The organism is Paucibacter sp. KBW04 (assembly GCF_003852425.1).
Lineage (GTDB): Bacteria > Pseudomonadota > Gammaproteobacteria > Burkholderiales > Burkholderiaceae_C > Paucibacter_A.
In genome coordinates, this window is sequence record NZ_QAJN01000012.1 from 1 (window position 1) to 57,399 (window position 57,399).

Genomic DNA, 57,399 nt, shown 5'->3' on the forward strand with positions numbered 1-57,399 from the left:
GTGATTCTGGCCGGCCGCCGCATCAACGACGGCATGGGCAAGTTCATCGCCGAGCAAACCATCAAGCAGATGATTGCCGCAGGCTGCGCCATCAAGGGCGCCAAAGTCAATGTGCTGGGCCTGACCTTCAAGGAAGACTGCGCCGATCTGCGTAACTCCAAGGTCATCGACATCATCCATGAGTTGCAAACCTATGGCGTGGAAGTGATCGTGACCGACCCGGATGCCGACGCGGACGAGGCCGTGCATGAATACGGCGTGCGCCCGGTCAAGTGGGCCGAACTGCCCAAGGCCGATGCCATCGTCGCGGCAGTTGCACACAAGAGCTACAAGGCTTTGAGCGCGGCCGACTTGGCGGCCAAGGTCGTCGCAGGCGGCGCCTTCATCGACGTGAAGGCGGCCTTTGATCAGAAGGCGCTGGAAGCGGTTGGTCTGCGCGTCTGGCGCCTGTGAGGAGTAAGTAATGAGCAAGTATCAAGAAGTTTTGCACTCTTTGCGAGCCCAGCCGAAGAAATGGTTGATTACGGGCGTAGCTGGTTTCATCGGCAGTAATTTGCTGGAGACTTTGCTGTTTCTGGATCAAACTGTGATCGGTTTGGACAATTTCGCCACCGGGCACCAACGCAATTTGGATGAAGTTCGCGGCCTAGTCAGTGAGGCTCAGTGGGCCCGCTTTCACTTTGTCGAAGGGGACATCCGCGACGAGCGGACCTGCCGCGACGCCTGCGTGGGTGTGGACTATGTGCTGCATCAGGCGGCGCTGGGCTCAGTACCACGCAGTATTGCTGACCCGATCACGAGCAACGCCGCCAATGTGACGGGCTTCTTGAATATGCTCGTCGCCGCGCGCGACGCGAAGGTACAGAGCTTCACGTATGCTGCTAGCAGCAGCACCTACGGCGACCACCCAGCGCTGCCCAAGGTCGAGTCGAACATCGGCAAGCCGCTGTCGCCGTATGCGGTGACGAAGTACGTCAATGAGTTGTATGCGGAAGTCTTCGCCCGAAGCTACGACTTCTCGACGGTCGGATTACGCTACTTCAACGTATTCGGCCGCCGACAGGATCCCAACGGCGCCTATGCCGCGGTGATACCGAAATGGGCCGCTGCGCTAATCGCCGGTGAGACTGTGTTCATCAACGGCGATGGCGAGACCAGCCGGGACTTTTGCTACGTGGCCAACGCTGTGCAAGCTAACATTCTGGCTGCCACGACGGCTGACGCTGCCGCCCGGAATCAGGTTTACAACGTGGCTGTGGGCGACCGCACGACACTGAATCTGCTGTTCGGCCTGTTGCGCGACGGCCTGGCTCATGAAGGTGTTAAAAGTGATGCGCAGCCGACCTACCGCGACTTTCGCGTCGGCGACGTGCGCCATAGTCAGGCTGACGTCGGTAAGGCCTCGCGCCTGCTCGGTTTCGAGCCGACTCATACCCTTAGGCAGGGCCTTGATGAGGCGCTGTCTTGGTATGTCAAGAACTGTTGACTTCTCCCCCGCCCCCGCCGTACGACTGAGGTGAACGTCGGGCTTGAAGGTTCTTCGTAATATTCCCGAAGCCAGATGGCGAACGCCGAGTGCGCCCGCGGCAAGGCCTCGAAGCAGTGCTCGCTCAAGCACTCGTCGCGAAACTTGCCCTTGGAGCTTTCGATGCAGCCGTTCTGCCTGGGCCGTCCTGGCTGGATTGGAATGTGCTGCATATCAAGGGACTGCGCCTAGGCGATGAAAGCCCGGAAGGTGAACTTGGGTCAGTTGTCGGTCCTCGCCTCCGCCGTGTAGCTTCTGAAGATCGCCGCCCGATTCAGCCAGCCCACGATGCGCCGGCTGAATACGTTGACAACAAAGGCCACATAGACCCCGCCCTTCCAGGTCGGGACATACGTGAAGTCCGAGACCCAGAGCTGGTTGGGTCGCTCGGCCTTGAACTGCCGATTGACCCGGTCCAGCGGGCATGGCGTCTTGGTGTCTGGTGTCGTGGTGCGCACCTGTTTGCCTCGACGCACAGCTTGCAGCCCCAACTGGCGCATGAGCCGATCGATGGTGCAGCGCGCCACCTGGATGCCCTCGCCCTTGAGTTGCCGCCAGACCTTGTCGGCCCCGTAGATCTGCTTGTTGGACTGCCATATACGTTAAACATGCGGCGCCAGGCTTGCATCGCGCTGGGCGCGCCGAGAGTGCAAGGCCGGGCAACGCTGGCGCGCCGCGTGGCGCCAGTACGCCGATGGGGCAATCTGCAAGACGCGGCAGATCGACTCGACCCCAAGCTGCCGGCGATGCTGGTCGACGAAGGCCTTCAGGACTTGAGACGGCGGTCGAGTTCCGCCTGGGCGAAAAACGCGCTGGCCAGCTTCAAAATCTCGTTGGCTTTGCGCAGCTCGCGGTTCTCGCGCTCGAGGTCTTTGATCCGTTGCGCCTCGCTCGTGGAGACGCCCTCGCGCTGGCCCGAGTCGACTTCATGTTGCCGCACCCAGGTGTTCAGCGTCTGGGGTGCGCAACCAATCTTGCCGGCGATGGACTCGATAGCCGCCCACTGGGAGGGGTGCTCGCCACGGTGCCCCTGCACCATGCGCACAGCGCGCTCGCGGACTTTCGGGGGGAAAACTTCAGTGACTTCCTCATGGCTCCATTCTCTACAGTTGGAGCCTCCCCAAACCCCGGGGCGGTTCAATCCGACCGTTGGATGCAATACGAGTTGGAACTCAGCGCCCATCCACCTCGAACAATTGCGTATTGACTAAAAGTGGGGGGCACCGAAAGTGCCCCCCGATTTTGATCAGTACTTCTTCCACACAACACGGTTCACATAGTCCGTGTAGCTGTGAATGATCCGGACAACTTTGTCGCTTACATTGGGCATGCTGTAGTCGGCGACTTGGCGTAGGTTGCGTTCGGCGCCGCGGAGCTGTCCGTTCAAGATGGCGAGACCCTGCAGTACACGGGTTATGTCCAACCCGACCATCATGACCGATCCTTCCTCGAATGCCTCATGCCGCTCCTGCGTTTCCCGCAGGTTGAGTGCGGGGAAGTTCAGGATAGAGGACTCTTCGCTGATCGTGCCGCTGTCAGACAGTACAGCCTTTGCAGAAGTCTGCAGCCTCACGTAGTCGGTGAATCCCAATGGCTTGAGCAACTGCACGCGAGGATGGAAGCTCACGCCCATGGCCTGCACACGCTTCTGGGTACGCGGGTGGGTGGAGACGATTACGGGGAGATCGAACTGCTCCGCCACGGCGTTGAGCAAATTTACTAGGCGCATGAAGCTTTCGTCAGAGTCGACGTTCTCTTCACGATGGGAACTCACGACAAAGTAGCGATCTTCCGTGAGTTCCAGGCGGCTCAATACGTCAGAATTGGCGATGCCTTCGCGGTAGTAGGCCAGTACTTCGGCCATGGGGCTGCCGGTCTTGATCACCAAGTCGGGAGCTAGACCTTCCCTCAACAGGCATTCACGGGCAATGTCGCTGTAAGTGAGGTTCACATCTGCCGTGTGGTCCACAATTCTGCGGTTAGTTTCTTCGGGGACACGCATGTCAAAGCAGCGATTGCCGGCCTCCATGTGGAAGATCGGTATCTTGCGCCGCTTGGCGGGAATAACCGCCAGACAGCTGTTCGTGTCACCCAAGACCAGCAAGGCCTCCGGCGCTTCGGACACTAGCAATTTGTCCAGGCCAGCAATCACGTTCGCGATCGTTTCTGCCGCACTGCCGCCCGCAGCACCAAGAAAGTGGTCGGGCTTCCTGATGTCCAAATCGTCAAAAAAGATCTGATTCAGTTCGTAGTCGTAGTTCTGACCGGTGTGGACGATCACATGATCGCAATGCTGGTCGAGTTGGGACATGACGCGGGACAGCCGGATGATCTCTGGCCTGGTCCCTACAACGGTCATTACTTTGAGTTTTTTCATATGCAAATCCTTTGTCCTCGCGCGACCCGATCATTCTTCGGGTTCGATGTGCTCGCCCTTGACCAACGCCTGAATGAAGCGCAGCTTCATCAGTAAGTTGGTCATGCCCGCAACATCCAACCGCGTGGTGTTGTGCGAGTTGTAGTCGGTGGCTTCAGAGATCTTCACTTCACCCTGCTCCATGTACTTGCCATAGTTCAGGTCGCGCAAGTCTGGAGGCACCCGGTAATAGTCTCCTAGGTCTTGCGCAGCCACCATTTCCTCTCGGCTTAACAAAGCCTCATAAAGCTTTTCACCGTGCCGAGTGCCAATCACCTGTATTGGGTGTTCGGGGACACCCATTAGCGAGGTCAAGGCCTTGGCGAGTGTCTCAATTGTGGCTGCTGGCGCCTTTTGAACGAAGATCTCACCTGGCTTGCCGTGCTCGAATGCGTACAGCACCAGGTCCACCGCGTCATCCAGCGTCATCATGAAACGCGTCATGTTTGGATCAGTGATGGAAATCGGCGCTCCGGCCCGAATTTGGTTGGTGAAGAGCGGAATCACCGACCCCCGCGAGGCCATCACATTGCCATAACGCGTAGTGCAAATGACTGTGTCACCTGAGGAGCGAGACTTGGCCACGATCACCTTTTCCATCATGGCCTTGCTGATCCCCATGGCGTTGATGGGATAGACCGCCTTGTCGGTGCTCAAGCAGACCACTCGCTTGACGCCGCAATTAATGGCGGCTTCCAACACGTTCTCCGTACCCAGGACGTTTGTCTTCACTGCCTCCATGGGGTGGAACTCGCAAGACGGCACTTGCTTCAAGGCCGCAGCGTGATAGATGTAGTCGACGCCACGCACGGCATTGAGAACCGACTGATAGTCCCGAACATCACCGATATAGAACTTCAGTTTGGGGCTTGCAAAACGCTTGCGCATATCGTCTTGCTTCTTTTCGTCCCGGCTGAGGATGCGGATTTCCTTCAGGTCCGAGTCCAGGAATCGGCGCAAAACCGCATTGCCAAATGATCCTGTTCCGCCAGCGATCAGTAAAACCTTGTCTTTAAACACATTCACTCCTTGCAGTTTCAGTCTGGTCAGCCAAATCGACGCATCGAGGCGACGAGTTCAGTCCAAGGGGCGGGTGTCCAACCCGTCTCGCCCCGGAATCTCGATGAATCGAGCGACCTGTCAATCACGAGTCGGTCATCCGGAACAATCTCGATCGACTTGTCGAAAGCGGTCTTGACCAGATTCAACAGATCGTATTTTCCGATTGGGTCGGATGAGACATGCCAAAGCCCTCGCAGATGGGGGCGTGGCAGAACTTGGTCCCGGATCACCTTTGCCAGCTCTACAGTGGGTAAACCCGAGAATACGGCCCGTGTGAAGCCGCGTACACGGCCTTCTTGAGCCAGGAACCAGCCCACCAGGCTATGTGCGCTTGCCAGTTCGTGGCCGATGATCGAGGTGCGTAGGGTCACCGCGTTGTCATAGTCCACCTCACCTAACAACTTGCTTCGGCCGTAAAGGTCTAGGGCATCCGGTGCATCTGATTCGCGGTAGTTTCCTTGGGTGCCTGAGAAGACGCAGTCAGTGCTTATGTGGACTAGGCGCGCGCCCACTAACGAAGCCAGGCGGGCGAGTCGGTGAGGCAATAGGGCATTGATAGGCAGAGCGGATAGGGGGTCATCGGCCTCAGCCAGTTGCTTCACCAAGCCAATGCAGTTGATCACGACGTCGGGCCGAACCCGGTTGAAAAGCTGGATCAACTGGTCTTGGTGCTCGACGTCGATGCCAACACTGATGCGCGTCCGGTGTTCTGCGCCGAAGTGCTTCAGGCCTGTCGCACTACGTGCAGTACCGTGCGCCTCAAAGCCGTGGCTCTCCGAAAAGAGGCGAAACACCGCATTGCCCAGCATGCCGGTGACACCGAGCACTAAGACTTTTTGCGGGGAAGTGGAATTCATGGATAGAGTCATAAATTGAAAGTTCTCAGTTCGAGCTGTGCTACCTCAGCGCAGCTCACGAAACATGTCGATGAGTCGGCGCGAAAGCATACGAGGTTCGAAATGCTGCTCGTAGTAACGGGTGGCGGCTGCGCCCAAAGCGTCCTGCTCTGTCTTGGACAAGTCAGCGAGGTGGCTCACGGCACGGGCTAATGCCCCAGCATCACCAGCTGGGCAGGTCACACCGGCGCCAGCTTCTTCGACCACTCTGGCGCCTTCGCCATTCATGGATGCAATGACAGGGCGGCCTGCGGCAAGGTAGGCCTGCAACTTGCTGGGAATGGTCTGATCCATGATCGGGCTGGCGACGAGGCTCATGATCAAGGCTGAAGCCTGTTGGAACAAACCAGGCATGGCTGTCACTGGGAATCGGCCCGGCAGCTCTACGTTGAGCAGCCCCCTGTCTTGCACCTGCTGCTTAAGCCATTCCAATCGGCTCCCGCTGCCTACCAGGACAAACCTTATCTCTTGCCTTGTTAACAGTATTTCGGCTGCATCCAGTATCGTGTCCAGAGATTGCACTGTGCCCAGGTTGCCGGCGAATACCACGTTAAACCCCGGTTTGAGTTGAAGAGCTGGCGGCTCACTAACTGGGGGTTGTGCACTGAATACGGCCTCTCCGGGGTTGGGGTAGTAGATCACCGGTGTCTTACCGGCCATGGGCGTGATGGATCGGACGAAGGATTGCGACTGCGCAAGCACCAAGTCGTTCTGCCTATAGATCCAGCTCACAAGCTTTCTCACTGAGCCCAGCACTTTGCGGCTTTGTACGAAGCCGGTGACCTCAAGGCTCTCCGGCCAAAGGTCCTGCACCCACGTCACCAATCGAGCTCGCTTGAACTTTGCCACTACAAGCGCAGATAGCGCATGCAAGACCGGTGATGGGGCGTAGACAAAGACTACGTCCACCTTGCGGCCCCGCAATAGCCAGGGCCCCATGAAGGCCATATTGAATATGCTGGCAAGATAGTTCATCGCCAAATCGCGCGCCTTTCCTTTGCGGCGCGGGTGGCTTGGCACCCGCAGCACATCGAAGCCCGCAGGGTGATGCTCTTTGCGAACTGACCAAGCCCGATAGCCAGGGAATATGTCGCCATCCGGGTAGTTGGGCTGTCCTGTCAACACGGTCACATCGCACCCTTGAGCCACGAGTTCCGCCGCCACGTCGTTGATGCGAAAGGACTCTGGCCAGAAGTTGTGACTGACTATCAAGACTTTCAAACGAGGACACCGGAATTTAGGCTGACCATCGGCATGAGGGCGCCGAAGTGCTGCGTGGGGACAGATTGATTCATGATTTTATTAAGGGGTACATTGACTGAGGATTACTTAGCTCCAAGACGCTGTTTGTCTCGCCTTTTCGGGTCATGGAATACCGCGTTGAGATGGTAACTACACACTCAAACGATGGATCTCGGTCCAGGTTTCGCGCGCGGTTAGCTTCCAGTCATACTTAGCGCTGCGTTCGTTGGCAGCGGCAGCCCAGCGAATTGCAGTTTCGGGTTCTTCAAGCACCCGCCTCATTGCTTGAGCAATGCTAGTTGGGTCGAAGGGCGAGAAGTAGCCAATTTCCTGACCGCCGAATTCCGGCATCGGCTCGACATCGGAGGACAACACCGGGCGACCGGCCGCTAGTGCCTCTAAAAGAATGTTTGGGCAGTTCTCGCAGGAGGATGCGAAGAGGTTCGCTTCGGCGTTTTGATACAGCGCGGGAATTTCGTTGTACTTGATGGCTCCGCAGATCACGACGCGATCGTCTAGACCGAGCTCAGTTATGGTCCGGCGTACCTGTTCCGCATCCACACTATCGGCCTCGCCAGCAAGTACCAGCTTGCAGCGCGCACGCTGCTCGGCAGTTAGTTGCGCATAGCCGCGGACGACCTCATCGTGGTGCTTGTAGCTGTCAATCTTGGATACATAAAGTAGATAGGGGTCATCGCCAACGACAGTGGGTCGTGGCAACTTCGTTCCCTTGGATCGGAAGGCCTCAGTAATGCCGTGAGGGATTGTTACCGGGTTTGGGATGCTCGTAAGTGCCTCGATCACTCTACGGGCAAACTCAGAGATAAAGATCGTCAGGTCGGCTTCGCTCATGCTGCGTAGCATCAGGCCTCGCAGCATGTGGTTGCGGATGCGTTGTAGGCCCCATGGCATACGCCGCAACGCGCGATCGTCGAAAGGAGTCATGTTGCGAAACATTGTGACTACGCGACACTTCTTGGGGGCCTTCGTAGCGACGAGCCCGCCAGGGCAAAAGAGGATATCCGCGCCGGTGCGTTTCAGATATCGGGGAAGGGACCAGCGCTCCCAAAGGGCGCGCAACAGCGGATTCTCTGTGGGCCAGTTGGCGTGGACCCTTCGTATGTTTGGATGCAATGGCAACTGCAGGCTGCGTGGCGCAAAGACCTCAATCTGCGGTGGATTGTGCTCCGGCAGATGGCTTAGCAGGTTGATTAGGTAGGTCTGGCCACCGCCCTGACGGGCCGAATAGGCGTTGATGACAATCTTCATGTTTGAGACTAGGAGTTCAGGATGCCGCAGAGCGGCTTAACGTTTTGGATGGCTGCCCAGTCAACACTCGGCAACTGCGCATGGTTAGTCAGCGCGCTGTCTCCGACTGTGAAGTCGCGATAAGCGGTGATACCGGAGAGCGCCAAGGGGCATCCTGCGGCGGTGTGCTTGATCATCCCATTTGTGGGCCGCGGTTTTAGGCAAGCCGACAAGAAGGCACCTGTACGCCGCAACCGGCTTGCAAGTGAGGCAGCGAAACTGCCCGGACACGACCAATCTGCAATGCAGCATTTGATCATCGATGCCTGCGGCGCTTGAGGCCTAGTGCTGTCACCAAGTATCACCGCTGGACGCCCAGGGAGGCGACGCAGAGCGGAAACAAGACGCGCGATCACTACGGGTACATTCCTTTGGAGGCCCAGTCGACCAACGGCAATACGAAGCCGCTGGCCATCGAGGCCTAAGTAGTCGACAGGTGGCGAGCTTCGCGGTGGTGACACACCTGTGCAGCCTTGTGCGCCAGAATCCCGCCAATATTCGAGCGGAACTTCAGAATCCGTAATGATGGCAGGGCGCGGCGTCCCACGGCCATTCGTATGCACATTTGCAATTTGCCCGACGCGTACTCGGCCGAGGAACAGCGTTCAAAAACCACATAGAGCCTTTCCTTCCAAAACGTGGCGGCACCATTCCGCAAACCCATTTGAAGCGGCCAAGTGTGGGCTAAGTCAGCATGGAATCGAGTCACCGTACCAATCAGGTCACCCAGAACCCGTTTCAGCTTAGCCGACGGCAGCATCTGGGGAGTACCGGGCATACGGGAAGGAACGAACGGGTCGAACGGGATCATATTTTTATTCAACGTCAACACTTTGCAGCCAGCCAACTTGGGTAGAACAAGATCTCAGCCTTCGCTTACACGAGGAGTCTTGGCTGCTTAAACTGCTCCAAAAGAGTGTGCACCCAAAAATTCTCGGTCGGCCAGTTGGTATCGCCGCGACGCGTGCGAGTGTCAGCAAATAAGCAAGCTCAAGCCGTTGGGGCAAAGTTGCCAATTTGAAGATAAAACTGCGAGTGCAGCCTGCTAAGCAAAATCTTCAGGAGGGACCTGGCCGAGATGAGCTGAAAGTGTATTGACGATAATCTTTATATCAATGTTTTTGGGCAGACAACCATGCCTGGAACATTAATACATTCCATAAGTACAAGCTCCGGTCGTGACTGCCTTCAATATGCTGGCGCCACATCTCAGAAACCTTGTGAGCATCAAGATAGCCTTGATTGAGAATCGTCAATGGGTTCAAAAGAGATTCTGCCCAGGCTCGTAATGGTCCACGTAGCCAGTCAGCCAGTGGCACGGAAAAGCCAGCCTTGGGGCGGTCGATGAGTCGACGCGGGACATAGCGGTCTAGCACACGGCGTAGCACCCACTTACCAACGCCATCCCGAACCAGCATGCGCTGGGGCAATGCAAATGCTAGCTCGACGACTCGGTGGTCCAGCAATGGCGCACGTGATTCCAAGCTTGCACTCATTGATGCACGGTCAACTTTTACAAGCAAATCATCGGGCAAGTATTGGCTAACGTCCCACCTTCGCATCGCCTCAATTGGGTCTACATCTTGTCTCCAGGGCACAGACAGAAAACTCCGTTCTTTGCAGCCAAGAACCAGACCATCCTCCGGTTGCCATTGGGACATCAGCCGAACATACATTTCGCCAAGACTTCCTGACAACATCAGGTGAGACAGTCGATGAATGCGACGTCCATTGATACGCTGGCGCTGCGCATTGGGCAGAACACGAAGCATGCTGTCCCAGGTATCAGGTGATAGAGACCGCAGCATTGTCGACACCGGCCTGCGTAGCGCCATGGGTTGCTGACTTACACGTCTCCACAAGGCCGCGGTAATTTGATATCTAGGGTATCCGGCAAACAGTTCATCGCCACCGTCCCCTGAAAGTGAAACTGTCACGTGTTGACGAGTTAGCCTCGAGACGAGCGTGGTTGGAATTTGGGATGAATCTGCAAAAGGCTCGTCGTATATCAATGGCAACTCTGGAATAATTTCAGCGGCACTTCTCGCGCTAACAATCATTTCAGTATGTTCAGTACCCAAGTGCTGTGCCACAGCCTTGGCATAAGGGGCCTCATCAAACGAGCTCTCTTCGAAACCAATCGTGTAAGTTCGTATCTGTTGCGAGCTTTGGGACTGCATCAGCGCAACGATGGCGCTGGAGTCGACTCCACCAGAGAGAAAGGCACCAAGAGGCACATCGGAAACCATCTGTAGACGGACCGCCTCCTGCAATTGATTGTGTACACGATCAACCAACTCGTCGTCGCCACAAGCAGTCAATTGTTCGCGCAACTGCGATTGGCTGGCATCACCAATTACCCAATATGGGCGTGACACTTCTGCGCTGGAAGGCGAGTGAAGTGTGAGCATATGCCCGGGGCTCAGTTTCGAGATTCCCGAGTAGATGGATTGAGGGGCGGGAATATAGCCAAATCGCAAAAAATCAGCCAGTGCTTCGCGGTCCACTGCAAGCTGACCATCGCTTATCTCGCGAAGGGCCTTCAACTCAGATGCAAAAATAAATCGATTGCCAATCACGCCATAGTACAGCGGCTTCTCCCCCATCCGATCCCGTGCTAGCGACAACGATGCGGTTTGCCGATCCCATAAAGCAATTGCAAACATGCCGACGAGCTTTTGCAAGGTCGGCTGAAAGCCCCATGCTTCAACGCAGGCAAGCAATATTTCCGTGTCGGAATGTCCACGCCATGTGACTGACTGCTGCTCAGATTCCAATTCATCGCGCAGACCGGCAAAGTTATAAATTTCGCCATTGAATACGAGCACATACCGACCAGAATTGGATGCCATTGGCTGGTGCCCTTGCGGGCTCAAATCCATTATCGCCAAGCGCCTATGCCCGAGCCCTATGCCGGCCTCTGCGTCCACCCAGTGGCCTTGATCATCGGGGCCTCTGTGAGTGAGCAAATCCGTCATGCGCAAGAGGCGTTGAGGTAGGCCACTTTCCGGGCGCCAATAGGCTATTCCAGCTATTCCACACATATAAATTTTATTCGCTACTTTGCAATCGACGCGCGATGAAGAAATATATAAATCCAGTCACCAAAAAATTGGTGAAGGCACCGAACCAGCCATGCATTAAAAGCAGTAGCCAAATCAGCCAGTTCAATTCACTGACTTCTTTTGATTTTGAATACTTAACAAGGAGGTGGCTAGATAGCATCAAGAAGGCTAAATAAGCCAGGTAGATTGGAATGTACTCATACGCCACCAACATCCAACCAATCGCGCCTACGTGCGTTGCGTAACTGCTCTCCAGCAAATCAGTGTTGAGCAATGTGGAAATTACCACGGTGTTTAACTCGTTGGCTGCGGATAAATCGAATACGCGATTCAGAAAAAAGCCCACAAAGCCTTCGAGGTAGAACACTCTAATGAATCCGGTATGAAATTGTTCGCGCAGGACGTCCAGGTTGTTGAGTAAAACTGCGACAGATGAGAAATGCTGAAATCTCTGAAATAGCTGAACTAGCGAGTCTGCGTAAATCTCAGTTATGTCGAGTAGATCAATATTAAGTGACGATGCTATACTTGAATAGTCGGCGCCGGTTGCAATCAATCTGAAATATAATTTCATGAACATGATTGCCGGTAGCAGCAAAAGACCCGTCGCGGCTGAAAAAAAGACGAGCTTAAATGATATTTTCCGCCGCCATACTGATTTCACAAGAATCAGCCAACCCAAGTATAAGTACCAACTCGACCAGCCGCGTAAAACATTGCTTACCGCGAAGATGACTGCATTTAGTATGGCGAACCTATTTGGCAGTGATGATGCAAAATAAAAAAGAAATAAAAAATCCGCCGATACCACATAAAACAGATACTTTATTGGTGATTCATTTTTTGATGTAACCCCCGCTACTCCGGCGCCGTAGTACAAAGAATATGTCAAAAAAACAATTTGAACAGTCAAGACAAAGAATGATAGCTTGAAACTCGGATGCCTCGAGTCAAAAGTCTTCCAATCTATTGATATTATTTTTTTGAAAAAGTTAAAGGCCAAATTCATTACTAGAATGAAAGAGCCGATAATTCCCATGGCTATGACCAAAGTGGCGAAATTGCTAGGCGCGTCAAAGCCAGTGAAGTCACCACCTAGTTCATTTGTCACCAGTGTTGTAACTGCCGCAGCCACATTAGACGCCATGTAGATGCCTAGCAGTACGCCGTGCGAGACGCCCAACTGCCTTTTTCTCTGGCGTTCGTTATCGAGGGGCATTGTAGAAACGCCTATTTTTCAAGTAAGAGTAGTACTGCCGAAATGCCTTTATTGAACATGTGCGCATCCACAGCTTGACGCTTTTTGACAGCGTTGCATTGTGGTTGCGAAAGTCGGATATTGACAGTACAAGTGCAGCGCAATTTATTGCGTCGTTGTCCTTCGAGCTTTCTTGCGCCATCGTGGTTAAACGATCAACTAGATACTTCCGAAACACGGAATTCCTATTTGTTGAGACGCCTACGCCATATCTGTAAATGCCAAGAATCTGCGGACCTATATACCCGGCCTTGCCGGACTGTAAGTGTTCGATGTTCAGGAAATAATCTAAGGTATTTGGTTGGCGGCTGCAATATTTGCGCTGTTTGGCCCTGTACATTTTGGTGCTGTGGTTGGCCAAAAATGTATATTTTATAAGGTCATGACGATTGAAGCCATGCTTTATCTTGGCAAAGTCAATGTTGTCGTCTAGTTCAATTCCATCGCTGTACGCATATCTAACCCTGTGCCAGACAATCTGAAATTCTTGATTGTTATCGAGAAAATCTGCCTGTAGTTGAAGTTTGCCAGCAAGCATCAAATCGTCGCCATCCATGTGAGCGATATACTCGCCTTCTGCGCAGTCATGCGTGGCAAAATAGTTGGCTACCGCGCCAATATTTTTTTCTTGGAACAGCGGCCTAATCATGCCCGGATGGGCTGCTGCCATTTCATTGATAATCGCACGGGTGCCATCTGTTGAGCAATCGTCACCGACGATGACTTCAATGTCAAAGTTGGTTACTTGGCTGACAATGGATTGGAGACACTGTCGGATATAGTCTTGCTGGTTGTAAGTCACCACGCACACTGATACTTTCGGTTTTCTAACTGTCACGGTGGTCATCTATCCAGGTACTGTGAAACGATTGTTCCATCGGGTTGCCAGCGCCCGGCGTATCGTTGAGGAAGCCGCCGCGGCCGCGGCCAATATGGCGACGCTGATCAGAATAATTTGAAGTGTTGAAAGAATTCGATCATGTGGCCAGGTTAGTATTAGTTTTAAGCCGACTGCCGTGGCGGCAGAGGCCAGCGCGATCAGTCCGACGTCTCGAATCACCCATTGGGTATGTAGGCCCGTCACAAAACGATTGTGAACTTTCGGAACCCAAAAAATGAAATATGCCGCATTGGCGCCGAGCCAAGCGTAGCCTGCGCCAGTAACCCCATACTTCCAGGTAGCCGCTATCAACGTTGGGATCAGGATGACCAAAAATAATAGGCTGCCGATCAGGTGTAGTTTCAAGTCACCCTTTGCAAATTGGAGGTAGTAGGGGAACGCGCCGAGAGCAAGGATACCGTTGCCCAAGGCGTAAAGTTGTAGTGCCTGTGCGGCAGCGCCGGTAATTGCCGCATCCCCAGTCCATGCCCAAAGGACTTGCTCCGAAAAGCAGGCGAGAACCAGCGCAACAGAGATTGCAATTACGCTCACGAGCTGGGACGCGCTTCGGTACAAACGGATCAGCCCTGCCTCATCCCCTTCGGCAGAAAGTTTGCTCAAACGCGGCAAAATTGCGCCGCTGATTGGACCGCTGACAATCATCACGCCACCAGCTACAAGTACCGCCAAGGTAAAGTAGGCATAGTCTGCCAATGGAAGCAATTTAGATAACACGAGCTTGTCAGTTTGTGTCACCAGTACCCAGACTGAGCTGGTAAATGCAATAGAAAGTGAAAACTTGAGTACTCCGCGTAGGGGTTCCCACTGCCAGGGTGTTCGGCTTCCATTTTCTATTTTTGGCATTAATCGGTAGGTTTGGGTCACCAGTACCATCAACTCAATTAATGCAACTAGTACTTGGTATGTGAAGAAGTCGGTAGGACTTGTACCTACATACAAAAAAACTGGAATGACAAGAACGAAACGAGCTGTAGCAATTGCTATATTAAAGGCACTTAGCCATACCAGCTGTTCAAATCCACTAATGACACCTCGATAAAGGCCGCATATCCATCTCAGTGCAACAACGATCGCCATTAGCATAATGGCATGCTTTACCTCGGCTATGGGAAGGAACTGTACGTTGAGCCAACTGCTGGCGATGGCGCTTGAGCCGGCCATCATTGCCGCGCTGCCAAGCAATGCAATGCATATAAATATGCCTTCCAGCGCACGTAACAATCTTCGCAAGCTTAGTGCGTTCGTTGCACCGCCGTTGAATCGGGCAGTTTCACGCGTTAGCGTGGGAGTCAGCCCCATGTCCAGCAATTGGAACCAGGCCAACAGCATCGCAAAGAAGCCCACCAGACCATATGCTTCTGCGCCCATGTAGTGCACGTAGTTGGGCACCATGAATATGCCGATCAACGTGACGTAGATCTGGCTAGCATAATTGGCAAGGATATTATGTCGGACGGACATGCTGTGCAATCAATTGGATTTTTCAATCAAGAATTTCTGTTCAAGTTTCAGCAGATCACGTTGGCGTTCTTTGATTCTCTTGGCCGGATTTCCCGCGTAGATGCCAAATGCCTTGCAGTGATTTTTTACCAGGCTTAGTGCGCCGACGACGACACCTTCTTCAAGTACTGCGCCTGGTAAAATTACACTCCCACTAAAAACAAGAACATGTTTTCCAAGATAAACATCAGCATGGCTGACGCCAGTATATGCGGCGGGTACGGTGGGGTTGGTCATCGTTTTTCCGGTATGGTCGTCACTGCTCGAATATATGGAGACACGTGACGAGATATTGGAAAAATCACTCAGTGTTATTTTCCCAGCACCGATCAATGACGAATAGACTGCAATGTGCACATGTTGACCAATGCAGATACCCCCTGAACCCGCCGACAGCACACAGAAGTCATCGATTCGGACGTTGCTACCCAGTGCAATCCGCTCCACTCCGTAAAACGATGCTCGGTCAGAAATCTGAACATTCTCCCCAATTGAGGAAAAGCCCATTTTTTCCAGAATGGTACGGGGCAGTAATGCCATTTTAGTTTTCTCGAATGAGATCAACAATACGTTGCTGATCAGCTGGCGAAAGCGCCGGATAAATGGGTAAGCACAGCACTTTTTGTGCTGCCGCGGTTGCCGCCGGCAGGTTTTCCCGGTGAGCTGACGGCAGCCCGCGGTACATCGGAAAGTCGGTAATCAGTGGGTAGAAGTAGCGACGAGCGAAGATGTTGTTTTCTTTTAGCTTTTGGTATAGGGCATCGCGGCTAAGTGGGTAGTCAGCCTCTACCAATATAGGAAAGTATGAGAAGTTTGAAGTGTGTTCGCCTGCGTTTGGCAGGCAGCGAATACCTTTGATGCCTTCGATCAGTTGTCGATAGGTACTGTCAATTCTTTTACGCTGCGCTAGCGCATGGTCAATATGCTTGAGTTGAAGCATACCGAATGCAGCGTTGATTTCACTCATTTTGCCGTTGATGCCGGGCGCCACGACGGTCACCTCGTCCACAAACCCGAAATTCTTCAGTTGGTCGATACGAAGTTTGGTTTTGGCGTCTGGGCAGATGATGGCACCGCCTTCGAAGGTGTTGAACACTTTTGTGGCATGAAAGCTAAGTACCGACAAGTCGCCGTGGTTCAATACGCTGCCGCAATGGCTTTTAACACCAAAGGCATGGGCTGCATCATATATGACTCGCAAATTGTAGTTGTCCGCAATCTTTTGAATTGCGTCAACGTCACATGGATGTCCGTAACAGTGCACGGGCATGATGGCGGTTGTCTGCGGAGTGATTGCGGCTTCTATCTTGGCTGGATCTAGGTTTAGTGTGTCTGGGTCTACGTCGACGAACACAGGCTTAATACCGTTCCATAGCAGCGAATGGGCTGTAGCTACAAACGAGTATGGTGTCGTGATGACTTCACCTGTTACGCGCAATGCTTGTAATGCAGTGACTAGCGCGATGGTTCCGTTGCTGAATAGCGCAAGATGCTTGACGCCCAGATATTCGCAGAGGGCTTGTTCTAGCTGGGTATGAAAAGGGCCGCCATTAGTGAGAATTTTGTTTTCCCATATCTTTTCCAGATAAGGAATGAATTCGTCGAGTGGAGGAAGGTATGGCTGCGTGACGTAAATTGGTGAGTTCATATCTGTCAAGTCTGGATAATGAAAATATCTAATTGGGCAGATTTTAGGGATTTCGCCTTTGCCGTTTAGCGACGGGTCTGGGTTTGGTCGTCCTTGGGTAAGGCTTCAGCGGTTCGAGCAAAGGCAGAACTCAAACCATAAGTAAGATGTGGCTCCATACCCATGGCTCCTGCGACGCTCAAGTGGTTGGAGTCGCGATAGATTGGGAGGTTGTTATTCATCACCAAACAGTCTTTCGCACAAAGCCATTGAATAGGATCTAGGAAGACAAACATGTCCCGACGGGCAATGGTTTCAACAACATCAAAGAATGGTGCGTACTTTGTTCGCTGCTCGCTTGCCAGTGAGTATTCATTTTTGTGATGCCCGCCTGCGGCTTCCATCGCCAACGATAAAGGAACACTTTTGCCGTAGGTGGGGACTGGTCCAATTAAAATCACTTGTCTGCCGTTTGCTTGCAGCCATTCGATGGTCGAAGCCAGTGCGCGCTGTGCGATCGAAGTGCCAGTACCCAGCAAATCGCCCCCGTTGTAACCCGTCACTGGACTCTCTGCTAGAAAGTACCAACCCCAATTGGCGGACAGGACGACCGTCTTGATTTCAGTGTGTGCCTGGAGGTAGGCCTTTATTGCCAAGTTGTTTGTAGAGCATGCTGGATTGACCGTGACCTCAATGTTCAACAGAGGTGGGCACGCAGACAACGTTGCCAAAAAGGCTTGTCGGTCCTGGGTGGCCAGGCTTTCATTTAAGGCCGGTGCCCAGGCGAGCAAATGACTGTCACCCCACAGCAGTATGTCTGGGGCGCTTTTCGAGTTCCCGATCGTGCACCACTGTTGCGGGGAGCGTTCGACGCATTGCAGATACGGAATCTGGGGTTCACGTGCGCTGTCCAATGCAATCACAGCGGACCCGTAGCGACCCGCAAACCCGCGCTCGCTCAAGCCAACGATACATACAACGATCAATACCGCGGCAAACGCTGCGGAGGCTTTGACCAAGCTCTTAGTCTTTACCCTCGCGCCACGGCGGAAGGGTTGCTCGACGAAGTGATAGGAAAGGCAGCCCAAAAGAAGCGATGCGGCAAGTATTGCGGGCAGGTACTGCGTTAGCGGATTTAAAGCATTGGCATACTGAGCGAAAACGATGACAGGCCAATGCCATAAATACAGCGAGTAGGAAGTCAACCCAATGTAGACAACTGGCCTCCACTGCAGCAGACGCCCAACAAATGTCTGTCCGCTACTACCGGCGTAGATGATGGCAACGGTGCCAAGCACGGGTAACAAGGCCGTCAAACCGGGAAAAACGGTCCTTTCGTCGTAGAAGTAGAGCGCAACTGTGATTGCTAGCAAACCGCCCGCCGCGAGAGTCTCCCGTATCATGCGCGAACGTACTTTGGGTACTTCGCCTAGGGCAAGGATGGCACCGGCGAACAACTCCCACGCACGGAACGGCGATAGAAAGAACACCGCGACAGCTTTGCTGTGAACCAACAGAACTGCTCCAGCGAAAGACAGTACCGTGAAACCCACCAGAATCCATGTGATATGTTTTCTAAAGTGGCGGTAGCACACCAAGAGTAGGACGGGAAAGAGTACGTAGAACTGTTCTTCTACGGAGAGGGACCAGGTGTGCAGTAGCGGGTTGAGTTTTGCATCGGTGGCAGCAAAGTAACCTGCGTCCATCTCTCGCCAAAACAAGATATTGGATGAAAAGAGCAATGTGCCCAAGGCGCCACGAAACGTGGCTGCGTAGTCACTCGGCAACAATAGAAGGTAGCCGGCGACTATGGTGACAGCCAACATTGCAAAAAGTGCCGGAAAAATTCGTCGCGCCCGCCTCTCATAAAATCGGGCAAAGGTGAATTGTCCAGCGCCTATTTCTCTTGCGATGATTCCGGTTATCAAATAGCCGGAAATGACGAAGAAGATATCGACTCCGACATAGCCACCAGGCACGAGTCGACTAGAAAGGTGGTTGAGAACCACTGCAAGAACGGCGATAGCACGCAGCCCGTCGATATCGGGTCGGTATTCGTTCGTCAAAGTTGTACGCATGGAGGAGAAATTCTTGGGGCTATCGTCTGCCAACGTACCAGGGCACCGTCTCGGTCAAGCCTGCTGACAAGCGATGAGCTGGCGAGTATCCGGGCAAGCGCTGCAGTTCTCTGATACTTGCCTAGCCTGAGCGGAAGTTGCCGACCCGACATTTACGGTAAACAGGAACAGTCGGCATGCACAGCGGCGTTGCTTCGGCGCTAGTGATGACGGGCGTTACTAGGTTGTCGCGCAGGAGGTCAAAGAGCATGTTTAGCGTGGGGCGGCCGCCTACAGCGCAAGGTTGTTGACCTGCTTCATGCGGAGCAAATTGGAAGCATATGGGGTCGTCTTCGCTTCTCCAATATCAAGGCTATTGCCGCCAAGCTTGGTGCAAGCGCATGAATTTTTCGGCTTTGAGTGGGTTGGACTTCGCGTCTTGCCAGAAACTTCTAGCGAATACCCAAAAAATCAGGAGAAAAAAAGCTCCAAAAGTTGTGAGCAACGCAGTCGTTGCTCGTTTGGGTTTGCTCTTGTTTTCCGCAGGCACCGCCACGTCCACGACTTGGATCAGGGCTCCCTCGCGACTCTCGTCAAGACGAGCCATCTCGAACTGCCTAGAGAGCAGCTCGAACAGGGTTTCCTGGTACTTGTAGTCACGATAACGGCGGATGTAGTCAGAGTCGCCATTGGCATCGCTTGTCGCGCCTTCAAGTTTGGACAACTGCGCTCGCAGCGCGCCCAGCAGCGTTGCTTGCTGCTGGAGTTCGGGTGCGTTGTCGGCAAAGCTGCGGCGCAAGGTTTGCAGTTTGATCTCTGCAGAGGTGGTCTGGGCTTTAAGGGTGGCATAGCCCTCGGCCGCAGCCTTGGGTTCAGCCTTTAAGGCACCAGGATTGAATCCGCTGTTTTGTAAGATCTGTTGAGCTTCAACAAGCTTGATTTGTGTGCGCTTTAACTCTGCCTCAAAAAAGGCGCGACGTTGTTGGGCTTCGGTCAACGCGAGTTCTGAAGTCAAACGGCGCAATTCTGAAACATGCATATTGGCCATATCGGCCGCCATTTGGGGGCTCTTGGCGTCAACCTCGACCGTGATCAAACCATCCTTCTTTCCCAAAGAAATGCGCACATTCTGCTCAAGCTGTTTGCGAGCTTGAAAGCGGAATTCGGTTTCATACGCTTCAATGAGGTTGAATTTGTCGATGATCCTATCTTCGACATTGTTGCTTTGCATAAGTGCGACGTACTGGTCTGCCGGGCTTTTGATTCCCGCAATGCCGCCAGCCAGACCGGACAGCGCACCCAGGGAGGCCAATGCAGACGCGGCAAAGCTTTGCTGCTGCTGGGGCGGCAAGAATGTTGTCTTGGCGGTGTAAGTGGGGGCAATGAGGTAGCTGCCGCCAAAGGCCAACGAGCCGGCCACGATGGGCCCAATGACAAGCAAGCGCCAGCGCTCTGCCAAGATGGTCAGAAGGTCCAGCAGTTCGACGCCATTCTCATCGTGTTGTGGGTCTCGAAAGGCAAGATGTTCTTGCGATGTTGAATTGTTTTGGCTCACGCGCAGCGACTCCGCAGTTTCAGCTTGGTTCACGCAATTAGTTCTTGATGGTCTTCAGCGCCGCAGCACCCAAGCCAAACTGATAGAGGATCTGTGTCCACTCTTTGGCTTCTTGCATAAAGGTGGTTTTGTTCATTTCTTCAGGCACAAACACAGTGTCGCCGGGCAATGCCGTTAGGCCATCAAGGCCGCCGCCAGAGATCAACCAACCGGACTTTTGACGGGCACTAACTACGCTGCCGTTGGCGCGCAAGACGAAAATACTGTTTGCGTCGGCGCCCTTGGTGGGGCCTCCAGCCAGTTTTAAAAAGTCAGTGACTGTATTTCCATCACCATAGAGATAGCTACCTCCATTGAAGACGCTACCGAAAACTCCAACGGTGTTGGGGTAAGCAGGGATCAGCAATCTGTCACCGTCTTCAACTGCGAGCTCAGGCAGAGTTTTTGACTTTGGATTCAGTTGCAAAACAATACGGCCAGTGGGTTTGATGGCTCGCAGGCGTTCGATCAATTGATTCGATCCCTGGGCCTTTGCGCTTTGGGCCATGGCTTCATCTGCATTGAGTGCCCGTTGGGTTGAGCTGCTGCGAGCAAACTCGGTTTCAAGGTCGCGCAGCGCACGCGCGTAGTTTTCTTGCTGTGATGCACGGACGCTTTCGCGGCTGAACTCGGTTCCGAAAACATAGGCGTCGGGCGTCAAGCCGCCGGCAGCGCGAATGGCATCGGCCAAGCTGCTGTTGGCGGGCAAGATGAACTCGCCGGGGCGCTGAACTTCGCCCTCAACCTTGACGCGCTTGCTTTGTTTGTATTGTGGCAACGAGGCGTCGACGGCGCTGAAGGCGCGGAAGAGATCGCCATCTCGTGGTTTTTGTTTGGCTTGCTGAGGAAGTGTCAGCTCACTGATTCGCATGTCATTGCGGGTATCCAAGTGTTCTACAGTGAAGCGACTGCGGTCGGCGACAGCAGTAAAGCCGCCAGCCATTGCCAAGACGTCTTCCATGGTGTCTTGGGGTTTCAATTCGAAGATTGCTGGCTTGTTTACACTGCCGATAAGTGCAACTTGAGGGCCAACGGCGCCGATGTGAATGACGTCTTCTGCCTGCAGTGCGCGGTCAGCGGATTTGTCGCCCTTGATCAGCAGGTCGTAAAAGTCGAAGTTGCTGATGGTCTTCCCATTGCGGCGCAATTCAATTTGCCGGAAGCTACCCGCGGAAGAGGGGCCGCCTGCTTGCATCAAGGCATTGACCAGGGTCGCCAGGCTGCTGACGGTGTAGGCGCCGGGACGCTGGGTGAATCCGGTGACATAAATCCGAATGCTGCGCAGCTTGCCTAGGGAGGCACTGAGCTTGTAGTTGCGAAAGACTTGCGCGACGCGCTGGTCAATGGCGGGTGTCAGTTCGGAGTAGCGCAGGCCGGCCACCATAACAGGCCCAATCCGTGGCAAGGTGATGCGGCCACTACGGTCAACTGCGAGGCGCATGTCGGCCTCGACCGAGCCCCACAGCGTAACCAAGATCTCATCGCCAATGCTTATTACATAGTCCTGAGGAATCTGGCTGCTAGCTTCCTGGGCCATGCTCTTTCGCCCAGCCGTACTCATCAACTCGGATCCAAAGCGGCGGATGGGTGATGCTGATCCAGCGCTACGCTGCACATAGCGCTCAAACTCGCTGGGCGAGTAGGGCTCGGGTGCGATCGCTGACGATTCAAATCCACTTTGCTGTCGGTCCGATACTGCTTCTTGGTTCGCTTGGCTAGTGGCTGAGGTGGCGCGCAGGCGAACCGGGCCGCCATCGCTAGTTGATGCGCCATTGCCCGTCGCTTGCTCCGATTCGGCAGCAATGCTTCCCTGTCCGATCAATAGCCCTTGCGAGACCAATACCGACAACAGTGCGAGGCGAGCAAAGGCTGGTGTCTTGACACTAGGAGGCTGCGAGGTCGTGGCATCATGAGCTTGGCCATGTGACAGGAGGCTCGTTCGAAATTCAGAAAAAGTCATGGGCGCTCGCTAGAGAAATATTCAAGCAGACGCAAGTCGCGTCACTTATTGACCGGGCGGATTCTAGCCGTGTGCCGGGTGTGCCTAGGTGGAACCCTTGGTTGGTCTGGCTACACTGTCGACATGATGTTCTTTCTCGTTCCCTTTTTCGTGGCAGCAGCGGTCACGCTGTTTGTGATCCATTCATCCCATGCGCACGGGCATTTGTCTGCCGACGGGGATCTCTCTGGTCCGCAAAAATTCCACTCGCATCCCGTTCCTCGTATTGGTGGAGTGGGTATGTTTGTGGGCTTGCTGGCATGTGCCTTGATGGCCTGGGAGCAAAATTCGACGGCGGCCCGATTGGGTTTCTTGCTATTGGTCTGTGGTCTGCCGGCATTTGCTGCAGGCTTGATTGAAGACCTGACCAAGAAGGTCTCCCCGGGCAAGCGTTTGCTGGCCACCATGGCCTCTGCGGCGTTGGCTTTTTACATCTTGGACGGGAAAATTACCCGCACAGACATCATCGGCTTGGACTGGATTGTGGGGACAAGCCTGGGCGCCTTGGCCGCCACGGTGTTCGCTGTGGCGGGTGTGGCTAACTCGGTGAACATCATTGATGGCTTCAACGGCCTGTCCACCATGTGTGTGACATTGATGTTGCTGAGCTTTGCCTATGTGGCTTACCAGGTCGGCGATACGGAGTTGACGCTATGGGCTCTGGCTGGTGTGGGTGCAGTGCTGGGCTTTTTTGTCTGGAACTTTCCTGCTGGCCTGATCTTTTTGGGGGACGGTGGGGCCTACTTCATTGGCTTCTTCCTGGCCGAGATTGGCATCTTGTTGATTGCCCGGCATTCTCAGGTCTCGCCCTTGTTCCCCTTGATGGTGTGCGTCTATCCGGTGTTCGAGACCTTGTTCTCCATCTATCGCCGCCGCTTTATTCGTGCGACGCCCCCAGGCTTGCCGGATGGCATTCATCTGCACTCGCTGATTTACCGCCGCCTCATGCGTTGGGCGGTGGGTGCGCGTGACGCGCGTGCAATGACGCAGCGCAATTCGATGACGGCACCCTACCTGTGGACCTTGTGTCTGACTTCTCTGGTACCGGCTTTGCTGTTCTGGGACTCGACCACCATGCTGGTGATTTGCATGGTCTTGTTTGGTCTGATTTATGTGGGCCTGTATTGGCGCATCGTGCGCTTCCGCACGCCCAAGTGGATGGTGTTCAGCGCTCAGTTGAGGAGCGGTGCTGGTGCCGCAGATTCGGGCAAACCCGACTGAGATCCGCACATAGCGGATAATCTAGGGATGACCGAAACCCAAGCTACGGAAGTCGCGCCCTCGCGCTTCGACACTTTACCCCTCGACGCCAAGCTGCTTCGCGCTGTTGCCGACTCCGGCTACGCGATGATGACGCCCATTCAGGCGAAGGCGATTCCGATTGTGTTGGAGGGTCGCGATGTCATGGGCGCGGCACAGACCGGCACCGGCAAGACGGCCGCGTTTTCTATTCCCTTGCTGCAGCGCATGCTCAAGCATGAGAACGCCAGCGCATCGCCGGCCCGCCATCCCGTGCGGGCCCTGGTCCTGGCGCCGACGCGTGAGCTGGCTGACCAGGTCGCCAACAATATCAAGGCCTATGCCAAGCACACCAATCTGCGCGTAACTTGCGTGTTCGGCGGCATCGATATGAAGCCCCAGACTCTGGTGCTCAAGGGTGGCGTTGAAGTGTTGATCGCCACGCCCGGCCGTCTTCTGGATCACATCGAAGCCAAGAATTGCGTACTCAACCAAGTTGAGTACGTGGTGCTGGACGAGGCCGACCGCATGCTGGACATCGGCTTCCTGCCGGATCTGCAGCGCATCCTGAGCCATCTGCCCAAGGCACGTCAGACGCTTTTGTTCTCGGCCACTTTCTCGCCCGAGATCAAGCGCCTCTCGCAAAGCTATTTGCAGGACCCGGTCTTGGTTGAGGTGGCCCGGCCCAATGCCACGGCCACCAATGTTGAGCAGATTTTTTACAGCGTCAGCGATGACGACAAGCGTGGCGTCGTGCGCAAGGTCTTGCGCGAGCGCGCGATCACCCAGTCCATCGTCTTCGTCAATTCCAAGCTGGGTGCGGCGCGCCTGGCGCGCTCGTTTGAGCGTGATGGCTTGCGCACGGCCGCTCTGCATGGTGACAAGTCGCAGGACGAGCGTTTGAAGTCGCTGGACGCGTTCAAGCGCGGTGAGGTTGATCTCTTGGTGGCCACCGATGTTGCGGCGCGTGGCCTGGACATTGCCGATCTGCCGGCCGTCTTTAACTTCGACGTGCCCTTCAATGCCGAGGACTATGTGCACCGCATCGGCCGTACCGGTCGTGCGGGCGCCTCCGGCATCGCCGTGACCCTGGTGACTCGTTCGGATGCACGTTTGATTGGTGACATCGAAAAGCTGCTCAAGCGCGATATCGAATTGCGCCCCATCGAGTTGGATGAGGAGCGGCCTGCTCGTCCGGAGCGCGCGCCGCGCCCGCGTCGCGACTGGGACGCTGAGGGGGACTCTGCGCCTGTGGCTGAGTCTGCTGTTCGCGTGGCTTCGCCGAGGCCAGCGCCCCGCCAGCCCTCGCGTGACGCCTTCTTCGACAAGCCTTATGAGCCCAGCAATGCCGGCGGTGATCTGCCTGCTTGGGACAAGGGCGCGAATGCCACCAGTGCGGCGCCCAAGGGTTTGTCGGCGAATATCAAGCCCAAGCGCAAGGTGGCGGCCTTGTTTGGTGCCAAGCCGGCAACAACAAGCTCAGCCGAGTCCTGATCTCAAAAGCCCGATCCAATGATCGGGCTTTTTTCTTGGGCGGCCGGGTCTAGGCCAGCAGTGAAAACACCGCAGGAATCTTGTCCGGCATGGATTCGCCCGAGCTGCGCCATTCGGCCACCGTGGCGCTGCGCGTCCAGCCCTGTTCCAGGCTCAGGCCGCAGCTGACGGACAAGCGGGTCTGGGGTTTCAGGCTGCTGAGCAAGGCGTGCAGCAGGGCGGAGTTGCGGTAAGGCGTCTCTATCATCAGCTGGGTCTGCTGCTGCCGCGCCGACAGCGCTTCCAATTCGCGAATGCGTGCGGCCCGGGCCGGCGCCTCCACCGGCAGATAGCCCACAAAGGCGAAGCTCTGCCCATTCAAGCCGCTGGCCGACAAGGCCATCAGCAGGGCGCTAGGGCCGCTCAAGGGGATGACCTCGATATCGGCTTCATGGGCCGCGGCCACCAAGAGTGCGCCTGGGTCGGCGACCGCAGGCAGACCCGCCTCCGAGATCAGGCCCAGATCGTGGCCGGCCAGGGCTGGTGCCAGCAAGGCGTTCCAGGCCTGGTTCTGGTTCACCAGATCATTTGCGCGGCCCTTAGGCGGGCGCGGCAACTCGGTGATGCGCAGCTCTTGCAGGGGCTGGCTCAGCGGGCAGATGGCGTCCACCCGCTTGAGAAAGGCGCGGGTGGTCTTGGCGCTCTCGGCGGCCCAATGCTCCAGGCGCGCGGCGGTCTGGATGATGTGCAGGGGCAGCACGGCTTGCAGCTCAACCGCGGCGCCCTCGACGCCAAAGTCCAGGGTATTGGGAACCAGATAGAGGCGACCCTTCTTCATGCCTTGGCTCCGATTTGTGTGGCCAGGGCGTCTAGGCCTGCTTGGCGCAGCAAGTTGTTCGTGCGAATCAAGGGCAGGCCGATCAGGGCGGTAGGGTCGTCCGATTCGATGGCGGACAGCAGGCTGATGCCCAGGCCTTCCGATTTGGCGCTGCCGGCGCAGTCGTAGGGCTGCTCGGCGCGCAAGTAGTTTTCGATTTCTGCGTCGCTGAGTTCGCGGAACTGCACGCGCACCGGTGCCAGGTCTTGCCGGGCGAAACCGCTGGCGGCGCAGACCACGGCGATGGCGGTTTGAAACACCACGGTTTTGCCGCTCATGCGGCGCAGTTGTTCCACTGCGCGTTCATGGCTGCCTGGCTTGCCGATGGACTCGCCGTCCAGGTCTGCAACTTGGTCTGAGCCGATCACGATGGCCTCGGGGAATTGGCGTGCCACGGCCTGGGCCTTGGCCAGGGCAAGGCGCTGGGACAGTTCGGCCGGGTGTTCGCCAGGCAGGGGGCTCTCGTCGACATCGGGTGCGCAGACCTCGAAGGGCAGACGCAGGCGCTGCAAGAGTTCGCGGCGGTAGCGGGAGGTGGAGCCCAGGATCAGCGGCCGTGGAGCCACGGGCTCGGAGGCTTGCTTGGGTGCGGCAAGGTTGGGAGTGTCATGCATGGGGTGATTTTCGCATTGCCGCTGAGGGTCGGGCGCGGGGCAGGGCAGTGGTGGCTGCATCGCTTTGATGGGGCTCTACACTTGAGGCCATGAAAGAACATGTTTTTCTCCCCCGAAAATTAGACGTTGCGGCCTTCGCCCGCGATGGCGCCACGCTGGAAGGCGAGTGGCCGGCGATTGAAATGCAGCGTCTGGCCGACTCGGGTGCGCCCGATGCGCCGGCGGCGGGCTGGCCTGCGGTGCAATGGCGATTGCGTGGTGAGCGGCGTGAGCCGCGCGGCGCCGAGGCCCAGGTCTGGTTGCATCTGGAGGCCAGGGCCAGCGTGCAGCTGACCTGCCAGCGCTGCCTGCAGCCGGTTCAAGAAGCCTTGGACATCGTGCGCCAGTACCGCTTTGCCCGCAATGAGTCGGAGGCCGCCGAATTGGATGCCGAGAGCGAAGACGATGTGCTGGTGCTCTCGCGTAGCTTGGATGCGCTGGAGATGGTGGAAGACGAATTGCTATTGTCTTTGCCTCTGGTGCCGCGCCACGAGGTCTGTCCGCAGCCCCTGGTCGTGCCGGCGGATGATTTGGATGCCGCGGACGAGGCCTTGGAAGAGCGCCCCAATCCCTTTGCTGCACTGGCTGCGCTGAAGAAGGGCAAGCCCTGAAACGGCTCGCTGGTGGGCTGGCTAGGCCTGCTTGAGTTGGGTTGGCTTGAGGGGATGGCATTGATGGTGCAAAAACACCGTGCTACAATCGCGGGCTTTCCCCGGTTCGATAATCAAAGTTTGTTGGCGGTGCGGTAAATCAGGTGAGTGGCCGATGGTCACTGGCGTGAGATCCAGGCAAGGCGCGGAGCCCCGGTTTTTCCAGGTTTCGAGGTCTGCGGCACAGGCGACGGCTGGCGCAGCAGTGCGCTGAGGATCGTGCACAGCGTCAAGCAGTGTCCGGGGTGTGTCTGGGTTTTTGTGTTTGGCACGGGCTTTGAGTCTTGGTGGCCAAGCAAGCCAATTCGGCGAAGCACCAGTCTCGATCACCGGATTTAAGTCGGCCCTAGTCGGCCATTAGGAGAATTTCATGGCTGTTCAGCAAAACAAGAAGTCGCCTTCCAAGCGCGGCATGCACCGTTCGCACAATGCTCTGGTGACCCCGGGCACCGCAATCGAGCCCACCACCGGTGAAGTGCATCTGCGCCACCACATCAGCCCCACCGGCTTCTACCGTGGCCGCAAGGTCCTGAAGACCAAGGCTGACGCTTAAATAGATCGGCTGTGGCCCTTCGCGAGGTCTTGTGATCTCGCTGAGCCAGGGTCTTGCTATCTTGCTCGTCTTTACAATTTCCCGGCCTGTACTTTGTTGCAGTGCCGGGTTTTTGTGTTTCTGATGGGGCTTGTTTGCGGCGTGGCGGCCTGTGTTGTCATGTTCATGCGTTCTCATCTCCCTCGTCTTCTTGCTCGGGCCAACCGGCATTGATCTGATGTCCTCTGTCCTCACCAGCTCCTCTTCTGCGCCCGCGCAGCTCGCGTCTCAAGCCCAGGGCTCGCCAGCGGCTGCCGTTCAGCCCTTGAGCGTAGTTCGTCTGGCAGTGGACTGCATGGGTGGCGATCACGGGCCTTCCGTCACGCTGCCGGCCTGTCAGGCCTTTCTTGCTGCGCATCCCCAGGCAGAGTTGCTGCTGGTGGGCCTGCCCGAGGCCTTGGCGCCTGCAGCCAACTGGCCCCGTTGCACCATCGTTGCTGCCTCCGAAGTGGTCGCCATGGATGATCCGGTCGAAGTGGCCCTGCGCCGCAAGAAGGACTCGTCCATGCGGGTCGCCATCAACCAGCTGAAGGCGCAGGGCGAGCAGGCACCCAAGGCCGACGCCTGTGTGTCGGCCGGCAATACCGGTGCCCTGATGGCGGTGTCGCGCTATCTGCTCAAGACCTTGGACGGTATTGACCGCCCGGCCATCGCCTCGGTCATGCCGACTCAGCTGGGTGGCTACACCACCATGCTGGATCTGGGCGCCAATGTGGACTGCACCGCCGAGCACTTGCTGCAGTTCGCGGTGATGGGCAGCGCCCTGGTCGCGGCGGTGGATGGCAAGGAGGAGCCCAAGGTCGGCTTGCTCAATATTGGCGAGGAAGTGATCAAGGGTAGCGAGGTCATCAAGCGCGCCGGCGAGTTGCTGCGCCAGGCCGATGCCGCCGGTCAGCTGAACTTTTTTGGCAATGTCGAAGGCAATGACATCTTCAAGGGCACGGTCGATTTGGTCGTCTGCGACGGCTTTGTGGGCAATGTCGCATTGAAGACGGCCGAGGGTTTGGCGGGCATGATTGGCGCCATCCTACGTGAGGAATTTAGCCGCAATTGGCTGACGAAGGCGGCGGCAGTGCTGGCTTTGGCGGTTTTGAAGCGCATCAAAGGGCGGGTGGATCACCGTCGATTCAACGGTGCGGCCTTGCTCGGATTGCGGGGTTTGGTCTTCAAGAGCCACGGTTCTGCCGACGCCTTCGCTTTCGAGAATGCCCTGAACCGGGCTTATGATGCGGCCCGCAACCGGTTGTTGGACCGGGTTCACGACCGCATCATCGCGACCTTGCAGACCATGCCCTCGGCGGCCGACGCTGGCACCGAGGCAGGTAAGCAGGTGAATGAGGCGGGCGCTTCAGGAGACAAGGCGACCTCGGTCGTCCATGCTGCATGACCACATCCGATCAGAATTCTTCTCAGCCTTCTTCCCCATCCTCGCTGACTCCCGCCGCTCCGCTTTACTCCCGCATCATTGGCACTGGCAGCTTTTTGCCGCCCAAGCGCCTGAGCAATGTCGAGTTGGCCGCACAACTCGCGGCCGATGGGGTCGAGACCTCGGATGAATGGATCATCGAGCGCACCGGCATCCGCGCCCGCCACTTCGCCGAGGCCGGCACCACCGCCAGCGATCTGGCCTTGCCCGCCGCCCGTGCGGCGATCGAAGCGGCCGGTATCGAGGCCAGCGAGATCGACCTGATCATCGTCGCGACCTCGACGCCCGACATGATCTTCCCTTCCACCGCCTGCCTTTTGCAGCACAAGCTGGGCATTGCCGGCGGCGCCGCTTTTGATGTGCAGGCCGTGTGCTCAGGCTTTGTTTATGCCTTGACCGTGGCCGATGCCATGATCCGCACCGGCTCGGCCCGCAAGGCCTTGGTCGTCGGCGCGGAAGTGTTCTCGCGCATTTTGGATTTCAAGGACCGCACCACCTGCGTGCTGTTCGGTGACGGCGCGGGTGCGGTGGTGCTGAGCGCCAGCGAGACGCCGGGCATCTTGGCCACCGAGCTGCATGCCGATGGCCGCCACTCGGGCATTCTGTGTGTGCCCGGCTCGGTCTCGGGTGGCCAGGTCACCGGTGATCCCCTGCTCAAGATGGACGGCCAGGCCGTCTTCAAGCTGGCCGTGGGGGTGCTGGAGAAAGTGGCCCGCTCGGTGCTGGACAAGGCCGGTCGCAGCGAGGCCGATATCGATTGGCTGATCCCGCATCAGGCCAATATTCGCATCATGCACGGCACGGCCAAGAAGCTGAAGCTGCCGCTGGAAAAACTGATCGTGACCGTCGATCAACACGGCAATACCTCGGCGGCCTCTATCCCCCTGGCCTTGGATGCGGCGGTGCGCGATGGTCGCATCAAGCCCGGTGATACCGTCATGCTCGAAGGCGTGGGCGGCGGTTTCACCTGGGGCGCTGTGCTGCTGGATCTCTGATCTGCACTCAGGCCGAGACGAATAGACAAGAGAAGCAAGCAAGCTATGAGTACCCCCATTAGTAAACGTTTCGCATTTGTTTTCCCTGGTCAGGGCTCACAAGCCGTTGGCATGCTGGACGCCTGGGGCGATCACCCCGAGGTGCTGCGCACCCTGGCCGAGGCGTCTGAGGCCCTGGGCGAAGACATGGCCGCCCTGATCAAGGCCGGCCCCAAGGAACAGCTGGACCTGACCACCAATACCCAGCCCGTCATGCTGACGGCCGGCATCGCCTGCTACCGCGCCTGGGTCGCCGAAACCGGCCTGGTGCCTGCCGCTGCGGCCGGTCACTCGCTGGGCGAGTACACCGCCTTGGTGGCCGCCGGCGCTCTGACCCTGGCGCAAGCCTTGCCCCTGGTGCGCTTCCGCGCCCAAGCGATGCAAGAAGCCGTGCCGGTGGGCGTGGGCGCCATGGCCGCCATTCTGGGCCTGGACTCCCAAGCCGTGCGCGAGGGCTGCGTCGCGGCGGCCAGCGCTTCTGGCGAGGCCGTGGAGGCGGTCAACTTCAATGACCCCAAGCAAACCGTCATCGCGGGCAGCAAAGCCGGTGTGGACAAGGCTTGTGAGTTGCTGAAGGCCGCAGGCGCCAAGCGCGCGCTGCTCCTGCCCGTGTCGGCACCTTTCCATTCCAGCCTGATGAAGCCGGCCGCCGAGCGTTTGCAAGAGCGCCTGGCTGCGACCGAGTTCGCGCCCTTGCAATTCCCGGTCATCAACAATATCGACGTGGCCGCGGTCGGTGATGCCGCCGCTCTGCGTGACGCCTTGTATCGCCAGGCTTTCGGCCCGGTGCGTTGGGTGGAGGTGGTGCAGGCGCTGAAGGCCCTGGGCCTCAGCCACATCATCGAATGCGGCCCCGGCAAGGTGCTGGCCGGCATGGCCAAGCGCATCGACGGCGAGATCGTCAGCGCGACTATTTTTGACCCTGCCAGCCTGGCCGAAGCGCGCGCCCTGTTGGCTTGATAGACAAGCAGAAGACAAGCATGAGTGACAACACAGAATTCAAGGGCCAGATCGCTCTGGTCACCGGCGCCAGCCGTGGCATTGGCCGCTCCATCGCCCTGAGTCTGGCCGAGCAAGGCCTCGTTGTGATCGGCACGGCCACGACCGAATCCGGCGCCGCTGCCATCACAGAAGCCCTGAGCCCTCTGGGTGGCCGAGGCATCGCCCTGAATGTGAATGATGCGGCGGCGGTCGAAGCGGCTGTGGATGGCATCGTCAAGGCTCATGGCGGCCTGCAGGTGCTCGTCAACAACGCCGGCATCACCCGCGACACGCTGTCCATGCGCATGAAGGACGAGGACTGGGATGCGGTGATGGACACCAATCTCAAGGCCGTCTTCCGCATGAGCCGTGCCGTGATGCGGACCATGATGAAGCAGCGCTACGGCCGCATCATCAACATCACTTCGGTGGTGGGCGCCTCCGGCAACCCCGGTCAAGCCAATTACGCAGCGGCCAAGGCCGGCGTGGCGGGCATGACGCGCTCACTGGCGCGTGAACTGGGCAGCCGCGGCATCACCGTCAACTGCGTGGCCCCTGGCTTTATCGCCACCGATATGACCGAGGTCTTGCCCGAGGCGCAAAAAGCCGCCTTGCTGGCGCAGATCCCGGTGGGTCGTTTGGGTGAGGCGCGGGAAATTGCCGATGCCGTCGCCTTCCTGGCTTCGCCCAAGGCCGCCTACATTACGGGCAGTGAGCTGCACGTCAACGGCGGCATGTTTATGAATTGATTTGAGGTACTGGCATTCCGCCAGTACCCACCGGATTTGCCCGGCCGGTGAAGCGCCTCCAGTGTGATTTGCGTCTCTTCCTAGAGTCGTCACCCTAGAGGCCTTAGAATCCCGGGCTGTTCCTAGCAAACCCCTCCCGGAGGAGTCCATGAGCGATATCGAAGCACGTGTCAAGAAAATCATCGCCGAGCAACTCGGCGTCCCTGAGTCCGATGTGACCAACGAAAAGGCCTTCGTGGCCGATCTGGGCGCAGACTCGCTCGACACCGTGGAATTGGTGATGGCACTCGAAGACGAGTTCGGCATCGAAATCCCCGATGAAGAAGCCGAGAAGATCACCAGCGTTCAGCTGGCGATTGACTACGCCGTCAAGCACCAGAAGGCCTGAGCTTCCAAGCTCCGGCAATTCGATTAACTGATCCCCGCACCGCATGAGCCGTCGTCGCGTCGTCGTCACTGGTCTTGGTCTGATCAGCCCCGTGGGTAACACGGTGGCTGAGGGCTGGGCCAATATCTTGGCCGGTCAGTCCGGCATTGACCGCATCACTCGATTTGATGCTTCTGCCTTCTCCTGCCAGTTCGCTGGTGAGGTGAAGGGCTTCGATGTTGCCGACTACATGTCCAGCAAAGAAGCACGGACCATGGATCGCTTCATCCATTACGGATTGGCAGCGTCCATTCAAGCGGTGCAGGACGCCGGTCTGCCGACCGGAGATCAGTTGAGCGAAGAGCAAGCCGAGCGCATCGGCGTGCTGGTGGGTTCGGGCATTGGCGGCTTGCCGCTGATCGAAGAAACCCATGCAGAGTACGTCGCGCGCGGCCCGCGTCGGATTTCGCCTTTTTTTGTGCCGGCCTCGATCATCAATATGATCTCGGGCCATGTCTCGATCAAGTACGGATTCCAAGGTCCGAACCTGGCCATCGTGACGGCCTGCACCACTGGCCTGCACGCCATTGGTGAAGCAGGGCGGCTGATTGAATACGGCGATGCCGACGTGATGATTGCAGGTGGCGCGGAATCGACCGTGTCGCCCTTGGGTATCGGAGGCTTTGCCTCGGCGCGGGCTCTGTCCACGCGCAACGAAGACCCCAAGACCGCATCCCGTCCCTGGGACAAAGACCGTGACGGTTTTGTCTTGGGCGAGGGGGGCGGTGTGCTGGTGCTCGAAGAGTACGAACACGCCAAAAAGCGTGGTGCCAAGATTTATGCCGAGCTCTCGGGCTTTGGCATGGGTGCCGACGCCTATCACATGACCGCGCCCAGCGTGGACGGTCCCAAGCGTTCCATGAAGGCGGCCTTGCGCAATGCCGGCCTGAACGCCGACCAAATCAATTACATGAACGCACACGGCACCTCGACGCCGCTGGGCGATCTGAACGAAACCAATGCCATCAAGCTGGCATTTGGGGATCACGCCAAGAATCTGGTGATCAGTTCCACCAAGTCCATGACCGGGCATTTGCTCGGTGGTGCCGGTGGTATCGAATCCGTGTTCACCGTTTTGGCGGTGCACAACCAGGTGGCGCCGCCCACCATCAATATCTTCAACCAAGATCCCGAGTGCGATCTGGACTACTGCGCCAACGAAGCGCGGCCCATGAAGATTGAGTACGCCGCCAAGAACAACTTTGGTTTCGGCGGCACCAACGGGACGCTGATCTTCAAGAAGATCTAAAAGGCGCGATGCCATGGGAGACCAGCCTTTTGCCTTGATGCAAGAAGTCATGTCTCCCTCGTCTCAAGAAACAGGCCTGCGGGCCTGTTTTGCATTCTGGCCATGAACTCGCGCCACGCACCGGCCCTCCGGGTGGATGTCTTGCCGCAGCGGCAGCTGCAGGCCTTGATCGCTGCGCTGGCCGTCCTGGCTGCGGCCGCGGCCTGCATGGCTTGCATCGCGCATTTCCCCTGGGCCTGGCCTTCGCTCTTGCTTCTGCCCTTGGTGGCCTGGCTGGGCTGGCGTGGTGCTGGCTTTGCCCCTTGCCGTCTGCAATGGGACGGCGAGTGTTGGCGCTATGCCTCAACCTTGGAGCAGGAGGCCACGATGCCGGTACAGCTTCAGCCCGTGATGGATCTGGGCGATTGGCTTTTGCTGCGTGTGCGGCGTCAGCAGCTGGGGTTCTGGTCGGGCCCTGCGTACCTGCCTTTGAGCCGAGGCGCGATCGGCTCGCAATGGACAGCGCTGCGCGCCACGCTTTACTCGGCCAAGCTCCGCGAGCCAAGCAGTCCATGACTTTCGCAAGCTCTGCAGGACCATGCCAATATAGTTTGCACGCTTGTTGCTATGCGTAAATTGAGCTTGAATCCCGGGGCCTCGGCCCCAAAATCCCGAGCACTCGGTGCTGCGTTGCGGCCCTTTTTCCTGAACCCTTTGTGAGCACTTGAATCGACCATGCCTTCAACGTCCGTCACTTCCCAGTCCTCCCGAACTCTTGCCATCGTGCGCAAGCCTGGTTTCTCTCGCATTCTTCTTTCGGCGGCGGTGCTGTCTCTGAGCTTGAGCCTTGCGCCCACGGTGGCCGCAGCGCAGGCACGGGATCTGCCGGACTTCACCGAGTTGGTGGAAAAGGTCGGCCCGGCCGTCGTCAATATCCGCACCTCTGAGCGCGCCAAGCTAGCTACCAACGGCGGACCCGAAATGGACGAGCAGATGCAGGAGTTTCTGCGTCGCTTCGGCATTCCCCTGCCAGGCCAGCGCCGGGGCGCTCCGCGGGGAGGGGAGGACGATGCGCCGCAGCGCCGTGGCATCGGCTCGGGCTTTGTGTTGAGCGCCGACGGCTATGTGATGACCAATGCCCATGTGGTGAACGGTGCGGACGAAGTCTTCGTCACCCTGACCGACAAGCGCGAGTTCAAGGCCAAGCTGATTGGCTCCGATGTGCGCACCGATGTGGCCGTGCTGAAAATCGAGGCCAGCGGCCTACCTTCGGTGAAGATCGGCGATGTGGGCCGACTCAAGGTGGGCGAGTGGGTGATGGCCATTGGCTCGCCCTTTGGCTTTGACAATAGCGTCACCGCCGGCATCGTCAGCGCCAAGGCGCGCGATACCGGCGACTTCTTGCCCTTCATCCAAACCGATGTGGCCATCAACCCCGGCAACTCCGGCGGCCCGCTCTTGAATATGCGCGGCGAGGTGGTGGGCATCAACTCGCAGATCTACAGCCAGTCCGGTGGCTTTATGGGCATCTCTTTTGCGATCCCCATCGATGAGGCCATCCGTGTGTCTGACCAACTGCGCGCCAGCGGCAAGGTGGTGCGCGGCTTCATCGGCGTGGCCCCCGATGATTTGAGCAAGGAAGTGGCCGAGTCCATCGGCCTGGGCAAGCCCACCGGCGCGGTGATCCGTAGCGTGACGGCGGGTGGCGCGGCAGACAAGGCTGGCATCGAGGGCGGTGACTTGATCACCAAGTTCGACGGCAAGACCATTGAGAAGGCCAGCGATCTGCGCCGTGTGGTGGCGGGTCTCAAGCCCGGTGCCAAGAGCACCGTGCAGGTTTATCGACGTGGCGCTTACAAAGACCTCAGCATCACCATCGCCGAGATGCCTAGCGACAAGCAGGCGCGTGCCGGTAGCGAGCCCGATACCAAGGCAGCGCCCAGCTCGGCGGCGGCCCTGGGTCTGCAAATCTCCGAGATCCCCGAACCGCAGAAGAAGGAGCTGAAGCTGCGCGCCGGCGTGCGCGTGGACGCTGCCAATGGGGTGGCCGCGCGTGCCGGCCTGCGCGAAGGCGATCTGATCTTGTCGGTGGATAACGTTGAGGTCACCAGCGTCAAGCAGTTCCAGGCGCAGCTGGCCAAGCTGGAGAAGGCCAAGGTGATCAACCTGGTGGTGCGCCGTGACGACGTGGTCAGTTTCGTCTTGCTGCGGCCTGCGCACTGAGCTCGCTTGCTGCCCTGAAAGCGGAGTCCGATGGCGGGTCTTTCCTCATCATGAAATATGAGGCCCGCCATTTTCTCTACGCGGGGATCCGCCAAACGCCCAGAATTTCCGTTTGCAGGCGCTAACTTAGGCTTGTTGGCCAAGGATTCTTGAGCTTGTCGGCTAGAATCGGGGACCGAATTGCACTCTTTGCATGGCTGACGCGCTGCAAATGAGCTCAAAGCTCAAGAGGCTCCGACGAGCCTAGGCTTTTCCACAAGATATCCCTGGTGTCCTGTTGATAAGTTGTTGATAACTTTGATGTTGGCGGGCCGCAACGACCTTGAAAGCCAAGGTTGGGCGGTTTCCAGGACAGGGCTTTTCGCTACAATGGAAGCCCAACAAGCAGTTGCCATACGTTTTGTTGGAAGGCGCGTCACCGTTTCGACGTGCCTTTTTTTTGTTTACGGCACGGCCCCTTCAGGGCCTTCACATCGCTGCGCGATATGAGCCTCCAACGCAAGGGCTTGCGCCCTTGTAACTTCCGCTCCGCGCCGCAGAAGACAGCATGAACCACATCCGTAATTTCTCCATCATCGCCCACATCGACCACGGCAAGAGCACGCTGGCAGATCGCATCATTCAACGCTGTGGAGGTCTGTCGGACCGCGAGATGGAAGCGCAGGTGCTGGACTCGATGGACATCGAGCGCGAGCGCGGCATCACCATCAAGGCCCAGACTGCTTCTCTGCAGTACAAGGCCAAGGACGGCAAGACCTACAACCTCAATTTGATCGACACCCCCGGGCATGTGGACTTCTCCTACGAAGTCAGCCGCTCGTTGTCGGCCTGCGAGGGCGCGCTGCTGGTGGTCGACGCCAGCCAGGGCGTGGAGGCGCAGACCGTGGCTAACTGCTATACCGCACTGGATCTGGGCGTGGAAGTGGTGCCGGTGCTGAACAAGATGGACCTGCCCAGTGCAGACCCGGACAACGCCAAGGCCGAGATCGAGGACGTGATCGGCATCGACGCCACCGACGCGATTCCTTGCAGCGCCAAGACCGGCATGGGCATCGATGAGATTCTTGAGGCGGTGATCGCGCGCATGCCCCCGCCGCAAGGCGTGGTCGAGGCGCCCCTGCGCGCCATGATCATCGACAGCTGGTACGACGCCTATGTGGGCGTGGTGATGCTGGTGCGGGTGGTCGACGGCACGTTAAAGAAGGGCGAGCGCATCCGCATGATGGCCTCCGACGCCGTCTACCCGGCCGAGCATCTGGGCGTGTTCGCGCCCAAGTCCGAGAAGCGTGATCAGCTCAATGCGGGTGAGGTGGGCTTTGTCATCGCCGGTATCAAGGAGTTGCAGGCCGCCAAGGTCGGCGACACCATCACGCTGGAAAAGAAGCTGCCCAACAATCTGGGTCCGGCCGAAGCGGCCTTGCCCGGCTTCAAGGAAATTCAGCCCCAGGTCTTCGCCGGTCTCTACCCGACCGAAGCGAGCGAGTACGACCAGCTGCGTGATGCGCTGGAAAAGCTCAAGCTCAATGACTCCTCGCTGCGCTACGAGCCCGAGGTGTCGCAAGCCCTGGGCTTTGGCTTCCGCTGCGGCTTCCTGGGCCTGCTGCATATGGAGATCGTGCAGGAGCGACTGGAGCGCGAGTTTGATCAGGACCTGATCACCACCGCACCCAGCGTGGTTTACGAGGTGCTGCTCAACGACGGCACGGTGATCGAGGTTGAGAACCCCTCCAAGATGCCCGAGCTGGGTCTGATGCAGGAGATCCGCGAGCCCATCGTGACCGTGCATCTCTATATGCCGCAAGACTATGTTGGCCCGGTGATGACCCTGGCCAATCAGAAGCGCGGCAACCAGATCAATATGGCCTACCACGGTCGTCAGGTCATGCTGACCTATGAGATGCCGCTGGCCGAAATCGTGCTGGACTTCTTTGACAAGCTCAAGAGCGTCTCGCGCGGCTATGCCTCCATGGACTATGAGTTCAAGGAGTACCGCGCCTCTGATGTGGTGAAGGTGGACATTCTGATCAACGGCGACCGGGTCGATGCTTTGTCCCTGATCGTGCACCGCCAGCAAAGCCAGTTCCGCGGCCGCGGTGTGGCCGCCAAGATGCGCGAGCACATTCCGCGTCAGATGTATGACGTGGTGATCCAGGCCGCCATTGGCTCCAACATCATCGCCCGCGAGAACATCAAGGCCTTGCGTAAAAACGTGCTGGCAAAATGCTACGGCGGTGACATCACGCGTAAGCGCAAGCTGCTCGAAAAGCAGAAGGCCGGCAAGAAGCGCATGAAGCAGGTGGGCTCCGTGGAAGTGCCGCAGGAAGCCTTCCTGGCCATTCTGCAAGTCGACGATTGATCAGCAACCGAACCCTAAAAACGAAGACGACGATTGATGAGTGCTCTGACCGGAATTCTTTACGCCGTCCTCGCGGCTTACCTGGGCGGCTGGTATACCGGCTACTGGAGCGGCAACTTCTCGCTGCTGCTGTTCATCCTGACCATGGTCACGCTGGCCTTCTGGCTGGCTGAGCGATTCCATTTCGCGCCGGCCCGGGCCAAGGCCGCGGCCGACTTGCTGGAGAACGATGCCAAGCGTCGCCAGACCCTGGCCGCGCAGGGCATTGCCCGCGTCGATGGTGATGTGGAAGTGGCGCGTCAGCAAGTCCTGCAGCAACCCTGGTGGATGGACTGGACCGCAGGTCTCTTCCCCGTCATCCTGATCGTCTTCCTGCTGCGCTCCTTCTTGTTCGAGCCCTTCAAGATTCCCTCGGGCTCCATGGTGCCGACCCTGCTGGTGGGCGACCTGATTCTGGTGAACAAGTTCCACTACGGCGTGCGCTTGCCGGTGATCAATAAAAAGATCATCGCCAACAACGAGGTGAAGCGCGGCGACGTGATGGTGTTCCGCTTCCCCGAAGACACTAGCGTGGACTTCATCAAACGCGTGGCCGCGATTCCTGGCGACGAGGTCAGCTATCTGAACCAAAAGCTCTACGTCAACGGCAAGCCCACCGAGGTTCAGCCTCAGGGCGACTTCTACGACGAGAGCTCCATGTCCTACCGTCCGCGCTTCCTGGAGAAGCTGGGCGAGAAGGAGCATCAGATGCTGGTGGACCCCAATCGTCACCCGATGTTCCATCCCGATCGCAAGGACGGCCCTTTCCCCTTCCAGGAGAACTGCAAGTACAGCCCCGAGGGCGTCACCTGCAAGGTGCCGGCGGGCTACTACTACATGCTGGGTGACAACCGCGACAACTCGCGCGACTCCCGCTACTGGGGCTTTGTGCCGGATGAGAACATCGTCGGCAAGGCCTTCTTTGTTTGGATGAATTTCGGTAATCTCAAGCGCATCGGCGCCTTCAACTGAGCCGCGCTTGCCTCCCAACCCCCGCTTTTTGCAGACCCGCTTTCACAACACAGGAAATCCAGTCATGCCTCAGAACGGCCTCGCAGTGACACACCGCCCGCGCACCCTGGCTTCGGCCCCGGCTCGGGCAGGGCAGCGCGGTATCAGCCTGTTTGGGCTTTTGTTTTGGGGCGTGATCTTGGCTTTTGTGGGTGTGCTGGCAGCGCGCGTCTTCCCCACGGTGCTGGAGTACTACACCATCCAGCGCGTCATCAATCGCATCGCGAGCGAGAACCCGGCCACCGTGCCGGCCGTGCGCGCCGATTTCGAGCGGGCCCGCCAGATTGAGTATTCCATCGTCAGCATCACAGCCTCCGACCTCGAAGTTGGCAAGGAAAACGACAAGGTCAAGATCAGCTTTGCCTACGACAAGCAGATCCCCTTGATGGGCCCGGCGTATCTGCTGATCAAGTACGAGGGCAGCTCGCGTTGACCCCCAGTCTTTCGGAATTGATTTTGTTTCAGTCGCCATGAATCCGCAGCTCGCCTCTCTTCAGCAACGCCTGGGTTATCGCTTTAGCCAGCCTGAGCTGCTGACCCGTGCGCTGACGCATCGCAGCTTTGGTGCGGACCATAACGAGCGCCTGGAGTTCCTCGGCGACGCGGTGCTGAGCCTGGCCGTCTCCAGCCTGCTGTACGAGCGCTTTGCCGGTTCGGACGAAGGTGACCTGACCCGCATCCGCGCGCATATGGTGCGCGAGGACAGCCTGCACCGCCTGGCCCTGAGCCTGGATTTGCCTCGGGTTGTGCGCCTCTCGGAAGGCGAGGCCAAGGGCGGTGGCGCGCAGCGCGCCTCCATCCTGGCCGATGCGGTCGAGGCCTTGATCGGTGCCACCTTTGTCGACGGCGGCTATGCCCCGGCGCTGGAGCTGGTGCGCAAGCTCCTGTCCGATGTCATCAACCAGGCCGCGCAGGCCGGTGGTGGGGAGAACTGGGGCAAGGACGCCAAGACGGCTTTGCAAGAATGGTTGCAGGCCCGCCGACTGGCCGTGCCCAGCTACACCATCACCGAAACCCGTGGCCAGGCCCATGCCCAGACCTTTGAGGTCGAGTGCGCCGTGCCTTCCCTGAGTTTGAGCCGTAAAGGCGAGGGGCGTTCGCGCCGCGTCGCCGAACAGGATGCGGCCCGCCGCATGCTGGATGAATTGATTGCACGCGACAAGCCAGGCTCAGGCCTGCGAGATTGATGCCTGCCTCCCCGCCTAGCTCACCCCTGCTGCAGCCTGCCCACCGGCCGGCCAGCGCTCAGGGTGGCGCCGAGGCGGCCCCTAAGTTTTTCTGAGAGCGGCCACAAGCCGTCCACCCCATGACCGAATCCACCCTGCCTCCCGTCACCCCCAGCGGAGAGGGCCAAGAGCCTGCCCAGCGTTGCGGCCTGATCGCCATCGTGGGCCGCCCCAATGTGGGCAAGTCCACCCTGCTCAATGCCCTGGTGGGGCAAAAGGTCAGCATCACCTCGGACAAGGCTCAGACCACCCGCCACCGCATCACCGGCGTGCGCACGGTCGATGAAGCGCAGTTCGTCTTCGTCGACACCCCCGGCTTCCAGATGAAGCACAACGCGGCTCTGAACCGCAATCTGAACCGCACGGTGCACAGCGTGCTGGGTGATGTGGACCTGGTTCTTTACGTGCTGGAAGCCGGCCGTTTCGGCCTGGACGATGCCAAGGTCTTGTCCCTGCTGCCGGAAGACAAGCCGGTGGTGATGATCGCCAACAAGCTGGACGCCGTGAACCGCCGCGCCGAGCTGGCACCTTGGCTCAAGAGCATGCAGGAGCGGCGCAACTTCGCCGAGTTCGTGCCGCTCTCGGCCAAGAAAGAGGCCGATGTGGCGCGGCTGTTCAAGATCCTCAAGCCCTATCTGCCCGAGCAGGGCTGGTTCTACGAAGAGGACGCACTGACCGATCGCTCAGAGAAATTCCTGGCCAGCGAAATCATCCGCGAGAAGCTGTTCCGCCTGACCGGCGATGAGCTGCCTTACACCTCCACCGTCGTGATCGACAAATGGGAAGACGAGGGCGAGCTGCGCCGCATCTCCGCCTCCATCGTGGTGGAGAAAGACGCCCACAAGGGCATGATCATCGGCCAGGGCGGTGAGCGCCTGAAGCGCATCGGCTCCGAGGCCCGCCAAGAGCTGGAGCATCTCATGGACGGCCGTGTCTTCCTGGAGTTGTGGGTCAAGGTCCGCTCCGGCTGGGCCGACACCGAAGAGCATCTGCGCTCCTACGGCTACGAGTAAAGCCTTCTCGCTGCCCTGATGGCCCGCGTTGCCCGCCCACCGGCCGTTCAACAAGCCTTCGTCCTGCATCAGTACGACTGGAGTGAGACCAGCCTGGTGTTGGACTTGTTCACCCGCGAGCAGGGCCGTATCGCCGTGGTCGCCAAGGGCGCCAAACGGCCGTACTCGCAGCTGCGCGCCGTGCTCCTGCCTTTTCAGCGCATCCAGGTGACCTTGTCCAAGCCGGGCAAGACCTCGGATGGCGGCAGCGCCGAGGTCGTGACCCTGCGCGGGGCCGAATGGGCCGGCGGCATGACCTTGCCCACCGGTGCCGCGCTGTTCTCTGGTTATTACCTCAACGAGCTGCTGCTCAAGTTGCTGGCTCGGCAGGACCCGCACCCCCAGCTCTTCGACGCTTACGCCGACACCATTCCTCAGCTGCATGCGCAGGAAGATGCGCAATCGCAAGCCGCCTTGCGCGCTTTTGAGCTGCGCCTGTTGCTGGAGATTGGCCTGCTGCCCGATCTGAGCCTGTCCACCATCACCCAGGCGCCGCTGGATGCGGGCCGGAGCTATATGCTTAGCGCCGAAGCTGGCGTCTTGCCCCATGCCGGCGAGGCCGCGGCCTTCAGCGGCGCCAGCCTGATTCAGCTGCAAGCCGCCCTGCTGCATGGCAGCAGCGCCGCCCTGCAATATGCCTGTGGGTCTTGCTTAGCCCCGCTGCGCCAAAGCCTGCGCAGCCTGCTTCACTATCATCTGGGCCAAAAGCCCTTGCGCACCCGCCAGGTGATGGTGGATGTGCAAAAGCTCATCGATTGATCGAACGACACGCTGTAGAAAAGAAAGCCACCTATGAATCCCTTGGTCGCCCCCGAGTCCAGCTCCCACCATGCCGCCGGCGGCCGCTGCGCCTTGTCGGTCAACGTCAACAAGGTGGCCTTGCTGCGCAATACCCGCCATCTGGGCATCCCCAGCGTTGTGCGCGCGGCCGAGGCCTGTTTGCTGGCCGGGGCGCAAGGCATCACCGTGCACCCGCGGCCCGACGCCCGCCACATCCGCACGCAGGACGTGCATAACTTGGCCGAGCTGCTGCGTCGCGACTGGCCGCAGGTGGAATACAACATCGAGGGGAACCCGACCCAGAACCTGATGGACTTTGTGCGTGAGCTGCGCCCTCATCAGGTCACTTTTGTGCCCGATAGCGAAGACCAGTTCACCTCCGACCACGGCTGGCAATTCCCTGCCGATCTGGAGCGCCTGGCGCCTCTGGTGGCCGAGGCCAAGGCCCTGGGCGTTCGCGTCAGCTTGTTCATGGACCCTGTGCCCGAGGCCATGGCCTTTGTGGCGCAGTTGGGTGCTGATCGGGTGGAGCTTTACACCGAGACCTTCGCCAGCTCTTATGGCACAGAGGCCCAAGCCGCCGTGCTGGCCGGCTTCACCCGCACGGCCGAAGCGGCCTTGGCCGTGGGTCTGGGCGTGAACGCCGGCCATGATTTGAATCGCGACAACCTAACGGCATTCCTGCGCGCCGTGCCCGGCGTGCAAGAGGTCTCCATCGGCCACGCCTTGATCGCCGACGCCTTGGAGCTGGGCTATACCGAGACCGTACGCGAGTACCAGCGCTGCATTCAAAAGGCCTACCTCGGATGAACTTCTTTGCTGCTACGCAGATGCGGCCGGGTCGGCCCGCTGACGCGCCGCGCATCGCGGCCTTGGCGCGCTGGGTTTGGCTGAGCAGCTATGCCGATCAAGGCGTCAACGAGGCCTCAGCGGCCTATTTGCGCGAGGCCTTTGACGAGCAGGCCCTGCGCCGCGCCCTCGATCTGGGTCGCCACTGGGTGCTGGAGCAGGGCGAGATGCTGCAAGGCTGGGCCCAGCTCAGCGAGGCCACTGAGTGCCCGGCGGAGCTGCCCCAGGGCAGTGAGTCGGCCGTGGAGTTGCAGCGTCTCTACATCGCCCCGCCTTGCGTGGGCCATGGCCTGGGTGCCCGCCTGCTGCGTCAGGCGCGGCAGGAATGGCCCGAGCGAGCGCTCTGGCTCAGCAGCTGGGAAGGCAATACGGGGGCCCTGCGTTTTTATCGCCGTGAGGGTGCGCAGCTGTGGGGCGAGAGCTGGTTCGAGCTGGATGGCCAGCGCCATCGCAATGAGGTCCTGGGCTGGCCGGCGCTGGAGCAAAGCGCATGATTTACGGCATAGGCACCGACATCTGCGACATCCGCCGCATCCGCGAAACCTTGGCGCGGCGCGGTGAGCGCTTTGCCGAGAAGGTCTTGGGCCCGCATGAGCTGGCGGTGTTCCGCGAGCGCAGCGAGCGCGTGCCAGCGCGCGGCATCAGCTATCTGGCCACCCGCTTCTCGGCCAAGGAAGCCTTCTCCAAGGCGATTGGTATGGGCATGCGCATGCCTATGACCTGGCGCGACTGCGAGATCGTCAAGGCCGTCAGCGGCAAGCCCGAGATCCGTCTGCATGGCGAGTTAGCAATCTGGTTTGAGGCCAAGGGCTTGAAGGCGCATGTCAGCGTGACCGACGAAACCGAATATGCCGCCGCCTTTGTGGTGGTGGAAACGAAAGATTGATGAAGATGCAAGACACTCCCCACGCCCCCGTGGTGCTCGACGTCGCGGGCCTCGCCCTGACCGAAGTCGAGGCGCAGCGCCTCACCCACCCGCTGGTCGGTGGCCTGATTTTGTTCGCGCGCAATTTTGAGAGCCGCGCCCAGCTGGTGGCGCTGACCTCCAGCATCAAGGCGATTCGCCCCGACATCTTGATCGCCGTCGACCACGAGGGCGGCCGGGTGCAGCGCTTCCGCAGCGACGGCTTTACCCATTTGCCTGCCATGCGCGCGCTTGGCGAGTTATGGATGAAGGACGCCATGCGCGCCACCGAGGCCGCCACCGCCAGCGGCTTTGTGCTGGCGGCCGAGTTGCGCGCCTGCGGTGTGGACTTCAGCTTCACGCCGGTGCTGGATCTGGATCATCAAGACGCGGCCGGCGCCTCGCTCAGCCGCGTCATCGGCGAGCGCGCTTTTCATAGCGACCCGCGGGTGGTCAGCGTCCTGGCCAAGAGCCTGATGCAAGGCCTGCTGCTGGCGGGCATGAGCAGCTGTGGCAAACATTTCCCCGGCCACGGTTTTGTGGCGGCCGACAGCCACGTCGATGTGCCGGTGGACAAACGCAGCCTCAAAGCCATTCTGGCGGCGGATGCCAAGCCTTTTGAGTGGCTGTCCCTGAGCCTTTCGGCCGTGATGCCCGCCCATGTGATCTACCCCAAGGTCGATAGCCGCCCGGCCGGCTTTAGCCGTCGCTGGCTGCAAGAAGTGCTGCGCGAGCGCCTGGGCTTTGGCGGCGCCATCTTCAGCGACGACCTAGGCATGGCGGGTGCCCGCGTGCTGGAAGGCCGGGCGATCGGCTACACCGAGGCGGCCCTGGCTGCGCTCGACGCGGGTTGTGATCTGGTGCTGCTGTGCAATCAATCGGCGGTGGAGGGCGGTGCTGCCATCGACGAGTTGCTGGCTGGCCTGAGCCAGGCGCAGGCCTCAGGGCGCTGGACACCCGAGCCGGATAGCGAATCCCGCCGCCTGGATCTGCTGCCCCAGACCGTGCCCCTGACCTGGGATGAATTGATGCGCAATCCGCGCTATCTGGCGGCGGTCGAACGCCTGGCCTGAGGCCTTGGGAGTAATCGCCCGTGCTCGGCAAGGCCTTGCTGCCTGGTGTACTTTCGGGCCTGGTCAAGTGAGGACAAACGACATGAGCAGTTTTGAAAAAGCCATACTCGCCGGCGGTTGCTTCTGGGGCATGCAGGATCTTGTGCGCAAAATGCCCGGCGTCATCAGCACGCGCGTGGGCTATAGCGGCGGCGATGTGCCCAACGCCACTTACCGCAATCACGGCAGCCATGCCGAGGTGCTGGAGGTTCTGTTTGACCCCATGCGCCTGAGCTTTCGTGAGCTGCTGGAGTTCTTCTTCCAGATCCACGACCCCACCACGCCCATGCGCCAGGGCAATGACCTCGGCAGTTCCTACCGCTCGGCGATTTTTTACACCTCCGATGAGCAAAAGCGGGTGGCGCTGAACACCATCGCCGACGTCGAGGCCTCGGGACTCTGGCCCGGCAAGGTGGTGACGGAGCTGGCCCCCGCCGGCCCCTTCTGGGAAGCCGAGCCCGAGCACCAGGACTATCTGCTGCGCAAACCCGATGGCTACACCTGCCACTTTGTGCGGCTGGGCTGGAAGCTGCCCAAGCGTCAAAGTTCAGCGGAATGAGTGCGCAAGTCTCCGCGCCCCAAATCCAGTTCGACAACAGCTATGCCCGTGATCTGGTGGACCTGTATGTGGACTGGCAGCCCGCGGGCTCGCCCCGTCCCCAGCTGATTCGCCTCAACACAGTTCTGGCCGAGGAACTGGGACTGGACGCCCAGGCCATGGCCTCGCCGGCAGGTCTGGCCCTACTCGCCGGTAATCAAGTGCCTGCCGGGGCTCATCCTCTGGCCCAGGCCTATGCTGGCCATCAGTTCGGCCATTTCTCACCGCAACTGGGTGACGGCCGGGCCCTGCTGCTGGGTGAGGTGATCGACACCCAGGGCTGCCGCCGCGACATCGCCTTCAAGGGCTCGGGGCGCACGCCGTTCTCGCGCGGTGGCGATGGCCTGGCCGCGCTGGGGCCGGTCTTGCGCGAGTACCTGCTGGGCGAGGCCATGCACGCGCTGGGCATCCCCACGACCCGCGCGCTGGCGGCCGTGGCCACCGGCGGGCAGGTGATGCGCGACCGTCTCTTGCCCGGCGCCATCCTGTGCCGGGTGGCGGCCAGCCATCTGCGCGTGGGCACTTTTGAATTCTTCGCCGCTCGGCAGGATGAAGAGAAGTTGAGGCGCTTGGCCGACTATGCGATTCATCGCCATGACCCGGCCTTAATCGAGCTACCCGAATCCGAGCGTTATGCCGGTTTGCTCGACGCCGTCATCCGTCGCCAAGCCGCCTTGATTGCACAGTGGATGGGCGTGGGCTTCATCCACGGGGTGATGAATACCGACAATATGACGATCTCGGGCGAGACCATCGATTACGGCCCCTGCGCCTTCATGGAGCATTACGACCCGCAGACGGTGTTCAGCTCCATCGACAGGGGCGGCCGCTATGCCTTTGGCAATCAGCCCAAGATCGCGCAATGGAATTTGGCCCGCTTTGCTGAGAGCTTGCTGCCGCTGATAGCCACCGATCAGGACCGCGCCCATGAGCGTGCCCTGGCATTGCTGCATTCCTTTGTGCCGCACTACGAGCGTGAGTGGCGGGCGCTGCAACAGGCCAAGCTGGGCTTGAAGGGGCAGGGCGAGGCCGAGCTGGCGCTGGCCGCCGACTTCCTGGCTCTGCTGCAAAGCCATGCCCTCGACTACACCCTGGCGCACCGCCGCCTGGCCGATGCGGCTGCGGGCAATGAAGCGCCGCTGCGCCAGTTGTTCGGCACGGCCGAGCCCGAGCTGCAAGCCTGGTTGAGCCGCTGGTATGAGCTAACGCAGCATGGCGACGCACAGGCCAAGGCCATGCGCCGCGTCAACCCCATCTACATCCCGCGCAATCACCAGGTCGAGGCGGCGCTGACGGCAGCGGTTGAGGCGAGTGACTTCGCCCCTTTCGAGCGCCTCTTGGAGGTGTTGGCCAAGCCCTTTGAGGAGCGGGCCGAAGACGCCGCGTACGCCGAGCCCGCTGCGGCCTCGGTGACGGCCTGCTACAAGACTTTCTGCGGCACCTGAGCCAGGAACTTGTCCGCAAATAGCCTGGGTCGGCTGGCGGGCGCTGGGTAATTCTTCGCCGGCTTGGGTGGCGCCGCTAGCCACCCAGCGGCGGATCTTCTTCACGAAAAAAAGCCGCCGGGCTTTGCAGCGCGGCGGCTTGATCGATCAGAAGTCCAGCTCAAGCTGGACTTGCTGCTGTTCCGGGCCTTGGGCCCGGGGGTGCTTTCAGGCTTCGAAAGGCAGCTTGATCTGGGCCAGATCCTTGCGGGTCTCGACCAGCACCAGCGGGCCTTCGTCGAGCACCACCACGGGCTTGGGCTCGCGGGGCACATGGACGGGCTTAGGCTCGGCCGCAATCGCTTCCTGCGCGGCGCGGATCTTCTCGGCATCCGAGTTGACCCACTGCAGACCGCTGCCGGCGGCAATGGCTTGCAGCTCATCAATGGCCAGCACAAAAGCCGGTTGCGCAGGGGCTGCGGGAGCGGCCACGGGTGCAGCGACTTCGGCAACCACGACCGCTGCGGCGGCCACAGGAGCGGCGATCGGCGCGGCAACGCTGGCGGCGGGAGCTTCCACCACCGGGCTGCTCGTCACTTCGGCAGCAGGCGCTGCGGCGGCTTCCGTGCCCGTGCTCAGGGGCAGGGCGGCTTGCTCTTGCGTGCCGGCCTCATCGGCCGGGCGCTCGGCGCGCTCGCCACGTTCGCCACGCTCGCGCCTAGGGCCACGATCGCGGCCGCGATTGCGTCCACCACGGCCGCCACGGCCCTCAGTTGCATCACCGGCTTCGCCAGTTTCAGCGGCTTCGCCAGACTCATTGCCTTCCACGCCTTCGGCTTGGCTGCCGGCTGCTTGGTTCTCGGCATTGGCGTCCTGAGCTTCGCTGCCTTCGACCGCCTGGCCTTCCTCACGCTCGCGACCATTGCGACGACGACGACGGCCGCGGCCTTGACGCTCCTCGTTGCTGGCGCCGTTGTCGGCGTTGCCGTCACCCTCGGTCTGTGCGACTTGCAGGTTCTGGCTGTCGACAAAGCCCGGGGCTTCCTGGGCGGCGTTCAGTTGCTGCTGTGTTTGCTCGTCGGCAGCACGCTCGGCGCGAGGCTGACGCTCGCCACGGGGGCGGCGGCCGCCTTCCACGCGCTCGCCGCCACGGTCTGCACGGTCATTGCGTTGGGTTTGCTCGTTAGCGGCTTGGCCTTCGGGCTTGGCTTCGCTGCCGCGCTCGGCACGGGGTTCACCGCGGCGGTTGCCGTTGCGATCACCACGCTCAGGGCGTTCCGCGCGCTCGGGGCGTTGGCCTTCGGGGCGCTCACCGCGGGCTTCTTGCGGCTTGCCGCCTTCGCGGTTGGCATCACGGTTGGCATCGCGGCCACCTTCACGCTTGGCATTGCGATCACCGCGCTCGCTGCGTTCCGCACCGGCGCGCTCGCCACCACGGCCACGGCCGTCGCGACCCTCACGACCTTCGCGGCCACCGCGAGCACCGTCACGGCCACCTTCGCGCTTGCTGCGCTCACCGCGCTCGCCACGCTCAGACTTGTCGCCAGCGGCGGGCTTGCTTTCCGTCTTGGCCGGGGCGGCTGCCGGTGCGGGCGCGCCGAACAAACCCTTCAGCCAGCTGAAGAAGCCACCGCTGTTGGCGGGGGCTGCGGCTGCCGGGGCGGCGCTGGCCTTGGCTGCTTCGGTCTTGGCCGGGGCTGCCGAGGGCATGGGCGCGGGTTGCTCGGGCAGGATGCCCTTGATCACCGGCTCTTGCTTGCTGCGGCCCTTGTCCGAATCGCTGCGCCGGGTGATGCCCACCTCGTCTTGCTGCTCTTCGATCATGGTGTAGCTGGCTTGCAGGTTTTCCAGACGGGGGTCGTCGTGGCGCAGGCGTTCCAGCTTGTAGTTGGGCGTTTCCAGATGCTTGTTGGGCACCAGCAGCACGGTGACGCGTTGCTTCAACTCGATCTTGGTGATCTCGGTGCGCTTCTCATTCAGCAAGAAGGAGGTCACTTCCACCGGCACCTGCACGTGCACGGCGGCGGTGTTGTCCTTCATGGACTCTTCCTGAACCATGCGCAGGATCTGCAGCGCCGAGGACTCGGTGTCGCGGATGTGGCCGGTGCCGTTGCAACGCGGGCAGGTGATGTGGTTGCCTTCGCTCAGGGACGGGCGCAGGCGCTGACGCGAGAGCTCCAGCAGGCCGAACTTGCTGATGGAGGCGAACTGCACGCGGGCACGGTCCTGGCGCAGGGCATCGCGCAGGCGTTGCTCGACCTCGCGGCGGTTTTTGGACTCCTCCATATCGATGAAGTCCACCACGATCAGGCCGCCCAGGTCGCGCAAGCGCATCTGGCGCGCGATTTCATCGGCGGCTTCGAGGTTGGTACGGGTAGCGGTTTCTTCGATATCGCCGCCCCGGGTGGAGCGAGCCGAGTTGACGTCCACCGAAACCAGGGCTTCGGTGTGGTCGATCACGATGGCGCCGCCCGAAGGCAGGTTGACGGTGCGGCTGAAGGCGGTTTCGATCTGGTGTTCGATCTGGAAACGGCTGAACAGCGGTGCGTCGTCGCGATAGCGCTTCACGCGATGGCCTTGATCGGGCATCACGTGGTTCATGAACTGGTGGGCCTGTTCGAACAGGTCGTCGGTGTCGATCAGGATTTCACCAACATCAGCGGTGAAGTAGTCGCGGATCGCGCGAATCACCAGGCTGGATTCCTGGTAGATCAGGTAGGCGCCCTTGCCGCCCTTGGCCGCATCGTCGATGGCGGTCCAGAGCTTGAGCATGTAGTTCAGGTCCCACTGCAGTTCGGCGGCGGAGCGGCCGATGCCTGCGGTGCGAGCGATCAAGCTCATGCCCTTGGGGTATTCGAGCTGGTCGAGGTTTTCCTTCAGCTCTTCGCGGTCTTCGCCCTCGATGCGGCGCGAAACGCCACCACCGCGGGGGTTGTTAGGCATCAGCACCAGATAGCGGCCGGCCAGCGAGACGAAGGTGGTCAGGGCTGCGCCCTTGTTGCCACGCTCTTCTTTTTCGACCTGGACCAGCAGTTCCTGGCCTTCCTTGATCGCATCCTGCACGCGGGCGGTGCGCACGTCCACGCCTTCGCGGAAGTACTGGCGGGCGATTTCCTTGAAGGGCAGGAAGCCGTGGCGGTCTTCGCCGTAGTCGACAAAACAGGCTTCGAGCGAGGGCTCGACCCGGGTCACGACGGCTTTGTAGATATTGCCTTTGCGCTGCTCACGGCCTTCGATTTCGGTCTCGAAGTCCAGCAGCTTTTGGCCATCAACGATTGCGAGGCGCCGCTCTTCGGGCTGCGTCGCATTGATCAGCATGCGTTTCATTGACATCACTCCTCGCGCGCACAGCCGGTTGGCGGTTCAGGCCAGCCCGGGGCGCGCAGCATCACGAAGCCGCCCAAGCGAAAAAGTGCTTGCGCGGCAACACCAGATGCACGGGCAATGTTGAGGAACCGAGGAAGGAATCGCCCTGGACTGACCGTTCAACCGATGTCGTTTGCCGATATCGATCAGGAGGTCAGCGTTGGCGCGTGCGGCGTGACTTGCTTTGTTACTAGCCGATCCCGTGAACACGCCGCTCGGACCTGGGTCCGATGATGCGGCGCGGCCCGGCCACGGCGACGCGCTGCAGCCTCGCCGGCGTCTGGCCGGGGCTGCACACGGGTGCGGTGGGGGGTGAGGGGAGAGGAGGGGAACATCTGCGATGAAGTCGGCCGCTAATTCCAGATGGTCGGACCATGGGTCGACCCGCCTGGAATTCTTAAAAACCTTGTCTGTACCCAGCAGCGCCAGATCCATCTCTGGGCCCTGCTCGGTGTGGTTCGTTCTACATTGCTCTGCCGCGCTGCGCCAGGAGCCGCCTTGTCACTTGGGGACAAGGCCCTCTCCCAGTCGATGCGCGTTGCATCACCTTTTGTTGTTCGGGGCAAACATAACATCTGCCCCGACTCACCACCTGCTCACCGTAGCCATATTTGAAGTTCTATACAGCCCTTCGCCGGGTCATGCCCCGCGCCGGGTAAAATTAGACAAATCAAATACTTACGGCGGTTACGTGGTGAGCAACATTATAAGGGCGAAAGCCAGCGCGCCTGCCGCCGCGAAAACCCGAAGAATGGGCGGACAAAGCGGCGCAGTTCAGTCGCCGGGCAAAGCATTGCGCGGTGAGCGCGTACCAACTTCCAAGCCCAAAGCAGCGCTTCCTCGGCCTGTTTTGGCTGCGCAAGCGCCGTCTCCGGCCGCCGTCCCGGCGCCGGCGCCCGTGGTTCGGCGCGTGCTTGTCGACGAAGGCTCGGCGGGGCAGCGCCTGGATAACTTCTTGCTGCGCGAACTCAAGGGCGTGCCCAAAACGCATGTCTACCGCGTCATCCGGGCCGGTGAGGTGCGGGTCAACAAGGGCCGTGCCCATGCCGAAACCCGCCTGGAGCTGGGGGATGAGGTGCGCATACCGCCCGTGCGTCTGCCCGAGCGGGTGGTGGAGGAGGCCAAGGCCTTTGTGCCGGCACGCGAGTTCCCCATCGTGTTCGAGGACGATCATCTGCTGGCCGTCAACAAGCCGGCCGGCGTGGCCGTGCATGGCGGCTCGGGCGTCAGCTTCGGGGTGATCGAGCAGCTGCGTCAGGCGCGGCCGCAGGCCAAGTTCCTGGAATTGGTGCACCGCCTGGACAAAGAGACCTCCGGCCTGCTGCTGATCGCAAAAAAGCGCAGCGCCTTGGTGGACTTGCAAGACCAGTTCCGCGAACGCGAAACGGGCAAGACCTATGCGGCCCTGGTGTTGGGCGAGTGGCCGGAGAACAAAAAAGTCATCGACGTGCCCTTGCTCAAGTTCATAGGCAGCGATGGCGAACGCTGGGTGAGGGCGGTGGAGAACTCGCACGACCCGCATGCCGAACAGGCCAAGCGCTCGATCAGCCTGGTCAAAGTGGCGCAGCGCCTGCAAGGCCATAGCCTGCTGGATGTGACCATCAAGACCGGCCGCACCCACCAGATCCGGGTCCATCTGGCCCATGCCGGCCACGTCATCCTGGGTGACCCCAAGTACGGGGACTTTGAGCACAACCGGGCCATGGCGCGTGGCGCGCACAAATTCGACCGCATGTTTTTGCACGCCAAGCGTCTGCGCTTTGTGCACCCGGCCAGCAAGCAGGAGATCGAGTTGATGGCGCCGCTGCCCGAGGAATGCGCGCAGCTGCTGAGTGAGTTGAGCCTCAAAAAGTAATCTAGACAAGATGCGTCCCCAACGATTCGATCTGATCGCCTTCGACTGGGATGGCACCCTGTTCGATTCCACCGCCCTGATCACCCGCAGCATCCAGGCTGCGGCCGAGGATCTGGGCCTGCCCCGGCCCAGCGAACAGCAGGCCAGCTATGTGATCGGCATGGGCTTGCAGGCCGCGCTGGCCCACGCCGTGCCCGGCTTGGACCCCAGCCGCTATCCCGAGATGGGCCAGCGCTTTCGCACGCACTACCTGGCCGCTCAGCATGAGTTGACCCTGTTCCAAGGCACGCTGGAGATGCTGACGGCGCTCAAGGCCCGCCATCACTGGCTGGCCGTGGCCACGGGCAAGAGCCGTCGTGGCCTGGACGAGGCCTTGCAGACGGTGGAGTTGCGCGGCGTCTTCGACGGCACACGCACGGCTGATGAGACGGCCGGCAAACCCAATCCCACCATGTTGCTGGAGCTGATGCGCGAGTTTGGCGTCGAGCCCGAGCGCACCCTGATGATTGGCGACACCACCCACGATCTGCAGCTGGCCTTGAATGCCGGCGCCGCCAGCGTGGGCGTCAGCTATGGCGCCCACGATGCCAACACCTTTGCCGATTTGAGTCCCTTGCATGTGGCGCATTCGGTGCCCGATTTACACGACTGGTTGCTCCGCCATGCCTGATCAAGACAAAGCCGCTGTGCCGGCCATCGCGCTCTGCGCCTCCGAGGAATTGCAGGAGCGCGGCCGCGCTCACAGCTTTGATGTGCTGCAGTATCGCGAGCCCGCCCGCGCCTTCGCCCTGCGCTTTGAAGGCCAGGTCGTGGCCTATCTGAACCGCTGCGCCCATGTGCCCACCGAGATGGATTGGCAGGAGGGCGAGTTCCTCGATCGCGACAAAAAATACATCATGTGTTCCATCCACGGCGCGGTCTATGACCCGCTGACCGGGCGCTGCGTGACCGGCATGTGCGGCCGCATGGGCCTGACCAAGATCGAGGTGCAGGAACGCGAGGGTCAGGTCTATTGGTATCCTTCTCGCGATACCAAGCCGGTTTTTGAAGATTGAACGAATAACGAAATTGCCTGGAAGTTAGAGCGTATCCATGAACCCAAACGATGATCTGCCGCCGGCCATGCCGGACCCCGTCCTGCCGGCCGCAGCACAGACGAGCCCCGAGCCGACCGAGCCGGCACCTGCCCAGGCCAAGACTGGGGTGGCCGGCTACGAGGCCGTGCTGGTTCAGTTCGCGCGCGAGTACATGCAAGATCGCCGCAGCGAGCGCCGCTGGCGCACCTTCACCCGCATGTTTTGGCTGGCCTTGCTGGTGTTTGTGGGCTGGGCCCTGTTCTCGCAGCAGCACCACCACACCACGACGTCCAGCACGCCGCACACGGCCCTGGTCGAGGTGCGCGGCGAGATCGCAGCCGATACCGAGGCCAGCGCCGAGCTGCTGCTCTCGGCCCTGAAGCAGGCTTTTGAAGACCCGGGCTCGCAGGCCGTGGTCTTGCGCATCAACTCGCCCGGTGGCAGCCCGGTGCAGGCCGGCATCGTTTACGACGAGCTCAAGCGCCTGAAGGCCAAGCATGACAAGAAGGTCTATGCCGTGGTGGAAGAGATGTGCGCCTCTGGCGCCTACTACATCGCTGCCGGTGCCGATGAGATTTATGTGGACAAGGCCTCGGTGGTGGGCTCCATCGGCGTGCTGATGGACGGCTTCGGCTTCACTGGCCTGATGAACAAGCTGGGCGTGGAGCGCCGCTTGATGACGGCCGGCGAGAACAAAGCCATGCTGGACCCCTTCAGCAGCGTCAGCCCCAAACAGCAAGCCTATGCCCAGGCCATGCTGGATCAGATTCATCAGCAGTTCATCGCCGTCGTGCGTGAGGGCCGCGGCAAGCGCCTGCATGAAACGCCGGAAATCTTCTCCGGCCTGTTCTGGAACGGCGAGCAGGCCGTCAAGCTGGGATTGGCTGACGCCATGGGCAATCTGGACTTTGTGGCCCGCGAGGTCGTCAAGGCCGAAGAGGTGGTGGACTACACCCCGCGTGACAACGTCGCCGAACGCCTGGCCAAGCGCTTTGGGGCGGCCATGGGCGAGGGCGCCATCAAGGCGGTTCGCCAGCTGCCCGCGCTGCATTGATTTAGTTTTTATATTCGGCCTTCAGCAGGGCCCGCTTCGCAAGAGGCGGGCCCTGCTGTCGTTTTGACGCGCTCTTTATGAAATCTTGATACCGGCCCCTGCAGCTTCTACAGCAATCTGAGGCGTCAATTTTTATCCTCCTGAGCATCTCAACAGTTTTGTGAGCATGCAATGGATTGGATCTTTTTGGGCTTGAGCGCCGCGCTCTTTGCCCTGATGTTGGGCCTGGCGGTTCTGGGTGATCGCCTGGGTGATCGCCAAGCTGGGGGTGCCAAGGAATGAGCGCGCTCTATCTCTTGAGCGGCCTGGCTGCCGCCGGCCTGTTCGTGTATCTGGTCTACGCGCTCTTGCGCGCCGAGGAGTTCTGATATGAATGCCTTGGGATGGATCAATTTGGCCCTGTATATGGGCTTGCTGATCGCGGCCGCCTGGCCGCTATCGCGTTGGCTCGCCGCCGTCGCACAGGGGCGCTTGCCGCGCTGGATGCAGACGATTGAGGTGGGCTTTTACAAGCTGGCCGGCGTCAAGCCCGAGGAGGGCATGGGCTGGAAGCGCTATGCGCTGGGCCTGCTGCTGTTCAACTTCATCGGTGTGCTGGCGGCTTATGGCCTGCAGCGTTTTCAGGGTGTGCTGCCGCTGAATCCGCAAGGCTTTGGCGCGGTGTCGCCGGACTCGTCCTTCAATACCGCCATCAGCTTCGTCACCAACACCAACTGGCAAGGCTATGGCGGCGAGTCCACCATGAGCTATCTGACCCAGATGCTGGCGCTGACGGTGCAGAACTTTGTCTCGGCCGCCACCGGCATTGCCGTGGTGTTCGCGCTGATGCGGGGCTTTGTGGGCAAGAGCAGCCGCAGCATTGGCAATTTCTGGGCCGACCTGACTCGCATCACCTTGTGGATCTTGCTGCCTGTGTCCTTGGTGTTCGCCTTGTTCTTTGTCAGCCAAGGCGTGATTCAGAACTTCGACGCCTACAAAGACGTGACGACGCTGGAAGCCAACCACTATCAAACGCCCAAGCTGGGCGCGGATGGCCAGCCGCTCAAGGACGACAAGGGTCAGGTCTTGACCGAAGAGGCCGTCAGCTCGACCCAGCAATTGGCCATGGGCCCGGTCGCCTCGCAAGAAGCGATCAAGCTGCTGGGTACCAATGGCGGTGGCTTCTTCAATGCCAACTCGGCTCACCCTTTTGAGAACCCCACGCCCCTGTCCAATCTGGCGCAGATGCTGGCCATCTTCCTGATCCCGGCCGCGCTGTGCTTCACATTCGGTCAGATGGTGGGCGACAGCCGCCAGGGTGTGACGATCCTGGCCGCCATGAGCCTGATGTTCATCGTCGGCGTGATCGCCGCCACCAGTGCGGAGCAGGCCGGCAACCCCAGCTTGAACGCGTTGGGCGTGGATCAGCAGATGAGCCAGTGGCAAGCCGGCGGCAATATGGAAGGCAAGGAGACTCGCTTCGGTGTCAACGCCACTTCCCTGTTTGTGGTGGTGACGACCGGTGCCTCCTGCGGTGCCGTCAACTCCATGCACGACTCCATGACCCCGCTGGGTGGCATGGTGCCCCTGGTGATGATGCAGCTGGGTGAGGTGGTCTTCGGCGGCGTGGGCACCGGTCTTTACGGCATGTTGATCTTCGCCATGCTGGCCGTGTTTATCGCTGGTTTGATGATAGGCCGCACGCCCGAGTACCTGGGCAAGAAGGTTGAGAGCTTTGAGATGAAGATGGTGTCCATCGCCATCTTGGTCACGCCCATGGTGGTGCTGATCGGCACGGCCGTGGCGGTACTGGCCGACGCGGGCAAGGCCGGTGTGGCCAACCCCGGCGCCCATGGCTTCTCGGAAATCTTGTACGCCCTGACCTCGGCCGGCAATAACAACGGCTCGGCCTTCGCTGGCCTCTCGGCCAACACGCCCTTCTACAACACCTTGCTGGGTCTGGCCATGTGGCTGGGTCGCTTCGGCGTGATCGTGCCCGTGCTGGCGATTGCCGGCAGCCTGGGCGCCAAGAAGCGCATCCCGGTGGGCGCGGGCACCTTGCCCACGCATGGCCCCTTGTTCGTTGGCCTGCTGGTCGGTGTCGTGCTGCTCGTCGGCCTGCTGAACTACGTTCCCTCACTTGCTTTGGGCCCGATTGTTGAGCACCTGGTGCTTTGGAAGGCCTGAGGACAAATCATGTTGATGCAAACAAGCAATACAAAAGAAGCGCAAGAAAAGCAAACGCTGTCTCTGCTGGATCCGGTGCTGCTCAAGCCCGCCCTGGTGCAGAGCTTCGTCAAACTCAGTCCGGCGGCGCAATGGCGCAACCCGGTGATGTTTGTGGTGTACATCGGCAGCCTGCTGTGCACGGGGCTGTGGGTCTGGAGCCTCAGCAATCCGGCCGTGGCCGGGGCCGAAGGCTCGGGCTTCATGCTCAGCATCTCGCTGTGGCTGTGGTTCACCGTCTTGTTCGCTAACTTCGCCGAGGCCCTGGCCGAAGGCCGCTCCAAGGCGCAAGCCGCCTCGCTGCGTGGCTTGAAGACCAAGACCTGGGCCAAGAAGCTGGATCAGCCCAAGCATGGCTCCAAATGGCTGCCGGCTCAGTCCGATGAGCTGCGCAAAGGCCATGTGGTGCTGGTGGAAGCGGGCGACCTGATCCCGCTGGACGGCGAGGTGATCGAGGGCGTGGCCTCGGTGGACGAAAGCGCCATCACCG

52 protein-coding genes, 1 pseudogene and 1 other annotated feature (1 of these 54 only partly in view) are annotated in these 57,399 nt (G+C 59.6%); of the genes and pseudogenes, 33 read left to right on the forward strand and 20 right to left on the reverse strand.

Annotated features, from left to right (window positions below):
- Positions 1-453 (forward strand): UDP binding domain-containing protein (locus DBR47_RS14850; protein WP_305037019.1); only part of this gene is annotated, 453 nt, incomplete at its 5' end.
- Positions 454-463: 10 nt separating this feature from the next.
- Complete coding sequence (locus tag DBR47_RS14855) at positions 464-1,486, forward strand: NAD-dependent epimerase/dehydratase family protein (protein ID WP_124451407.1); 1,023 nt, start codon at positions 464-466, stop codon at positions 1,484-1,486.
- Here the strand turns inward: DBR47_RS14855 and DBR47_RS25500 are convergent.
- The 17 genes and pseudogenes from DBR47_RS25500 to DBR47_RS14940 all read right to left on the reverse strand — a co-directional run bounded on the left by DBR47_RS25500 (position 1,429) and on the right by DBR47_RS14940 (position 22,411).
- Positions 1,429-1,698, reverse strand: a complete 270-nt coding sequence (locus DBR47_RS25500; protein ID WP_124451409.1) for an integrase core domain-containing protein — start codon at positions 1,696-1,698, stop codon at positions 1,429-1,431. The two genes, DBR47_RS14855 and DBR47_RS25500, sit on opposite strands and share 58 nt — an antisense overlap.
- Before the next feature lie 105 nt (positions 1,699-1,803).
- Positions 1,804-2,564: pseudogene (locus tag DBR47_RS14865) on the reverse strand (IS3 family transposase); the annotation flags it as partial.
- Positions 2,221-2,337: a sequence feature (AL1L pseudoknot), on the reverse strand. (Overlaps the previous pseudogene by 117 nt.)
- A 207-nt stretch (positions 2,565-2,771) precedes the next feature.
- Positions 2,772-3,902: a non-hydrolyzing UDP-N-acetylglucosamine 2-epimerase gene (wecB, locus tag DBR47_RS14870; RefSeq protein ID WP_124451411.1), complete on the reverse strand. Its 1,131-nt coding sequence runs from the start codon at positions 3,900-3,902 to the stop codon at positions 2,772-2,774.
- A 30-nt stretch (positions 3,903-3,932) separates the two neighbouring features.
- Complete coding sequence (locus DBR47_RS14875; protein ID WP_124451413.1) at positions 3,933-4,961, reverse strand: polysaccharide biosynthesis protein; 1,029 nt, start codon at positions 4,959-4,961, stop codon at positions 3,933-3,935.
- 26 nt (positions 4,962-4,987) lie between these two features.
- A complete protein-coding gene (locus tag DBR47_RS14880; RefSeq protein WP_124451415.1) occupies positions 4,988-5,860 on the reverse strand; it encodes an SDR family oxidoreductase in 873 nt (290 codons plus the stop codon).
- A 45-nt stretch (positions 5,861-5,905) separates the two neighbouring features.
- Positions 5,906-7,120, reverse strand: coding sequence for a glycosyltransferase family 4 protein (locus tag DBR47_RS14885; protein ID WP_124451417.1), 1,215 nt, complete (start codon positions 7,118-7,120; stop codon positions 5,906-5,908).
- A gap of 171 nt (positions 7,121-7,291) precedes the next feature.
- The gene (locus DBR47_RS14890) at positions 7,292-8,410 is read right to left on the reverse strand and encodes a glycosyltransferase family 1 protein (protein WP_124451419.1); all 1,119 of its coding nucleotides are present in this window, start codon (positions 8,408-8,410) and stop codon (positions 7,292-7,294) included.
- A 460-nt stretch (positions 8,411-8,870) separates the two neighbouring features.
- Positions 8,871-9,278 carry a hypothetical protein gene (locus DBR47_RS14895; protein WP_197047090.1) on the reverse strand — a complete coding sequence of 136 codons (408 nt, stop codon included), beginning with the start codon at positions 9,276-9,278 and terminating at the stop codon, positions 8,871-8,873.
- Between the two features lie 283 nt (positions 9,279-9,561).
- A complete protein-coding gene (asnB, locus tag DBR47_RS14900) occupies positions 9,562-11,493 on the reverse strand; it encodes an asparagine synthase (glutamine-hydrolyzing) (RefSeq protein WP_124451423.1) in 1,932 nt (643 codons plus the stop codon).
- Between the two features lie 7 nt (positions 11,494-11,500).
- On the reverse strand, positions 11,501-12,733 hold the full coding sequence (gene wzy, locus DBR47_RS14905; RefSeq protein ID WP_124451425.1) for an oligosaccharide repeat unit polymerase: 1,233 nt from the start codon (positions 12,731-12,733) through the stop codon (positions 11,501-11,503).
- Positions 12,720-13,610 carry a glycosyltransferase gene (locus DBR47_RS14910; protein ID WP_197047091.1) on the reverse strand — a complete coding sequence of 297 codons (891 nt, stop codon included), beginning with the start codon at positions 13,608-13,610 and terminating at the stop codon, positions 12,720-12,722. The genes wzy and DBR47_RS14910 overlap by 14 nt, the downstream gene beginning before the upstream one ends.
- A 9-nt stretch (positions 13,611-13,619) precedes the next feature.
- Positions 13,620-15,134, reverse strand: a complete 1,515-nt coding sequence (locus DBR47_RS14915; protein ID WP_124451429.1) for a lipopolysaccharide biosynthesis protein — start codon at positions 15,132-15,134, stop codon at positions 13,620-13,622.
- Between the two features lie 9 nt (positions 15,135-15,143).
- Positions 15,144-15,713 carry an acyltransferase gene (locus tag DBR47_RS14920; protein ID WP_124451431.1) on the reverse strand — a complete coding sequence of 190 codons (570 nt, stop codon included), beginning with the start codon at positions 15,711-15,713 and terminating at the stop codon, positions 15,144-15,146.
- Position 15,714: 1 nt separating this feature from the next.
- Positions 15,715-16,821: a DegT/DnrJ/EryC1/StrS aminotransferase family protein gene (locus tag DBR47_RS14925; protein ID WP_124451433.1), complete on the reverse strand. Its 1,107-nt coding sequence runs from the start codon at positions 16,819-16,821 to the stop codon at positions 15,715-15,717.
- Between the two features lie 65 nt (positions 16,822-16,886).
- Complete coding sequence (locus tag DBR47_RS14930; protein ID WP_124451435.1) at positions 16,887-18,878, reverse strand: acyltransferase family protein; 1,992 nt, start codon at positions 18,876-18,878, stop codon at positions 16,887-16,889.
- A gap of 352 nt (positions 18,879-19,230) precedes the next feature.
- The gene (locus tag DBR47_RS14935) at positions 19,231-20,445 is read right to left on the reverse strand and encodes a Wzz/FepE/Etk N-terminal domain-containing protein (RefSeq protein WP_231512327.1); all 1,215 of its coding nucleotides are present in this window, start codon (positions 20,443-20,445) and stop codon (positions 19,231-19,233) included.
- A gap of 4 nt (positions 20,446-20,449) precedes the next feature.
- Positions 20,450-22,411, reverse strand: coding sequence for an SLBB domain-containing protein (locus tag DBR47_RS14940; protein ID WP_124451437.1), 1,962 nt, complete (start codon positions 22,409-22,411; stop codon positions 20,450-20,452).
- Positions 22,412-22,534: 123 nt separating this feature from the next.
- Between DBR47_RS14940 and DBR47_RS14945 the strand changes: the two genes are divergently transcribed.
- Both DBR47_RS14945 and DBR47_RS14950 read left to right on the forward strand, forming a co-directional pair.
- Positions 22,535-23,671 carry a glycosyltransferase gene (locus tag DBR47_RS14945; protein WP_124451960.1) on the forward strand — a complete coding sequence of 379 codons (1,137 nt, stop codon included), beginning with the start codon at positions 22,535-22,537 and terminating at the stop codon, positions 23,669-23,671.
- A 27-nt stretch (positions 23,672-23,698) separates the two neighbouring features.
- Complete coding sequence (locus tag DBR47_RS14950) at positions 23,699-25,183, forward strand: DEAD/DEAH box helicase (protein WP_124451439.1); 1,485 nt, start codon at positions 23,699-23,701, stop codon at positions 25,181-25,183.
- A gap of 49 nt (positions 25,184-25,232) precedes the next feature.
- Here DBR47_RS14950 and DBR47_RS14955 read toward each other — a convergent pair whose 3' ends face one another.
- Both DBR47_RS14955 and DBR47_RS14960 read right to left on the reverse strand, forming a co-directional pair.
- Positions 25,233-26,000, reverse strand: a complete 768-nt coding sequence (locus DBR47_RS14955; RefSeq protein WP_124451441.1) for an SAM-dependent methyltransferase — start codon at positions 25,998-26,000, stop codon at positions 25,233-25,235.
- Positions 25,997-26,653, reverse strand: coding sequence for a nucleoside triphosphate pyrophosphatase (locus tag DBR47_RS14960; RefSeq protein WP_124451443.1), 657 nt, complete (start codon positions 26,651-26,653; stop codon positions 25,997-25,999). The genes DBR47_RS14955 and DBR47_RS14960 overlap by 4 nt, the downstream gene beginning before the upstream one ends.
- An 89-nt stretch (positions 26,654-26,742) precedes the next feature.
- Here DBR47_RS14960 and DBR47_RS14965 point away from each other — a divergent pair, with 89 nt between their 5' ends.
- The 22 genes from DBR47_RS14965 (at position 26,743) to DBR47_RS15070 (ending at position 47,374) form a co-directional block, all read left to right on the forward strand.
- Positions 26,743-27,303 carry a DUF177 domain-containing protein gene (locus DBR47_RS14965; protein WP_124451444.1) on the forward strand — a complete coding sequence of 187 codons (561 nt, stop codon included), beginning with the start codon at positions 26,743-26,745 and terminating at the stop codon, positions 27,301-27,303.
- A 409-nt stretch (positions 27,304-27,712) separates the two neighbouring features.
- On the forward strand, positions 27,713-27,895 hold the full coding sequence (gene rpmF, locus DBR47_RS14970; RefSeq protein ID WP_009552540.1) for a 50S ribosomal protein L32: 183 nt from the start codon (positions 27,713-27,715) through the stop codon (positions 27,893-27,895).
- A 334-nt stretch (positions 27,896-28,229) separates the two neighbouring features.
- Positions 28,230-29,321 carry a phosphate acyltransferase PlsX gene (gene plsX / locus DBR47_RS14975; protein WP_231512339.1) on the forward strand — a complete coding sequence of 364 codons (1,092 nt, stop codon included), beginning with the start codon at positions 28,230-28,232 and terminating at the stop codon, positions 29,319-29,321.
- Entirely contained in the window at positions 29,318-30,355 is a 1,038-nt protein-coding gene (locus tag DBR47_RS14980) for a beta-ketoacyl-ACP synthase III (RefSeq protein WP_124451448.1), read from the forward strand. The genes plsX and DBR47_RS14980 overlap by 4 nt, the downstream gene beginning before the upstream one ends.
- Before the next feature lie 45 nt (positions 30,356-30,400).
- On the forward strand, positions 30,401-31,354 hold the full coding sequence (gene fabD, locus DBR47_RS14985; RefSeq protein WP_197047092.1) for an ACP S-malonyltransferase: 954 nt from the start codon (positions 30,401-30,403) through the stop codon (positions 31,352-31,354).
- Positions 31,355-31,374: 20 nt separating this feature from the next.
- The gene (fabG, locus tag DBR47_RS14990; protein WP_124451450.1) at positions 31,375-32,124 is read left to right on the forward strand and encodes a 3-oxoacyl-ACP reductase FabG; all 750 of its coding nucleotides are present in this window, start codon (positions 31,375-31,377) and stop codon (positions 32,122-32,124) included.
- A 148-nt stretch (positions 32,125-32,272) separates the two neighbouring features.
- A complete protein-coding gene (acpP, locus tag DBR47_RS14995) occupies positions 32,273-32,512 on the forward strand; it encodes an acyl carrier protein (RefSeq protein WP_102767677.1) in 240 nt (79 codons plus the stop codon).
- A gap of 43 nt (positions 32,513-32,555) precedes the next feature.
- Entirely contained in the window at positions 32,556-33,800 is a 1,245-nt protein-coding gene (fabF, locus tag DBR47_RS15000) for a beta-ketoacyl-ACP synthase II (RefSeq protein ID WP_124451452.1), read from the forward strand.
- A 102-nt stretch (positions 33,801-33,902) separates the two neighbouring features.
- Positions 33,903-34,355 (forward strand): hypothetical protein, encoded by a 453-nt coding sequence (locus tag DBR47_RS15005; protein WP_124451454.1) that lies wholly within the window; start codon positions 33,903-33,905, stop codon positions 34,353-34,355.
- 159 nt (positions 34,356-34,514) lie between these two features.
- Complete coding sequence (locus tag DBR47_RS15010; RefSeq protein ID WP_124451456.1) at positions 34,515-36,002, forward strand: DegQ family serine endoprotease; 1,488 nt, start codon at positions 34,515-34,517, stop codon at positions 36,000-36,002.
- A 547-nt stretch (positions 36,003-36,549) separates the two neighbouring features.
- Positions 36,550-38,358 carry a translation elongation factor 4 gene (gene lepA / locus DBR47_RS15015; protein WP_124451458.1) on the forward strand — a complete coding sequence of 603 codons (1,809 nt, stop codon included), beginning with the start codon at positions 36,550-36,552 and terminating at the stop codon, positions 38,356-38,358.
- A gap of 36 nt (positions 38,359-38,394) precedes the next feature.
- Complete coding sequence (gene lepB, locus DBR47_RS15020) at positions 38,395-39,369, forward strand: signal peptidase I (protein ID WP_124451460.1); 975 nt, start codon at positions 38,395-38,397, stop codon at positions 39,367-39,369.
- Positions 39,370-39,433: 64 nt separating this feature from the next.
- The gene (locus DBR47_RS15025) at positions 39,434-39,841 is read left to right on the forward strand and encodes a DUF4845 domain-containing protein (protein ID WP_124451462.1); all 408 of its coding nucleotides are present in this window, start codon (positions 39,434-39,436) and stop codon (positions 39,839-39,841) included.
- 37 nt (positions 39,842-39,878) lie between these two features.
- Complete coding sequence (rnc, locus tag DBR47_RS15030) at positions 39,879-40,595, forward strand: ribonuclease III (protein ID WP_124451464.1); 717 nt, start codon at positions 39,879-39,881, stop codon at positions 40,593-40,595.
- A 119-nt stretch (positions 40,596-40,714) separates the two neighbouring features.
- Positions 40,715-41,647 (forward strand): GTPase Era, encoded by a 933-nt coding sequence (era, locus tag DBR47_RS15035; protein WP_124451465.1) that lies wholly within the window; start codon positions 40,715-40,717, stop codon positions 41,645-41,647.
- 18 nt (positions 41,648-41,665) lie between these two features.
- Positions 41,666-42,445 (forward strand): DNA repair protein RecO, encoded by a 780-nt coding sequence (recO, locus tag DBR47_RS15040; RefSeq protein WP_124451467.1) that lies wholly within the window; start codon positions 41,666-41,668, stop codon positions 42,443-42,445.
- A 33-nt stretch (positions 42,446-42,478) separates the two neighbouring features.
- Entirely contained in the window at positions 42,479-43,276 is a 798-nt protein-coding gene (locus tag DBR47_RS15045) for a pyridoxine 5'-phosphate synthase (protein WP_124451469.1), read from the forward strand.
- Positions 43,273-43,809 (forward strand): GNAT family N-acetyltransferase, encoded by a 537-nt coding sequence (locus DBR47_RS15050; protein ID WP_124451471.1) that lies wholly within the window; start codon positions 43,273-43,275, stop codon positions 43,807-43,809. The genes DBR47_RS15045 and DBR47_RS15050 overlap by 4 nt, the downstream gene beginning before the upstream one ends.
- Positions 43,806-44,201, forward strand: a complete 396-nt coding sequence (gene acpS / locus DBR47_RS15055) for a holo-ACP synthase (protein ID WP_124451473.1) — start codon at positions 43,806-43,808, stop codon at positions 44,199-44,201. The genes DBR47_RS15050 and acpS overlap by 4 nt, the downstream gene beginning before the upstream one ends.
- A 5-nt stretch (positions 44,202-44,206) precedes the next feature.
- Positions 44,207-45,292 carry a beta-N-acetylhexosaminidase gene (nagZ, locus tag DBR47_RS15060; RefSeq protein ID WP_124451475.1) on the forward strand — a complete coding sequence of 362 codons (1,086 nt, stop codon included), beginning with the start codon at positions 44,207-44,209 and terminating at the stop codon, positions 45,290-45,292.
- An 82-nt stretch (positions 45,293-45,374) separates the two neighbouring features.
- Positions 45,375-45,890, forward strand: coding sequence for a peptide-methionine (S)-S-oxide reductase MsrA (msrA, locus tag DBR47_RS15065; protein WP_124451477.1), 516 nt, complete (start codon positions 45,375-45,377; stop codon positions 45,888-45,890).
- The gene (locus DBR47_RS15070; RefSeq protein ID WP_124451479.1) at positions 45,887-47,374 is read left to right on the forward strand and encodes a YdiU family protein; all 1,488 of its coding nucleotides are present in this window, start codon (positions 45,887-45,889) and stop codon (positions 47,372-47,374) included. The genes msrA and DBR47_RS15070 overlap by 4 nt, the downstream gene beginning before the upstream one ends.
- Positions 47,375-47,581: 207 nt before the next feature.
- Here DBR47_RS15070 and DBR47_RS15075 read toward each other — a convergent pair whose 3' ends face one another.
- The gene (locus tag DBR47_RS15075; RefSeq protein WP_124451481.1) at positions 47,582-50,680 is read right to left on the reverse strand and encodes an Rne/Rng family ribonuclease; all 3,099 of its coding nucleotides are present in this window, start codon (positions 50,678-50,680) and stop codon (positions 47,582-47,584) included.
- A gap of 949 nt (positions 50,681-51,629) precedes the next feature.
- Here DBR47_RS15075 and DBR47_RS15080 point away from each other — a divergent pair.
- From DBR47_RS15080 to kdpB, 7 genes are all read left to right on the forward strand, one after another.
- Positions 51,630-52,574 carry an RluA family pseudouridine synthase gene (locus DBR47_RS15080; protein ID WP_370454923.1) on the forward strand — a complete coding sequence of 315 codons (945 nt, stop codon included), beginning with the start codon at positions 51,630-51,632 and terminating at the stop codon, positions 52,572-52,574.
- A 10-nt stretch (positions 52,575-52,584) separates the two neighbouring features.
- The gene (locus DBR47_RS15085) at positions 52,585-53,244 is read left to right on the forward strand and encodes an HAD family hydrolase (protein ID WP_124451485.1); all 660 of its coding nucleotides are present in this window, start codon (positions 52,585-52,587) and stop codon (positions 53,242-53,244) included.
- Positions 53,237-53,629, forward strand: coding sequence for a Rieske 2Fe-2S domain-containing protein (locus DBR47_RS15090; RefSeq protein WP_124451487.1), 393 nt, complete (start codon positions 53,237-53,239; stop codon positions 53,627-53,629). Before DBR47_RS15085 ends, DBR47_RS15090 begins: the two co-directional genes overlap by 8 nt.
- Before the next feature lie 37 nt (positions 53,630-53,666).
- A complete protein-coding gene (locus DBR47_RS15095; RefSeq protein WP_124451489.1) occupies positions 53,667-54,704 on the forward strand; it encodes a S49 family peptidase in 1,038 nt (345 codons plus the stop codon).
- Between the two features lie 278 nt (positions 54,705-54,982).
- A complete protein-coding gene (gene kdpF, locus DBR47_RS15100) occupies positions 54,983-55,072 on the forward strand; it encodes a K(+)-transporting ATPase subunit F (protein WP_082679719.1) in 90 nt (29 codons plus the stop codon).
- Between the two features lies 1 nt (position 55,073).
- Positions 55,074-56,870 (forward strand): potassium-transporting ATPase subunit KdpA, encoded by a 1,797-nt coding sequence (gene kdpA, locus DBR47_RS15105; RefSeq protein ID WP_124451491.1) that lies wholly within the window; start codon positions 55,074-55,076, stop codon positions 56,868-56,870.
- Positions 56,871-56,879: 9 nt separating this feature from the next.
- On the forward strand, positions 56,880-57,399 hold the beginning of the coding sequence (kdpB, locus tag DBR47_RS15110) for a potassium-transporting ATPase subunit KdpB (RefSeq protein ID WP_231512328.1). Its footprint extends 1,604 nt past the window's final position; 520 of the gene's 2,124 nt are visible here — the first part of the coding sequence; it begins with the start codon at positions 56,880-56,882; its stop codon lies off the right edge, out of view.

Excerpts from the sequence above, each read along its gene's own strand:
- era (WP_124451465.1), top strand. The coding sequence starts at position 40,715 with ATGACCGAATCCACCCTGCCTCCCGTCACCCCCAGCGGAGAGGGCCAA.
- DBR47_RS14980 (WP_124451448.1), top strand. The coding sequence starts at position 29,318 with ATGACCACATCCGATCAGAATTCTTCTCAGCCTTCTTCCCCATCCTCG.
- kdpA (WP_124451491.1), top strand. The coding sequence starts at position 55,074 with ATGAATGCCTTGGGATGGATCAATTTGGCCCTGTATATGGGCTTGCTG.
- wecB (WP_124451411.1), bottom strand. The coding sequence starts at position 3,902 with ATGAAAAAACTCAAAGTAATGACCGTTGTAGGGACCAGGCCAGAGATC.
- DBR47_RS14855 (WP_124451407.1), top strand. The coding sequence starts at position 464 with ATGAGCAAGTATCAAGAAGTTTTGCACTCTTTGCGAGCCCAGCCGAAG.
- DBR47_RS15005 (WP_124451454.1), top strand. The coding sequence starts at position 33,903 with ATGAACTCGCGCCACGCACCGGCCCTCCGGGTGGATGTCTTGCCGCAG.
- DBR47_RS14890 (WP_124451419.1), bottom strand. The coding sequence starts at position 8,410 with ATGAAGATTGTCATCAACGCCTATTCGGCCCGTCAGGGCGGTGGCCAG.
- rnc (WP_124451464.1), top strand. The coding sequence starts at position 39,879 with ATGAATCCGCAGCTCGCCTCTCTTCAGCAACGCCTGGGTTATCGCTTT.
- DBR47_RS15090 (WP_124451487.1), top strand. The coding sequence starts at position 53,237 with ATGCCTGATCAAGACAAAGCCGCTGTGCCGGCCATCGCGCTCTGCGCC.
- DBR47_RS14960 (WP_124451443.1), bottom strand. The coding sequence starts at position 26,653 with ATGCATGACACTCCCAACCTTGCCGCACCCAAGCAAGCCTCCGAGCCC.
- recO (WP_124451467.1), top strand. The coding sequence starts at position 41,666 with ATGGCCCGCGTTGCCCGCCCACCGGCCGTTCAACAAGCCTTCGTCCTG.
- DBR47_RS14945 (WP_124451960.1), top strand. The coding sequence starts at position 22,535 with ATGATGTTCTTTCTCGTTCCCTTTTTCGTGGCAGCAGCGGTCACGCTG.
- DBR47_RS15070 (WP_124451479.1), top strand. The coding sequence starts at position 45,887 with ATGAGTGCGCAAGTCTCCGCGCCCCAAATCCAGTTCGACAACAGCTAT.
- acpS (WP_124451473.1), top strand. The coding sequence starts at position 43,806 with ATGATTTACGGCATAGGCACCGACATCTGCGACATCCGCCGCATCCGC.
- DBR47_RS15045 (WP_124451469.1), top strand. The coding sequence starts at position 42,479 with ATGAATCCCTTGGTCGCCCCCGAGTCCAGCTCCCACCATGCCGCCGGC.
- wzy (WP_124451425.1), bottom strand. The coding sequence starts at position 12,733 with ATGCCCCTCGATAACGAACGCCAGAGAAAAAGGCAGTTGGGCGTCTCG.
- kdpF (WP_082679719.1), top strand. The coding sequence starts at position 54,983 with ATGAGCGCGCTCTATCTCTTGAGCGGCCTGGCTGCCGCCGGCCTGTTC.
- DBR47_RS14940 (WP_124451437.1), bottom strand. The coding sequence starts at position 22,411 with ATGACTTTTTCTGAATTTCGAACGAGCCTCCTGTCACATGGCCAAGCT.
- rpmF (WP_009552540.1), top strand. The coding sequence starts at position 27,713 with ATGGCTGTTCAGCAAAACAAGAAGTCGCCTTCCAAGCGCGGCATGCAC.
- DBR47_RS14925 (WP_124451433.1), bottom strand. The coding sequence starts at position 16,821 with ATGAACTCACCAATTTACGTCACGCAGCCATACCTTCCTCCACTCGAC.
- plsX (WP_231512339.1), top strand. The coding sequence starts at position 28,230 with ATGGGTGGCGATCACGGGCCTTCCGTCACGCTGCCGGCCTGTCAGGCC.
- fabD (WP_197047092.1), top strand. The coding sequence starts at position 30,401 with ATGAGTACCCCCATTAGTAAACGTTTCGCATTTGTTTTCCCTGGTCAG.
- DBR47_RS15085 (WP_124451485.1), top strand. The coding sequence starts at position 52,585 with ATGCGTCCCCAACGATTCGATCTGATCGCCTTCGACTGGGATGGCACC.
- DBR47_RS15010 (WP_124451456.1), top strand. The coding sequence starts at position 34,515 with ATGCCTTCAACGTCCGTCACTTCCCAGTCCTCCCGAACTCTTGCCATC.
- DBR47_RS15025 (WP_124451462.1), top strand. The coding sequence starts at position 39,434 with ATGCCTCAGAACGGCCTCGCAGTGACACACCGCCCGCGCACCCTGGCT.
- DBR47_RS14930 (WP_124451435.1), bottom strand. The coding sequence starts at position 18,878 with ATGCGTACAACTTTGACGAACGAATACCGACCCGATATCGACGGGCTG.
- DBR47_RS14920 (WP_124451431.1), bottom strand. The coding sequence starts at position 15,713 with ATGGCATTACTGCCCCGTACCATTCTGGAAAAAATGGGCTTTTCCTCA.
- DBR47_RS14950 (WP_124451439.1), top strand. The coding sequence starts at position 23,699 with ATGACCGAAACCCAAGCTACGGAAGTCGCGCCCTCGCGCTTCGACACT.
- fabF (WP_124451452.1), top strand. The coding sequence starts at position 32,556 with ATGAGCCGTCGTCGCGTCGTCGTCACTGGTCTTGGTCTGATCAGCCCC.
- lepA (WP_124451458.1), top strand. The coding sequence starts at position 36,550 with ATGAACCACATCCGTAATTTCTCCATCATCGCCCACATCGACCACGGC.
- lepB (WP_124451460.1), top strand. The coding sequence starts at position 38,395 with ATGAGTGCTCTGACCGGAATTCTTTACGCCGTCCTCGCGGCTTACCTG.
- DBR47_RS14965 (WP_124451444.1), top strand. The coding sequence starts at position 26,743 with ATGAAAGAACATGTTTTTCTCCCCCGAAAATTAGACGTTGCGGCCTTC.
- asnB (WP_124451423.1), bottom strand. The coding sequence starts at position 11,493 with ATGTGTGGAATAGCTGGAATAGCCTATTGGCGCCCGGAAAGTGGCCTA.
- acpP (WP_102767677.1), top strand. The coding sequence starts at position 32,273 with ATGAGCGATATCGAAGCACGTGTCAAGAAAATCATCGCCGAGCAACTC.
- DBR47_RS25500 (WP_124451409.1), bottom strand. The coding sequence starts at position 1,698 with ATGCAGCACATTCCAATCCAGCCAGGACGGCCCAGGCAGAACGGCTGC.
- DBR47_RS14880 (WP_124451415.1), bottom strand. The coding sequence starts at position 5,860 with ATGAATTCCACTTCCCCGCAAAAAGTCTTAGTGCTCGGTGTCACCGGC.
- DBR47_RS15095 (WP_124451489.1), top strand. The coding sequence starts at position 53,667 with ATGAACCCAAACGATGATCTGCCGCCGGCCATGCCGGACCCCGTCCTG.
- DBR47_RS15075 (WP_124451481.1), bottom strand. The coding sequence starts at position 50,680 with ATGAAACGCATGCTGATCAATGCGACGCAGCCCGAAGAGCGGCGCCTC.
- DBR47_RS14955 (WP_124451441.1), bottom strand. The coding sequence starts at position 26,000 with ATGAAGAAGGGTCGCCTCTATCTGGTTCCCAATACCCTGGACTTTGGC.
- nagZ (WP_124451475.1), top strand. The coding sequence starts at position 44,207 with ATGCAAGACACTCCCCACGCCCCCGTGGTGCTCGACGTCGCGGGCCTC.
- DBR47_RS14915 (WP_124451429.1), bottom strand. The coding sequence starts at position 15,134 with ATGTCCGTCCGACATAATATCCTTGCCAATTATGCTAGCCAGATCTAC.
- msrA (WP_124451477.1), top strand. The coding sequence starts at position 45,375 with ATGAGCAGTTTTGAAAAAGCCATACTCGCCGGCGGTTGCTTCTGGGGC.
- fabG (WP_124451450.1), top strand. The coding sequence starts at position 31,375 with ATGAGTGACAACACAGAATTCAAGGGCCAGATCGCTCTGGTCACCGGC.
- DBR47_RS15050 (WP_124451471.1), top strand. The coding sequence starts at position 43,273 with ATGAACTTCTTTGCTGCTACGCAGATGCGGCCGGGTCGGCCCGCTGAC.